Annotated in this window: 62 protein-coding genes and 1 riboswitch; of the genes, 57 read left to right on the top strand and 5 right to left on the bottom strand. The window is 39.1% G+C overall.

Going from position 1 to position 53,794, the window contains the following annotated elements; translation table 11 throughout:
- Positions 1-49: 49 nt before the first annotated feature.
- From BFU02S_RS03470 to BFU02S_RS03410, 14 genes are all read left to right on the top strand, one after another.
- Positions 50-946 (top strand): superoxide dismutase, encoded by an 897-nt coding sequence (locus BFU02S_RS03470; protein WP_066366590.1) that lies wholly within the window; start codon positions 50-52, stop codon positions 944-946.
- A gap of 111 nt (positions 947-1,057) precedes the next feature.
- Positions 1,058-2,206: a D-alanyl-D-alanine carboxypeptidase family protein gene (locus tag BFU02S_RS03465; protein WP_066366586.1), complete on the top strand. Its 1,149-nt coding sequence runs from the start codon at positions 1,058-1,060 to the stop codon at positions 2,204-2,206.
- Positions 2,199-2,783 carry a nucleoside recognition domain-containing protein gene (locus BFU02S_RS03460; protein WP_066366583.1) on the top strand — a complete coding sequence of 195 codons (585 nt, stop codon included), beginning with the start codon at positions 2,199-2,201 and terminating at the stop codon, positions 2,781-2,783. Before BFU02S_RS03465 ends, BFU02S_RS03460 begins: the two co-directional genes overlap by 8 nt.
- A gap of 6 nt (positions 2,784-2,789) precedes the next feature.
- Complete coding sequence (locus BFU02S_RS03455; RefSeq protein WP_066366578.1) at positions 2,790-3,326, top strand: spore maturation protein; 537 nt, start codon at positions 2,790-2,792, stop codon at positions 3,324-3,326.
- 167 nt (positions 3,327-3,493) lie between these two features.
- The gene (gene rluB, locus BFU02S_RS03450; protein ID WP_066366576.1) at positions 3,494-4,219 is read left to right on the top strand and encodes a 23S rRNA pseudouridine(2605) synthase RluB; all 726 of its coding nucleotides are present in this window, start codon (positions 3,494-3,496) and stop codon (positions 4,217-4,219) included.
- A gap of 113 nt (positions 4,220-4,332) precedes the next feature.
- Entirely contained in the window at positions 4,333-4,857 is a 525-nt protein-coding gene (resA, locus tag BFU02S_RS03445) for a thiol-disulfide oxidoreductase ResA (RefSeq protein WP_066366574.1), read from the top strand.
- A gap of 21 nt (positions 4,858-4,878) precedes the next feature.
- Positions 4,879-6,498 (top strand): cytochrome c biogenesis protein ResB, encoded by a 1,620-nt coding sequence (resB, locus tag BFU02S_RS03440; protein WP_066366572.1) that lies wholly within the window; start codon positions 4,879-4,881, stop codon positions 6,496-6,498.
- On the top strand, positions 6,498-7,685 hold the full coding sequence (gene ccsB / locus BFU02S_RS03435; protein ID WP_066366570.1) for a c-type cytochrome biogenesis protein CcsB: 1,188 nt from the start codon (positions 6,498-6,500) through the stop codon (positions 7,683-7,685). The genes resB and ccsB overlap by 1 nt, the downstream gene beginning before the upstream one ends.
- A gap of 157 nt (positions 7,686-7,842) precedes the next feature.
- Positions 7,843-8,559 (top strand): response regulator transcription factor, encoded by a 717-nt coding sequence (locus BFU02S_RS03430; RefSeq protein ID WP_066366568.1) that lies wholly within the window; start codon positions 7,843-7,845, stop codon positions 8,557-8,559.
- Positions 8,556-10,343 (top strand): ATP-binding protein, encoded by a 1,788-nt coding sequence (locus BFU02S_RS03425; protein WP_066366565.1) that lies wholly within the window; start codon positions 8,556-8,558, stop codon positions 10,341-10,343. Before BFU02S_RS03430 ends, BFU02S_RS03425 begins: the two co-directional genes overlap by 4 nt.
- Before the next feature lie 204 nt (positions 10,344-10,547).
- On the top strand, positions 10,548-11,108 hold the full coding sequence (sigX, locus tag BFU02S_RS03420) for an RNA polymerase sigma factor SigX (protein ID WP_066366562.1): 561 nt from the start codon (positions 10,548-10,550) through the stop codon (positions 11,106-11,108).
- Positions 11,074-11,265: a hypothetical protein gene (locus tag BFU02S_RS16620; protein ID WP_157075841.1), complete on the top strand. Its 192-nt coding sequence runs from the start codon at positions 11,074-11,076 to the stop codon at positions 11,263-11,265. The genes sigX and BFU02S_RS16620 overlap by 35 nt, the downstream gene beginning before the upstream one ends.
- Positions 11,266-11,426: 161 nt before the next feature.
- Positions 11,427-12,161 carry a peptidoglycan DD-metalloendopeptidase family protein gene (locus tag BFU02S_RS03415; RefSeq protein WP_066366560.1) on the top strand — a complete coding sequence of 245 codons (735 nt, stop codon included), beginning with the start codon at positions 11,427-11,429 and terminating at the stop codon, positions 12,159-12,161.
- Positions 12,162-12,229: 68 nt separating this feature from the next.
- A riboswitch (FMN riboswitch) is annotated at positions 12,230-12,363 on the top strand.
- 155 nt (positions 12,364-12,518) lie between these two features.
- Positions 12,519-13,085, top strand: coding sequence for an ECF transporter S component (locus BFU02S_RS03410; protein ID WP_066366554.1), 567 nt, complete (start codon positions 12,519-12,521; stop codon positions 13,083-13,085).
- Positions 13,086-13,198: 113 nt separating this feature from the next.
- On the opposite strand, the gene BFU02S_RS03405 is transcribed toward BFU02S_RS03410, so the two are convergent.
- Positions 13,199-13,447: a 4Fe-4S domain-containing protein gene (locus tag BFU02S_RS03405; protein ID WP_066366551.1), complete on the bottom strand. Its 249-nt coding sequence runs from the start codon at positions 13,445-13,447 to the stop codon at positions 13,199-13,201.
- Positions 13,448-13,676: 229 nt separating this feature from the next.
- Here BFU02S_RS03405 and BFU02S_RS03400 point away from each other — a divergent pair, with 229 nt between their 5' ends.
- From BFU02S_RS03400 to BFU02S_RS03385, 4 genes are all read left to right on the top strand, one after another.
- Entirely contained in the window at positions 13,677-14,723 is a 1,047-nt protein-coding gene (locus tag BFU02S_RS03400) for a YpbB family protein (protein WP_066366549.1), read from the top strand.
- The gene (locus tag BFU02S_RS03395; protein ID WP_066366545.1) at positions 14,714-16,180 is read left to right on the top strand and encodes a RecQ family ATP-dependent DNA helicase; all 1,467 of its coding nucleotides are present in this window, start codon (positions 14,714-14,716) and stop codon (positions 16,178-16,180) included. Before BFU02S_RS03400 ends, BFU02S_RS03395 begins: the two co-directional genes overlap by 10 nt.
- 48 nt (positions 16,181-16,228) lie before the next feature.
- Positions 16,229-16,966, top strand: coding sequence for a LysM peptidoglycan-binding domain-containing protein (locus BFU02S_RS17210; protein ID WP_066366544.1), 738 nt, complete (start codon positions 16,229-16,231; stop codon positions 16,964-16,966).
- 84 nt (positions 16,967-17,050) lie between these two features.
- Positions 17,051-17,506 (top strand): YpbF family protein, encoded by a 456-nt coding sequence (locus tag BFU02S_RS03385; RefSeq protein ID WP_066366543.1) that lies wholly within the window; start codon positions 17,051-17,053, stop codon positions 17,504-17,506.
- Between the two features lie 30 nt (positions 17,507-17,536).
- Here the strand turns inward: BFU02S_RS03385 and cotJC are convergent, their stop codons facing one another.
- From cotJC to BFU02S_RS03370, 3 genes are read right to left on the bottom strand one after another with little or no spacing between them, the layout of a single operon-like run.
- Positions 17,537-18,106 (bottom strand): spore coat protein CotJC, encoded by a 570-nt coding sequence (gene cotJC, locus BFU02S_RS03380; protein WP_066366541.1) that lies wholly within the window; start codon positions 18,104-18,106, stop codon positions 17,537-17,539.
- Between the two features lie 21 nt (positions 18,107-18,127).
- Positions 18,128-18,388: a spore coat protein CotJB gene (locus tag BFU02S_RS03375; protein ID WP_066366538.1), complete on the bottom strand. Its 261-nt coding sequence runs from the start codon at positions 18,386-18,388 to the stop codon at positions 18,128-18,130.
- Positions 18,385-18,615: a spore coat associated protein CotJA gene (locus BFU02S_RS03370; RefSeq protein WP_066366536.1), complete on the bottom strand. Its 231-nt coding sequence runs from the start codon at positions 18,613-18,615 to the stop codon at positions 18,385-18,387. Before BFU02S_RS03370 ends, BFU02S_RS03375 begins: the two co-directional genes overlap by 4 nt.
- A gap of 169 nt (positions 18,616-18,784) precedes the next feature.
- On the opposite strand from BFU02S_RS03370, the gene BFU02S_RS03365 reads away from it, so the two are divergent.
- The 11 genes from BFU02S_RS03365 to fni all read left to right on the top strand — a co-directional run bounded on the left by BFU02S_RS03365 (position 18,785) and on the right by fni (position 28,814).
- The gene (locus tag BFU02S_RS03365; RefSeq protein WP_066366534.1) at positions 18,785-19,366 is read left to right on the top strand and encodes a genetic competence negative regulator; all 582 of its coding nucleotides are present in this window, start codon (positions 18,785-18,787) and stop codon (positions 19,364-19,366) included.
- Between the two features lie 216 nt (positions 19,367-19,582).
- Positions 19,583-20,860 (top strand): Glu/Leu/Phe/Val family dehydrogenase, encoded by a 1,278-nt coding sequence (locus BFU02S_RS03360; RefSeq protein WP_066366530.1) that lies wholly within the window; start codon positions 19,583-19,585, stop codon positions 20,858-20,860.
- A gap of 88 nt (positions 20,861-20,948) precedes the next feature.
- Complete coding sequence (locus BFU02S_RS03355; protein WP_066366528.1) at positions 20,949-21,929, top strand: YpdA family putative bacillithiol disulfide reductase; 981 nt, start codon at positions 20,949-20,951, stop codon at positions 21,927-21,929.
- Between the two features lie 68 nt (positions 21,930-21,997).
- Positions 21,998-22,687 (top strand): glutamic-type intramembrane protease PrsW, encoded by a 690-nt coding sequence (gene prsW / locus BFU02S_RS03350; protein WP_066366526.1) that lies wholly within the window; start codon positions 21,998-22,000, stop codon positions 22,685-22,687.
- Between the two features lie 93 nt (positions 22,688-22,780).
- Positions 22,781-23,527 (top strand): spore cortex-lytic enzyme, encoded by a 747-nt coding sequence (sleB, locus tag BFU02S_RS03345; RefSeq protein WP_066366523.1) that lies wholly within the window; start codon positions 22,781-22,783, stop codon positions 23,525-23,527.
- Positions 23,528-23,539: 12 nt separating this feature from the next.
- Entirely contained in the window at positions 23,540-24,889 is a 1,350-nt protein-coding gene (ypeB, locus tag BFU02S_RS03340; protein WP_066366520.1) for a germination protein YpeB, read from the top strand.
- A gap of 21 nt (positions 24,890-24,910) precedes the next feature.
- Positions 24,911-25,093, top strand: coding sequence for a YpfB family protein (locus BFU02S_RS03335; RefSeq protein WP_066366518.1), 183 nt, complete (start codon positions 24,911-24,913; stop codon positions 25,091-25,093).
- A gap of 98 nt (positions 25,094-25,191) precedes the next feature.
- Complete coding sequence (gene cmk / locus BFU02S_RS03330) at positions 25,192-25,866, top strand: (d)CMP kinase (protein WP_066366515.1); 675 nt, start codon at positions 25,192-25,194, stop codon at positions 25,864-25,866.
- Positions 25,867-25,868: 2 nt separating this feature from the next.
- The gene (locus BFU02S_RS03325) at positions 25,869-26,450 is read left to right on the top strand and encodes a lysophospholipid acyltransferase family protein (RefSeq protein WP_439950984.1); all 582 of its coding nucleotides are present in this window, start codon (positions 25,869-25,871) and stop codon (positions 26,448-26,450) included.
- Between the two features lie 152 nt (positions 26,451-26,602).
- Positions 26,603-27,742 (top strand): 30S ribosomal protein S1, encoded by a 1,140-nt coding sequence (gene rpsA, locus BFU02S_RS03320; RefSeq protein ID WP_066366510.1) that lies wholly within the window; start codon positions 26,603-26,605, stop codon positions 27,740-27,742.
- A gap of 13 nt (positions 27,743-27,755) precedes the next feature.
- The gene (gene fni, locus BFU02S_RS03315) at positions 27,756-28,814 is read left to right on the top strand and encodes a type 2 isopentenyl-diphosphate Delta-isomerase (RefSeq protein WP_066366508.1); all 1,059 of its coding nucleotides are present in this window, start codon (positions 27,756-27,758) and stop codon (positions 28,812-28,814) included.
- A 42-nt stretch (positions 28,815-28,856) separates the two neighbouring features.
- On the opposite strand, the gene BFU02S_RS16230 is transcribed toward fni, so the two are convergent.
- Complete coding sequence (locus BFU02S_RS16230) at positions 28,857-29,000, bottom strand: YpzI family protein (RefSeq protein ID WP_084360970.1); 144 nt, start codon at positions 28,998-29,000, stop codon at positions 28,857-28,859.
- 107 nt (positions 29,001-29,107) lie between these two features.
- Between BFU02S_RS16230 and BFU02S_RS03310 the strand changes: the two genes are divergently transcribed.
- The 28 genes from BFU02S_RS03310 (at position 29,108) to BFU02S_RS03175 (ending at position 53,707) form a co-directional block, all read left to right on the top strand.
- The gene (locus tag BFU02S_RS03310; protein ID WP_066366505.1) at positions 29,108-29,716 is read left to right on the top strand and encodes a YphA family membrane protein; all 609 of its coding nucleotides are present in this window, start codon (positions 29,108-29,110) and stop codon (positions 29,714-29,716) included.
- Between the two features lie 132 nt (positions 29,717-29,848).
- Positions 29,849-31,159, top strand: a complete 1,311-nt coding sequence (der, locus tag BFU02S_RS03305; RefSeq protein WP_066366502.1) for a ribosome biogenesis GTPase Der — start codon at positions 29,849-29,851, stop codon at positions 31,157-31,159.
- A 20-nt stretch (positions 31,160-31,179) separates the two neighbouring features.
- A complete protein-coding gene (locus BFU02S_RS03300; protein ID WP_066366500.1) occupies positions 31,180-32,229 on the top strand; it encodes an NAD(P)H-dependent glycerol-3-phosphate dehydrogenase in 1,050 nt (349 codons plus the stop codon).
- 217 nt (positions 32,230-32,446) lie between these two features.
- Complete coding sequence (locus tag BFU02S_RS03295) at positions 32,447-32,632, top strand: DUF2768 domain-containing protein (protein WP_066366498.1); 186 nt, start codon at positions 32,447-32,449, stop codon at positions 32,630-32,632.
- 28 nt (positions 32,633-32,660) lie between these two features.
- Positions 32,661-33,371 carry a YphF family lipoprotein gene (locus BFU02S_RS03290; RefSeq protein ID WP_066366494.1) on the top strand — a complete coding sequence of 237 codons (711 nt, stop codon included), beginning with the start codon at positions 32,661-32,663 and terminating at the stop codon, positions 33,369-33,371.
- 366 nt (positions 33,372-33,737) lie between these two features.
- Positions 33,738-35,216, top strand: a complete 1,479-nt coding sequence (spoIVA, locus tag BFU02S_RS03285) for a stage IV sporulation protein A (protein WP_066366492.1) — start codon at positions 33,738-33,740, stop codon at positions 35,214-35,216.
- A 338-nt stretch (positions 35,217-35,554) separates the two neighbouring features.
- Positions 35,555-35,827 (top strand): non-specific DNA-binding protein Hbs, encoded by a 273-nt coding sequence (gene hbs, locus BFU02S_RS03280; RefSeq protein ID WP_042355261.1) that lies wholly within the window; start codon positions 35,555-35,557, stop codon positions 35,825-35,827.
- Between the two features lie 166 nt (positions 35,828-35,993).
- Positions 35,994-36,557 (top strand): GTP cyclohydrolase I FolE, encoded by a 564-nt coding sequence (gene folE, locus BFU02S_RS03275; RefSeq protein WP_066366490.1) that lies wholly within the window; start codon positions 35,994-35,996, stop codon positions 36,555-36,557.
- A 29-nt stretch (positions 36,558-36,586) separates the two neighbouring features.
- Positions 36,587-36,823: a trp RNA-binding attenuation protein MtrB gene (mtrB, locus tag BFU02S_RS03270; RefSeq protein ID WP_066366487.1), complete on the top strand. Its 237-nt coding sequence runs from the start codon at positions 36,587-36,589 to the stop codon at positions 36,821-36,823.
- Between the two features lie 173 nt (positions 36,824-36,996).
- Positions 36,997-37,806, top strand: a complete 810-nt coding sequence (locus tag BFU02S_RS03265) for a heptaprenyl diphosphate synthase component 1 (protein WP_066366485.1) — start codon at positions 36,997-36,999, stop codon at positions 37,804-37,806.
- Positions 37,807-37,810: 4 nt separating this feature from the next.
- Positions 37,811-38,515: a demethylmenaquinone methyltransferase gene (locus BFU02S_RS03260; protein WP_066366483.1), complete on the top strand. Its 705-nt coding sequence runs from the start codon at positions 37,811-37,813 to the stop codon at positions 38,513-38,515.
- 61 nt (positions 38,516-38,576) lie between these two features.
- Positions 38,577-39,539 carry a heptaprenyl diphosphate synthase component II gene (hepT, locus tag BFU02S_RS03255; protein WP_066366481.1) on the top strand — a complete coding sequence of 321 codons (963 nt, stop codon included), beginning with the start codon at positions 38,577-38,579 and terminating at the stop codon, positions 39,537-39,539.
- A 141-nt stretch (positions 39,540-39,680) separates the two neighbouring features.
- Positions 39,681-40,127 (top strand): nucleoside-diphosphate kinase, encoded by a 447-nt coding sequence (ndk, locus tag BFU02S_RS03250; protein ID WP_066366479.1) that lies wholly within the window; start codon positions 39,681-39,683, stop codon positions 40,125-40,127.
- 148 nt (positions 40,128-40,275) lie between these two features.
- Positions 40,276-41,445, top strand: a complete 1,170-nt coding sequence (aroC, locus tag BFU02S_RS03245; protein ID WP_066366477.1) for a chorismate synthase — start codon at positions 40,276-40,278, stop codon at positions 41,443-41,445.
- A complete protein-coding gene (gene aroB, locus BFU02S_RS03240) occupies positions 41,445-42,536 on the top strand; it encodes a 3-dehydroquinate synthase (protein WP_066366474.1) in 1,092 nt (363 codons plus the stop codon). The genes aroC and aroB overlap by 1 nt, the downstream gene beginning before the upstream one ends.
- Complete coding sequence (aroH, locus tag BFU02S_RS03235; protein WP_066366471.1) at positions 42,533-42,907, top strand: chorismate mutase; 375 nt, start codon at positions 42,533-42,535, stop codon at positions 42,905-42,907. The genes aroB and aroH overlap by 4 nt, the downstream gene beginning before the upstream one ends.
- 33 nt (positions 42,908-42,940) lie before the next feature.
- Positions 42,941-44,065: a histidinol-phosphate transaminase gene (hisC, locus tag BFU02S_RS03230; protein ID WP_066366468.1), complete on the top strand. Its 1,125-nt coding sequence runs from the start codon at positions 42,941-42,943 to the stop codon at positions 44,063-44,065.
- Positions 44,062-45,171, top strand: a complete 1,110-nt coding sequence (locus BFU02S_RS03225; protein ID WP_066366467.1) for a prephenate dehydrogenase — start codon at positions 44,062-44,064, stop codon at positions 45,169-45,171. Before hisC ends, BFU02S_RS03225 begins: the two co-directional genes overlap by 4 nt.
- A gap of 14 nt (positions 45,172-45,185) precedes the next feature.
- Positions 45,186-46,475 carry a 3-phosphoshikimate 1-carboxyvinyltransferase gene (aroA, locus tag BFU02S_RS03220; protein WP_066366465.1) on the top strand — a complete coding sequence of 430 codons (1,290 nt, stop codon included), beginning with the start codon at positions 45,186-45,188 and terminating at the stop codon, positions 46,473-46,475.
- 320 nt (positions 46,476-46,795) lie between these two features.
- Positions 46,796-48,055 carry a tetratricopeptide repeat protein gene (locus BFU02S_RS03215; RefSeq protein WP_066366458.1) on the top strand — a complete coding sequence of 420 codons (1,260 nt, stop codon included), beginning with the start codon at positions 46,796-46,798 and terminating at the stop codon, positions 48,053-48,055.
- 35 nt (positions 48,056-48,090) lie between these two features.
- Positions 48,091-48,642: a ReoY family proteolytic degradation factor gene (locus BFU02S_RS03210; protein WP_066366455.1), complete on the top strand. Its 552-nt coding sequence runs from the start codon at positions 48,091-48,093 to the stop codon at positions 48,640-48,642.
- 136 nt (positions 48,643-48,778) lie between these two features.
- Positions 48,779-49,240, top strand: a complete 462-nt coding sequence (locus BFU02S_RS03205) for a YpiF family protein (protein ID WP_066366593.1) — start codon at positions 48,779-48,781, stop codon at positions 49,238-49,240.
- Between the two features lie 139 nt (positions 49,241-49,379).
- Positions 49,380-49,886: a Rieske (2Fe-2S) protein gene (locus tag BFU02S_RS03200; protein ID WP_066366453.1), complete on the top strand. Its 507-nt coding sequence runs from the start codon at positions 49,380-49,382 to the stop codon at positions 49,884-49,886.
- Between the two features lie 43 nt (positions 49,887-49,929).
- Positions 49,930-50,604 (top strand): menaquinol-cytochrome c reductase cytochrome b subunit, encoded by a 675-nt coding sequence (gene qcrB / locus BFU02S_RS03195; RefSeq protein WP_066366450.1) that lies wholly within the window; start codon positions 49,930-49,932, stop codon positions 50,602-50,604.
- Between the two features lie 60 nt (positions 50,605-50,664).
- Entirely contained in the window at positions 50,665-51,441 is a 777-nt protein-coding gene (locus tag BFU02S_RS03190; RefSeq protein WP_066366447.1) for a menaquinol-cytochrome c reductase cytochrome b/c subunit, read from the top strand.
- Positions 51,442-51,512: 71 nt separating this feature from the next.
- Positions 51,513-52,106 carry a lipoprotein heptaprenylglyceryl N-acetyltransferase LhaT gene (lhaT, locus tag BFU02S_RS03185; RefSeq protein WP_066366444.1) on the top strand — a complete coding sequence of 198 codons (594 nt, stop codon included), beginning with the start codon at positions 51,513-51,515 and terminating at the stop codon, positions 52,104-52,106.
- 66 nt (positions 52,107-52,172) lie between these two features.
- A complete protein-coding gene (gene ypjB / locus BFU02S_RS03180) occupies positions 52,173-52,967 on the top strand; it encodes a sporulation protein YpjB (RefSeq protein WP_066366440.1) in 795 nt (264 codons plus the stop codon).
- 59 nt (positions 52,968-53,026) lie between these two features.
- On the top strand, positions 53,027-53,707 hold the full coding sequence (locus BFU02S_RS03175; RefSeq protein ID WP_066366438.1) for a zinc metallopeptidase: 681 nt from the start codon (positions 53,027-53,029) through the stop codon (positions 53,705-53,707).
- The last annotated feature ends 87 nt before the right edge of the window (positions 53,708-53,794 follow it).

The raw sequence follows: 53,794 nt of genomic DNA, 5'->3' as shown, positions 1-53,794 counted from the left end.
TTAATAATCTTCATCATTCATACTCTTTAAACATAATAGGGGGGGTATGATGACTCGGTTTCGTCAGTATGTCAATGAATTATTTCATTGGAACGAACAAATGAAACAATTTCTAAATTCGCAAGAGGTAGAAGAAAATTCTGAGCTTTGGAATCAATTGGATGTCTTTACAGAATTGATCGAAAATACAAATCGTGAATTATCCCATGAGGAATTGCTTCAGTTACAAGCTAAAGCAGAGAATATTCATGAGCAAATGGAAAGTTACTTTAAGCGAAAGCAAGAAGGCGTAGTCGGAACTATTTTTGTGCTGGAAAAGGAGGTTCCGGCAGGAGGCCATACATTACCAGAACTTTCGTATTCGTATCATGCATTAGAACCGTATATATCTGAACAAATCATGAGACTTCATCATGATAAGCATCATCGTTCCTATGTAAACGGCTTAAATAAAGCGGAACTAAATCTAAAGAAAGCAAGGGAAAATAATGATTTCTCACTTATTAAGCACTGGTCGCGCGAACTTGCTTTTCACGGATCGGGCCACTATCTTCATACAATCTTTTGGAGAAATATGAGCCCGAATGGAGGAGGGGATCCGCAAGGTATATTAAAACAAGCAATTGAAGATTATTTTGGCAGTATCAGTACATTTAAAAAGCAATTTTCAGAAGCGGCCAAACAAGTAGAGGGAGTCGGCTGGGCGATCCTCGTATGGTCCCCAATAGCCAAACACTTAGAAATCCTGCAAACAGAACGGCATATGCTGCTAACTCAGTGGAACACAGTTCCTCTGCTTGTAATCGATGTCTGGGAACATGCTTACTATCTCCAATATAAAAACGATCGAAGTTCATACGTAGACAATTGGTGGAACATTGTTAATTGGCACGATGTCGAAATGAGATTTGAAAAAGCAGCTGATAAAAACTGGCCAGCGATATAAAAAGGGAGTCGGCTAGCTCATTTGCCCTTTCCACTAAAACAATAAATAGTCATAACAAGCCTTGTCCCGCATAGACTTTTATTAAATAAAGAGCGGGACGAGGTATATCAAATGAGAATTATTTGGAAGCTGGTTATTTTTTTTCTCATCATTTCATTATTGGCTGCACATACGCCCCAAAAGACAAGTGCCTCTATTGGAGTTAGTGCACAAAGTGCCATCTTAATGGAACAAAGCTCCGGGCGCGTCCTTTATGAAAAAGATGCACATACAAAAAGAAGAATCGCAAGCATTACGAAAATCATGACCGCAATCCTAGCCATTGAATCAGGAAAAATGAATCAATATGTAAAAGTCAGTGAAAAAGCTACTCATGCCGAAGGGTCATCCATATATTTAAAACCAGGAGAAAAAATCAAACTGAAAGACTTAGTATATGGTCTGATGCTACGATCCGGAAACGATGCCGCAGTTGCAATTGCTGAGTTTGTAGGAGGCAGTACGGACGGTTTTGTCTACTTAATGAACCAGAAGGCAAGGGAAATCGGCATGTTTGATACTCATTTTGCAAATCCGCACGGCCTTGACGACCATGAAGACCATTACTCCACCGCATATGATATGGCTCTATTAATGCGCTATGCCATGAAGAACAAAACATTTGCCAAAATCTCGGGAACAAAAGAATACCGTGCACCAAACCCGACAGAGGCCTGGGATCGAATTTGGAAGAATAAAAACCGACTGCTGACTATGTATTCATATTGCACAGGCGGCAAAACTGGTTTCACCAAGCGGGCAAAACGTACACTTGTTACTACTGCGACAAAAGGAGATATGAACCTGATTGCAGTCACCTTGAATGACCCTGATGATTGGAAAGATCATACTGCAATGTTTGAAGCAGGATTTAAGCAATATGAAATGGCAGAAATATTGCAAAAGGGGAAAATTGATGTAAATAACAAATACTACAAGAATCTATATATAAAACAATCACTTGACTATCCAGCCACAAAAGAGGAAATGAGTCTGTTTTCGGTTAAATTCAAGTTGGATAAGCCGTCTTCTAATTGGCGCAAGGTATTGAAAAAGGAAAGTATTGTAGGGAAAGCGATTGCGTATCTAGATGGAAAAGCGATAATGGAAACCCCGATCTACTATGCAAACACTGAAAGAAGCAAGGAAAGAAAGAAAGGTCTGTTTGATTTTGTCAAAGAAATTTTTCTCGCCGTATTGGGGTTGACGACAGATGGTTAATTATATTTGGGTCTTCATGACGATTATCGGAATTGTCTTTGCCCTGTTTAATGGAACAATCGAGGCAGTAAATAAAGCAGTGTTTGACGGGGCAAAAGAAGCAGTAACTCTTTGTATCGGTTTAATCAGTGTATTAGTGTTCTGGCTCGGAATGATGCGCATTGCGGAGGAATCAGGCTTGCTTGAAAAATTAACGAAACTTTTCCGTCCACTCGTAAAACGGTTATTTCCAGAAGTTCCCCCAAACCATCCAGCAATGGGCTATATTTTATCCAACATGATTTCCAATATGTTTGGGCTGGGAAATGCTGCAACGCCTTTGGGAATTAAAGCAATGGAAGAACTGAAAAAGTTAAATGGCGGAAAAAATTCAGCAAGCAGGTCGATGATCACCTTTTTAGCAATCAATACAGCCAGTATTACGATTATTCCGACGACCGTCATTGCCATTAGAATGACGTATCATTCTGTTTCTCCTACAGAAATTGTTGTTCCAACCATCATAACCACCATTTTATCTGCAATTGGTGCTGTTTTGATTGACCGCTATTTCTATTATCGACGCCGAAAAGGATGATGGACCATGGCGCTAATCTCTTATGTATCGCTGACCTTTATTCCACTCTTAATAGGATTGATTCTTTTATATGGTACTTATAAACAAGTACCTACATATGAAAGCTTTGTAGAAGGAGGAAAAGAAGGGATCAAAATTGCTGTATCGATTATTCCCTTTCTGGTGGGAATGATGGTAGCCATTTCGGTATTTCGAGCATCCGGTGCACTCGATGCTGTAACAAACCTTCTTCGCCCCTTGATGAACGCGATCGGCGTTCCACCAGAAATTGTTCCATTACTATTCATTCGGCCGATATCAGGTACGGCTGCACTTGGCATGACAAGCGACTTAATTGCCAACTATGGTCCGGATTCGTTTATCGGAAGGTTAGCATCCGTCTTGCAAGGAAGTACCGACACGACATTTTATGTGTTAACCGTTTATTTTGGTGCGGTAGGCATTAAAAAAATGGGTGATGCCTTAAAAGTAGGGCTTTTGGCTGATCTAGTCGGTATCATTATCTCTATCATTGTTGTGGCTGTTTTATTTGGAACAAATTAAGGTCTAAAGGTAAGTTCTGAAATAAGAACTTGCTTTTTTTATTGGTAAAACATCCATTACTTTGAAAAGTGATGAATTTATGTCATAATTTCATTACAATAGAATTTATCTATATATCATATAGTTTTACTTGATTTAATTATATGAACATTTTTTGAGGTGAAATAATGGAAAGATTACAAAAAGTTATTGCTCGTGCTGGTGTTGCCTCCAGACGGAAAGCGGAGGAATTGATTAAGCAGGGCCAAGTAAAGGTAAATGGGAAGATTGTGACCGAACTTGGATTAAAGGTATCACCATCTGACCAAGTGGAGGTGAACGAAATCCCGATTGAGAAGGAAGAACCTGTTTATTTCCTTTTATATAAACCAAGGGGAGTTATTTCCAGTGTTCATGACGAAAAGGGAAGAAAGGTGGTAACAGACTTCTTTCCTGGAGTGGAAGAAAGAATTTATCCGATCGGCCGCCTTGATTATGATACTTCAGGTTTATTGCTGTTGACGAATGATGGAGAGTTTGCGAATTTATTAATGCATCCAAGAAGTGAAATTGAAAAAGTGTATGTTGCAAAAATTAAAGGAATTCCTCTGAAAGAAAACCTACGAAAATTAGAAAAAGGCATCCGTCTTGAGGATGGCAAAACGGCGCCTGCAAAAGTTAAATTGTTATCAGTGGATAAGAAAAAACATACGGCGATTGTGGAAATAACAATCCATGAAGGCCGGAACCGCCAGGTAAGAAGGATGTTTGAAGCAATCGGCCATGAAGTTATGAAACTAAAGCGGGAACGATATGGATTTTTAACATTGGATGGTTTGAAAGCCGGAGAAGCTCGGGAGCTGTCACCTCACGAGGTCAAACAATTCAGGGCGCTTGCTTTAGAATCAAAGTGAAATCTAGCAGATTTCGCTAGTGAGTAAAGAATAAAAGGGAAACACTTGAATAATAGAAATTCAAAGAAACTTCACAATTTCGACTTGCTATCAGAAGTAATGGAGGTTTTTATATGAAGAAACGGCGATTAGTAATGAGGACAATCATCTTACTTGTTCTATGTGCCGCCGTTGTGTATACCCTGTATGCAAACTTTACAAAGGACAATCACCAGTCTGTTGCGGTTGGTTCGAAAGCTCCAGATTTTGTGCTGACAGATCTTGAAGGCCATAAACACCGTCTTTCTGATTATCGCGGGCAGGGAGTATTCTTAAATTTTTGGGGAACATGGTGTCCTCCTTGCAAGCAAGAAATGCCTTATATCAATAATCAATATCATCAATTTAGAGATAAAGGAGTTCAGGTTTTGGCAGTAGATATTCAGGAATCTCCACTTGCGGTCAATGAATTTGCTTCCCGTTACCATCTTGATTTTCCCATCATGATCGACACGAATAAAGAAGTCATGACCGCGTATGGTATTGATCCACTGCCTGCCACTTTTTTAATCGATAAAAACGGGAAGGTGATCAAGTACTATACGGGCCAACTATCTGAAAATTTAGTTAGGGAGTTTATGGAGAAAATAAAACCATAAGTTGTTAGGGAGTTTTTGCTAATGAATGATGTGAAATGCGAATGCGGTCATGTAAACCCGCATGGAACCGTCCTTTGTGAAGCTTGCGGGAAAATACTGGATGAACAGGCTGATAAGAATCAATTGCTTGATATGCGTTATGAAGGCAGCGCCCGCCGTTCACAAACCTACAATAAGACAATTATTGATAAAATATGGAACTTCTTCTCATCCGTGAAAGTTGGCGTATGGCTCATTATCATCACATTAATTGCTTCCGCCCTTGGAACGATTTTTCCGCAGAAAATGTATATTGACCAGCCTCCGGAAGTGTATTATCAGCAGGAATATGGCACGCTGGGAAAGATCTACTACCAGCTCGGTTTTGATGATTTGTACAGCTCATGGTGGTACTTGCTATTAATTGCCATGATTGGAATTTCGCTTGTCATTTGCAGTCTTGACAGGGTAATTCCATTGTATAAGGCGTTAAAAGCACAAAAGGTAACGAGACATGAAGGTTTCTTAAAGCGCCAGCGATTATTTGGAGTGAATTCAGATGCTGCTGACAAAGATTTAACCCTTGTTAAAGAACAACTGCAAAGAAAACGTTACCATATCCGAGAAGAAAACGGCAACTTATTAGCCGAAAAGGGCCGTTTTTCCCGCTGGGGTCCATATATTAATCATATTGGTCTTATAATATTTCTAATCGGGACGATGATGCGTTTTATTCCCGGCATGTATGTCAATGAGAACTTATGGGTTCGTGAAGGGGAAACGGCATTAGTTCCGGAAACCGGAGAAAAATTCTATATTCATAACAATAAATTCATTTTGCAAACTTATGACAAAAACAAAGATAAAACCTTTGCTCAGGCGCTTAGTAAGGCTGGGGAAGTGGCGAAAAATTATCAGTCAAATGTCGTGCTATATGAGCAGTCAGGCAAAAGCCTGCCCGGTGAAAAACCAAAGCTTAAGAAAGTAATGGATTATAAGATTCGCGTCAATCATCCATTATCATTTGACGGATATTCCATTTACCAAGCTTCGTTTCGAAGTGAGCTTAGCGCTATGACCTTTTCACTAATGAATAAACAAACGAATCAAACTTATGGCGATGTGAAGATTGACCTCTATAATCCAAAGGAAACATATGATCTAGGGAAAGGATATTCTGTCAAAATTCTTAACTATTTTCCGGATTTTGAATTCGCCAAGAATGGGGAACCTTCTACAAAATCCCGAGATCCAAATAACCCTGCGTTTATATTTCGTATGTATACTCCTGATAAGCCAAAAGGGGAAACAAGTTTTGTTGCGATTAGACAAACAATTGAGCCATTTGGCAATAATACGTATAAAATGGCATTCAGAGGGATTGACACCAAAAATGTTTCCGGATTTGTCGTCCGGAAGGATTCCTCGATGTGGGTGATTATTTTGGGCGGTATAATTTTCATGATCGGTGTGGTGCAAGGATCTTATTGGCAGCACCGCAGGATTTGGATCCAGCGAAAGAGCGGACAAGTTTGGATTGCCGGCCATACGAATAAAAATTGGTATGGATTTAAACGGGAGATCGAAACAGTACTGGCGGGAACCAAACTTACCATGCCGGAAGACCAACTTCAAGCTGGTAAGAATAAGGAGGAAGGCTAATGGCATCCATAAGCAGTAATTTATTATTTATCGCTTTTATTCTTTATTTGGCGGCAACCTTGTTTTATGGAGGATCTATCAAAGTCAAAAAAGATTCAAATGAAAAGAAAACAACCACTAAATGGGGACAAATTGCTGTATTGTTGACCATTATTGGTTTTATTTCACAGCTTGGCTACTTTATCACGAGATGGATTGCTTCCGGACATGCCCCGGTCAGCAATATGTTTGAATTTACCACCTTCTTCGGAATGGCACTTGTTGGGGCATTTATCGTTATTTATTTTATTTACCGAACAACGTTGCTCGGATTATTTACAATGCCAGTAGCACTCTTAATCATTGCCTATGCAAGCATGTTTCCGAGGGATATTTCACCTTTGATTCCGGCTTTGCAAAGTTATTGGCTCTATATCCATGTGACAACTGCGGCGATTGGCGAAGCGATCCTTGCCATTAGCTTTGCGGCAGGATTAATCTATCTTGTAAAAGCGATTGACCAGACAAAATCGGACTTGCAAACGTTCTGGCTTGAAATTGTGATGTTTACGCTCGTTACTGTTCTCGGATTCGTCGTTGTATCATCAGGCTTTTCAGCTGCCGGCTACCATGAGAAATTTAACTGGATTGATAAGAATGATAACCAGGTTACGGTTGATTATACCATGCCTGCCATTACGGGGCCGCATAAAGGAGAATTGCTGACAAAGGGCGGATTTCAACCATGGGTGGAAATGCCGGCGATTGTCAATGCTAAGAAATTAAATACGGTCATTTGGTCATTAATTGGCGGGCTTTTTCTGTATAGTATTATTAGATTACTGCTCAGAAAGCGGATCGGAGCAGCGCTAAAACCGCTTGTGAAAAATGTAAAGCTCGATTTTGTAGATGAAATTAGTTATCGGTCTGTTTTGATCGGTTTTCCGGTATTTACTTTGGGCGGGCTTATTTTTGCGATGATTTGGGCGCAAATGGCTTGGTCACGTTTCTGGGGCTGGGATCCAAAGGAAGTATGGGCCCTTATTACCTGGTTATTCTATGCTGCTTTTTTACACCTTCGCTTATCAAAAGGCTGGCACGGGAAAAAATCTGCGTGGCTCGGTGTTATAGGCTTTGTCATTATTATGTTTAACCTTGTGGCTGTGAATCTTGTCATTGCTGGTCTCCATTCCTATGCTGGATCTTAATTTAAACCAAAAAGATTCATCCTTTTTATGCCTTCACTTTTTTGAGTGAAGGTTTTTAATTGTTACTTTGTCAAATTATTGACACTTTTAAGTGGTGGGACTAGGTTTGAAAATAGATAGCCATTTTGTAAAATAGACTTCAAGGGGGGATTTTGAAATGGGAAAAGAAGTGAAAATTTTAGTTGTAGATGATGAAGAAAGAATCCGCCGCCTCTTAAAAATGTATTTAAGTCGCGAAGAATATAAGATCGAAGAAGCTGAAGACGGAAATGAGGCATTAGCAAAAGCGCTGGAAAATGAGTATGATGTGATTCTTCTTGATCTGATGATGCCTGGCAAGGACGGGCTTGAGGTTTGCCGCGAACTGCGGGAGAAAAAAGCAACTCCTGTTATTATGTTAACCGCTAAGGGGGAAGAGGTAAATCGTGTTCAAGGGTTTGAAGCAGGAACAGACGATTATATCGTAAAGCCGTTTAGCCCGCGTGAAGTCGTTCTGCGTGTAAAAGCCATTTTAAGAAGGGCATCACAAACAAGTTACTTGCAAACGGAACCAACCACAAAGGATGTGCTTGTGTTTCCGCATTTAACAATCGATCATGACGCACATAAAGTGACGGCAGACGGCAAGGAAGTAAATTTGACACCAAAAGAATATGAACTCCTATATTATTTGGCTAAAGCGCCTGATAAAGTTTTTGAGCGTGAACAGCTGTTGAAAGAAGTTTGGCAATATGAATTTTTTGGCGATCTCAGGACAGTTGATACACATGTTAAGCGTCTAAGGGAAAAACTAAATAAGGCATCGGAATTTGCTGCCAGAATGATTGTAACCGTATGGGGAGTAGGATACAAATTTGAGGTTGTGAATGAATGACTTTTCTGCGCAGTGTTGTCGTTAAACTATGGGGCACCATTCTATTGTTAGTTTCGGTTGTATTGTTTATTCTGACCATTTTGCTTCTTGAATTTTTTCAAAACAATAATATTCAAGAAACAAAGAGGGCACTGACTGATACGGCTGAAAAAATTGCTCATGTGCTCGAGAAACATCAAAATGGACAATTCCAGCTCGGATTAGAAATCTCTTGGCAAATGATTGATGATGCAACAAAAGTAGTTATTATAAAAAATGCACATGAAGTCTATTACTCTCCCAATACTAAGAATGACGGCAAATTAACGATTGCAGATATTAATAAAGACCCGGATTTAGTCAAAGTTTTTCGTCATCATGTAACGGTTGAGAAAGTGTCGAATCTTGCTCCAGTAAAAACAGGGCAGGCAGAGGTGACGAATTATTCGATCATTGGAGTTCCGTTACATCTTTCTGACAGTAAAGATGGAGCAGTCTTTATTTATCAGTCATTAAAAGTGATGCAGGAAACAACTCGCTCAACGACGAAGTTTACTTTATTGGCTGCCGGTGTTGCCATTGTTTTGACCACTATTTTTGCTTTTTTCTTATCAACTAGAATAACAGCGCCATTAAGGAATATGCGGGAGGCAGCGTTTGAAGTTGCACGCGGCAAATTTGATACGAAAGTTCCCATTTTAACACGTGATGAAATTGGGGAGCTGGGAACTGCGTTTAATCAAATGGCCAAGCAATTGAAGTTCAATATGAATGCCTTGAGCCAGGAAAAGGAGCAGCTAGCAAGTATCCTTAGCAGTATGGCTGATGGAGTCATTACTTTCGATCGGGATGGAACCATTCTAATAACCAATCCTCCTGCCGACAGATTTCTCCAATATTTTTATTCTGAAAAGGGCAGCCATCATATAAGTTCCGAAGCGCTCCCCTCAAAAGTGATGGAATTGTTCCAACGTGCTGTTGAAACAGAAAAGGAGCAGGCGGGAGAGGTTTCATTAAAAGGCCGTCATTGGGTGATCCTTGTTTCCCCACTTTATAGCAACCGATTTATTCGTGGAGCAGTTGCGGTTTTACGGGATATGACTGAGGAACGGCAGCTGGAAAAAATGCGTCAAGATTTTATCGCCAATGTCTCGCATGAACTTAGAACTCCGATCTCAATGTTGCAGGGCTACAGTGAAGCCATTGTGGATGATATTGCTGAGACTCAGGAAGAGAAAAAGGAAATGGCTAGGGTTATTTATGATGAATCATTACGAATGGGCAGACTCGTCAATGAACTTCTTGATTTGGCGAGAATGGAAGCAGGGCATATCCAATTATCGATGGAAGAAGTAAATCTAGAATCTTTTATCAATAGAATTATTTATAAGTTTCAAGGCATGGCAAAGGATAATGAAATCAGCTTATCAGCTGAATTGGAAAATGCCATTCCAGCTATCTCCCTTGATCCTGACAGAATTGAGCAGGTTCTAACCAACTTAATTGATAATGCCATGAGGCATACTCCGAAAGGTGGAACGATACTGATAACCGTTACTTTGGATCAAAAAGGGATTACGATTAAAGTGAAAGATTCCGGTTCAGGAATTCCGGAAGAAGATTTGCCGTTTGTGTTTGAACGTTTTTACAAGGCAGATAAAGCACGGACCCGAGGGAAATCTGGGACAGGGCTCGGGCTTGCGATTGCCAAAAATATTATAGAAGCCCATAACGGAACCATATCAGTCCAAAGCAAATATGGACAAGGTACCACCTTCGCTTTTTGGTTACCGCGAAAATCGTAAAATCAGTAAAAAAATTGCCGATTGTTCTTGATTCATATGAAACAAACAGAATGAACTCATCTGTCAAAGCGGGTGGGTTTTTTTTTGTTGAAAATTTTTCCAACTTAAACCTTCCATTTTGCCGGAAAACAGACTATATTTAACATGATGAAACCTTTCGTACATATATATCGACTATTATGGATGAACGGGGAGGGAACAAAGATGGACTCCGTTTTCGATGAACTGTATCACAAATATCATCATGACGTTTTTCAGTTTCTATTTTATATGGTGAGAAATAAAGAACATGCAGAGGATCTCGTTCAAGAGGTTTATATAAGAGTTTATAAATCATATCACCGCTTTAAAGGGGAAAGCAGTGAAAAAACCTGGCTGTTTTCAATCGCCCGCAATGTTGCCATTGACTTTTTTCGAAAACAAAAAAGTTCGAAGGAGAAACTGCTCGATCAATTTGAAGGACAGGCAAACCAGTTAAAGAATGGGCATTTAATTCCCGAAGAGATAGCCGTTCAAAAGGATGAGATAAAGCTGATTTATAAATGTCTGGAATATTGTACTCTTGATCAGCGAACCGTTATTATTTTGCGCTATATTCATGATTTATCCATTTCTGAAACAGCCAAAGCATTAGGTTGGTCGGAAAGTAAAGTGAAAACAACCCAGCACCGGTCCTTAAAGATGTTAAAAAAACAAATGGAGTTGTTTTCCGAAAAGGAGGGAGTTATTTGTGAAAAAGTCAGGGTGGAGCGATCACGAGCTTGAAGCGTTGTTAAGACGAATGCCAAAAATCCTTGATTATCGCGATCCTCATGATATTTACCAAAATATTTACCTTAGAAAACGAAAAACATATGTATGGGCTTTATCCGGAATTACTGCTTTTGCAGTAGTGTTATTTGTTATTATTAAGATTTTCTAATAATATGCTTTGCCAAGTTTGGGTGATTTTTTTTTGAATAAATAAACAAATTAAGCCAAATTATAACAAGTATGGTTTGGCTTCACCTCGGTTCTATGTTCTAAGTAAAGTTTTCTGGACATAATGTAGTGGGGACAAGTTATAAGGAGGAAAGGAATTCAATGCTTGATTACATAAAAAGGTTTTTAATTGCCATCATTATGGCGCTTTGTGTCAGTTTATTATTTATAGGTGCCAAACATTCGGAGGCAGCCGCGCTTTCTGAAAAACCAACTCTCGGCAAAACTTGGATTTGGCCAGCAGAAGGCGTGATTTCCGATACATATGGAACAAGGCAAGGAAGGCATAAGGGAATTGATATTGCGGGAAAATGGGATTCCCCGATTTTAGCGGTTGAAGACGGTGTCGTGGTCAAATCTTATTATTCTGATACATATGGCAATGTCATATTTATTAAGCATCCGAGTCAATTTGTAACAGTATATGCCCATTTAAACAAACGCTTTGTTAAGCAAGGCCAATTCGTTAAGCAAGGTGAAATGATTGGAAAGATGGGAAAGACCGGGCAAGCTACCGGGACACATCTACATTTTGAAACCCATTTGCAAGAATGGAGATATGATAAAAAATTTGCCATGGATCCCGAAAGTCTTTTAGGAAAAGCCTCTGTAGGAGAGGCTGTTCAAATGGGGATTGCAGGTGGAGCAAGGGACGCTTTAGCCGTAAACTCTCCTTATGATCATATGAAAGGGTCAGAAGATCAATATGTTGTTAAACAAGGAGATACATTATATTCAATTGCCAGGAAACGAAATATTTCAGTAGAAACCATTAAGCGGTTAAATCATTTAACTTCTGATATGATCAAACCAAATCAAATCTTGAATGTCCGATGAAAAACCAATCTCTTGCACTTAACAAATTCATCTTTTTTCAGTATAATGAATTTGTTAAGTTAAAATCGATCTATCTTCGGGGCAGGGTGAAATTCCCGATCGGCGGTATTAGAGCAGTGCTCTTAAGCCCGCGAGCCTGAAAAGGGCAGGATTTGGTGAGATTCCAAAGCCGACAGTATAGTCTGGATGGGAGAAGATGGAGGTTCTGCAGGCGTTCAAAATTTGGTATTCATGAACGTTTATTTGAGTATACCTTCAAAACTCCTTCTTTTAAGAGGGAGTTTTATTTTGGTATCGTCATGCTGAACCTCTCTTCCTAAATGATGATGGGTCAACAGGAGAGAGGAGAAGAAAGTAATGAAGAACACAAAAGTAAAAGTCATGGTTTCAATTGGCATGTTGAGCAGTATCGCGTATTTGTTAATGCTCTTAAACTTTCCGCTGCCATTTTTTCCGAATTTTTTGTTCGTTGATTTCAGCGATATTCCGCCGCTTATTGCTGCGCTTATCTTTGGTCCGATCGCCGGCATTTTGGTTGAATTGATTAAAAATATCCTTAATTATATTGTAACAGGAAGTCCAACAGGGATTCCTGTAGGGCATATTGCCAATTTCCTCGCGGGAATTTTCTTCATACTCCCAACTTATTATTTATATAGCAGGTTAAAAACGAGAAAAGGAATGACGCTTGCTTTAATTGCTGGGACATTTACTATGGCTGTGATGATGAGTATATTAAACTACTTTTTCATTCTACCGTTCTATACAGCATTGCTGAAATTCCCTGATATGCGAAATCTGGTAGTTCCTGCCATTCTGCCGTTTAATATCCTTAAAGGTGTCATGATGTCTGCCATCTTTATGCTGCTGTTTATTCGGATGCAGGCTTGGATTCATAAAATTTCACGACTAAAAAGTGTTTAATTCTAACATCAGCCAAGATTTTCTTGGCTGATGTTTTTTTCAATACAAAAAATGTACCCCCTTCCTGAATCAGAAGGGGGTAAGCAGCTTAAGAATATCCTTAAGGCCAAAGATTAATCAAATTTAGTTGGATCTCCATTAAATGGTTCGTCAGCGACCTTGATGGAGTCAGTTGGACAGCCTTCGAATGCGTCCATCATATCATCAATTAATACATCTGGAATTTCAACAATGCCCTCATTATCATCAAGGGTTACAAATGCAATTCCATCATCATCATAATCATAAATATCGGGTGCTGCAGCGCCGCATGCACCGCAAGCGATACAAGTTTCTTTGTCAACAATTGTATACTTTGGCATGAAAAAAACCTCCCAGTAAAATAACAAAAGTATTCAAACATTTTCCCCTATAGAAAACGCCTTTTACATGTTCTATTGTAAAACTGTAAGAGCAACTTTTCAATAGAAAATTCCCTTTCGGTATCTCCAAATGAATAACTTTCACTATTTTTGAATACAAGTATCGTCATCTCATGGTAAAATAAAAGAGATTATATAGAATTTTGTCGAGTGTTTATGGGGGCCAGGAATGGAGCAATTAGAATCGATCATTCTATATGGTTTAAAAAAGTTAAATGGTGAAAGAACGATCTTTTCTATTTATCATTTATTAAATGGAAAAAAGTCTTCCCAAACCATTCAAGATGCACATTTGTTTTCTTTGAAAACGCTTTTTGGCATCTGTGAAGGAATGTCAAGAGAATCATTTGAAAAGATCGTGCGCCGTCTCCATGAAAGAAAGTGGATTACCCATTGCGGAAAGCAGCAATTCTTACTGACGCCAGCCGGGAATTCTTTATTAGCTGAACACCGCGTTCTTTCCTATTTCAACGGCTGGGATTTTCATCAACTATCATCCTTATTTTGGGTAAGATTTTCGCTCTTCATTCAAGTTATATCAAATCTTGTCTTTCAAGAAACAACCTATATACCTATTCAGAAGAACAAAGATGCCCTTAACTGGATTAAAATAATCTTAAGAAAAATTCACCTTCCAAAGAAGCAAATTGGACCGGCAGTTTACCAGGAGCTTATGGATTGTTTTTCGAGAGCGGAAGAGATCAATCCGTCAATGCTCGTTTTTCGTTTAACAGGATATCAGCAAATTGGCTTAACTGCAGAGCAGGCTGCAAAGAAATTCAATCTTGATTTATATGAGTACCAAATCCGCTTTATACAAACGATCCATTATTTGCTCGGGGAAATAAAGCAAGATCCAAATCGCTATCCATTATTGCATTTGTTAATTGCCGACTTTAGGTGGAATAACAAATTAACACTATCTGCCAGTAAAACGTGGGAGCTATTATCTAAAGGTTATTCGCTCGAAAAAATCGCTCAAATCCGCAGGTTAAAGAGAAGTACGATTGAAGATCATCTTGTCGAAATTGCCTTGAATACACCCGAATTTTCTATTGATTCTTATGTCGGCAAAGAACTGCAACAGCAAATTTTAGAGATCTCCAGGCAGTCAGGCTTGAAACAATTAAAACATATTAAAGAAAACGTAAAAGCAGCAAGTTATTTTCAAATACGATTAGTGCTGGCGAAATTTGGTGGCGGATCATGGACTTAGAAAAGCTATTACAAAAACATTTTGGGTATCCATCCTTTAAAACGGGGCAAAAGGAAGTCATCACTTCAATCCTATCCGGCCGCCATACATTGGCCATACTTCCGACTGGAACAGGAAAATCATTGTGTTACCAGTTTCCAGGACTGATCTTCCCTGGGCAGGTTTTGATTATTTCACCACTTCTATCGCTCATGCAGGATCAAGTTGAACAATTTAAACGATATGGAGAAAAAAGGGTGGTGGCTGTTAATTCTTTTCTATCCTTCGAGGAAAAGCAATTTGTGCTAAAGAATTTAATGAAGTATAAATTCATCTTTCTATCACCGGAAATGTTACAAGTTCCGGTTGTAATACAAAAGCTTAAGGAAATAACGATTTCATTATTTGTAGTCGATGAAGCACATTGCATCTCACAATGGGGTTATGATTTTCGACCCGATTACTCCAAGCTGGGTGAGATACGAAAACAGCTGGGAAATCCTTTAACACTTGCTTTAACAGCAACAGGTACACGCAAAGTCCGTGAAGATATAATCGAGACACTCGGTCTTACAGAAGTGACAAAAGTCGAAGCTTCAGTCGACCGTCCGAATATCGCATTATACGTAGAAAAAGTATCAGATTATCGGGAAAAAGAAAGCAGGGTGCTTGAACTTGTTTCCAAACTGCGAAAGCCTGGAATTATTTATTTTTCCAGCAAAAAATCAGCGGAACAAATAGCTCAGCTTCTAGCGAATAAAAAACTATGCAAAGTAGGTGTCTATCATAGCGGTCTAGACCAAGATACAAGGATTTTGATCCAACAGCAATTTCTTCATGATCAGCTTGATGTCATCTGTGCAACAAGTGCCTTTGGAATGGGAGTCAATAAAGAAAATATCCGGTTTATTCTACATTACCATATGCCTATGCAAATGGAATCATATCTTCAGGAAATCGGCCGGGCAGGACGCGACGGCAATCCCAGTATTGCTTGTTTATTCTATGCGCCAGGGGACGAAATGCTGCCGGTTCAGCTGGCGGAAGGCGAACTGCCGTCAGAACAGCAAATCGCCTGGCTCTTTCAGCGATTAGTCCATGCGGAAATTAATTTTCAAGAGCTAAAAGAACTTGGCGGTTTTTCTGATGTCCAATGGCGAATTGTAGAGACTTTTTTGCATCAAGCAAATGAAAATAGTGATTTTAAGGGAATACAAGAATCATTTTTGAAATTTGTCAAAGAAAGATTGCAAGTGAAAAGAAGTTATATCACGCAAATGAAAAAATGGATCGATTCCTGTTATTGCCGCAGGGAATGTCTTCTGCAATATTTTGAAGAAACACTCACTGTGAAGGTCCCCCAATGCTGTGATTATTGCGGGATCGAATTTCAAGTATACCAGGAAATGAATCAGGAACTTGTTACGCAGCAAACTGAAGAAACATGGCAGGAATATTTGGAGAAAATCTTAACTTAATTTTTGCTATGGTATATCCAAAGTTTAACGGGAAGGAGACGTGACCCTATGAATAATAAAGAAGCACCATATCGGGAACAGGCAGAAAGATTAAAACAACCTATTGAAAAAATAAATAAACAATTGGATGGGCCGTTTGAATCAGAAAGCTCGTTACCACCAAGGGAGCAGCTTCATGGAAAAAAGAAAAAGAAGCTGAAATGGAAAGTAAAATATCCTGTGATTCGATTGTTAGTACTCTTATTTATTCTCCTTCCTATCATTATTTTCAGCGTCATATCCTACCTTGATGGAAAAAAAACCGGAGGAGCAGTAAAGCAAACCGTAAACTCTGTTGGTGAAACGATCAATTTAGAAACACCAAAACAAAATGACAAGAAGAAAGCACAGTCACAAGAGCAAAATCAGGTGGAGATAAATAATGAAAATAATGGTTCGCAAGTTCCGGCGGTAAATATAGATGAGACAAACTCTGAAACTTCATTTAAAAGTATGCCAAATACAGAAAAAGATTCACCAGCTACGAATACATCCCAAGGAGATTCTGTTGAAGGTTCGGCCGATCATACTGGCGATTCTGCCAAACAAACCGTAAAGAGTGAAAAGGCTTCTATGGTTAAGCCAAGAATTATTTATCATACGGTTCATCGAAAAGAAACGCTTTATTTAATTGCCAAAAGATATTACCACTCGTCAAGCGGCATGGAGATGATCAGAAAAGCCAATCATCTAAATAGTGATCAGCTTTATGTCGGACAAGTATTGAAAATTCCATTAAATGACTAGCCAATCAGTAATTTGATTGGCTTTTTTATTCATACTTTGGAGGACAAGGTCATAGGTATAAACTAAAGAATGGAGGGATGTGTTTTGGATACTCCAATCCGGTTACTGGAAAATACCGATGAAGCGACAAAACAGGCACTGGATAATGTAAGAAAACGAAAGGAAAAGTTCGATAAATTTGAACGGTATCATAAACAATCCATTTGGGGAACGGTTTTATTGGCCTCACTTTTCTTGATTTATTTGTATATGACGGTGATCAGTGTTTATCCCTATTCGTTCGCAGAGATGTTTTCTGCATTTGTAAATGATTCCAATAATTTAACCTTTTTAGTCTTAAGTGTCGGTATGTATGGTGGTATGAATGTATTGAGGACAAAAAAGGACAAAGCTGAGAAAGAATATCATGAATTAAGATGTGAAATTGTTGACCGCAGCAAGGATTTTTGGGGAAGTGAAGAACAGTGGAAAAACCGCCACTTAGTATTTGAAGTGATGAAAAAACATTACGACATTAACTTATATCACGAAAAAAAGTAAGAAAGCAGAAATGTCTGCTTCTTACTCCTGTTAGAAAACTTTCTTTGTATCCCATTCCTCTTTCAAAATCTCCACCGCTTCACGGAAACGTTGAGCATGAATAATTTCTCTTTCCCTTAAAAACCTTAGGGAATCATTTAAATCCGGGTCATCACTAAGATCAATCAGCCATTGGTAGGTTGCTCTGGCTTTCTCTTCAGCAGCAATATCTTCATAAAGATCAGCGATTGGATCCCCTTTTGCCTGGATATAAGTGGCTGTCCAAGGCGAACCGGCCGCATTTTGGTAAAATAATGCGCCGTCATGATTTGCATAATGCTCCCCGAGACCCGCTGCTTTTAACTGTTCCGGCGTGGCGTCTTTTGTTAGTTTATATACCATTGTTGCAATCATTTCCAAATGGGCAAATTCTTCTGTTCCAATATCAGTAAGAAGACCAATAACTTTATCCGGAATGGTATATCTTTGATTTAAATATCGTAAAGCCGCGGCAAGTTCTCCGTCCGCACCGCCATACTGTTCAATCAAATATTTGGCTAAAGTTGGATTGCATGTACTGACACGAACCGGGTATTGAAGTTTTTTTTCATAAATCCACATGAAACTCCCCCCTTATTATATTCAAACTTGCCAAGGCCAAGGCGTATCGTCCCAGCTCCAAGGGTATCCGGAGTAGCTGTTGCCAAACTGCTGTAGGGGACCGAACTGGCTTTCAAACAGCTTTTTGATCCGCTTTTTTTCTTTTACATAATGATTAAATTGATGAATGGCTTCCAGATCGTTGTGGTGGGTATCCAAATATAAAGTCAGTTCGACAAGAACAAAATCGACGGCCTGAAGCTGCTCCATTAATTGATAGTATTCTGCTGGCAATTGTTTCATGGAAGAACCCCTCCCATTTGCTTTTCATAAGTATTGAACCAAGGATCATAAAAATCTTTCCAAAGTGTTCCGGCCTTCAGAGCCTCAAACGGAGAAAACTGCGGAAGATTAGGTGGCTGAAATCCTATATATAAATGAGGCGGTGTAGAATACTTTTTTTCTAAAATAGGCTTACATGGGTCAAATGAACTGACAAAAGGATGATAAAACTTAAGATGAGTATACATAGGACCCTCCCAATATGTGATATCAATTAACTATATGAAAAACTTTTTCCAACATGACATAAATTTTAAGTAAGTATGCGCGTAAGCATGATCCGGATAGACAAATCACAAATAAATCCTCCTGACATACACTGAACTTAAGAGTTAGGTCACGGCAGGGGGCAAAATCATGCGCTTAGAACGCTTAACAGCAAACAAAATAAAAATTTTTTTAACCTCTGATGATTTAATGGAAAGAGGACTTTCCAAGGATGATATTTGGAAGGAATCAAGTAAATGGAATCAGCTCTTCCATGACATGTTAGAAGAGGCCAGCAGCGAATTCGATGTGGATATACAGGGGTCTGTAGCGGTAGAAATTTTCTCCCTCCAGACTCAAGGTATGATTATGATTATCACTGTTAACGGTTATAAAGAAGATGAAGAACTTTTATATGACGGGTTTATTGAGATGCAAGTACGGTTTGGGGGATGTGAGTGTCTGTTATTTGAATTTGCAGAATTCGAGGATGTTATTAATGCGGCAAAATGTCTCTTCAGAGCAGGTATATCAGGAGGCAGTCTATTTGCTTATAACAATTGCTATTACTTAACCATGAATCATTTAACCCCTGGGAAAAATGAGAAGGCCGCAAGTATTTTGTCTGAGTTCGGAAATGTCTCTATCCAAAGTCCTTTTATACTTATCGAATATGGGAAACAAATCATGACCAATCAAGCTGTAGAAACCATTATTCATTACTTTAAGTAATCCATAAGATAAATTTCAATGGGGAGCGTACCCCCATTTTTTTATGATTGATCCAATTTTAGGAAAGTATTACTAAACAAGAATGATAGCGATTGCAGGTAAAATAATAAAAATAAAGGAAAGTGCAGTTTAATTCTTGCATTAATCATGTAAAGGTGTATACTTGTGACTGAAAGCGGACAACATTCGTTTAAGGATTACTTAGGAGGTTTACAAATGGTAGCCGAAAATGGTGCTGGAAAGACTAATCAAGAAGACAAACATGATGTGTTAAAATCAACGCAAACAGTCATTCATAAGGCTTTGGAAAAATTAGGTTATCCTGAAGAAGTATATGAACTATTAAAAGAGCCGTTGCGTTTATTAACAGTAAAAATCCCTGTTCGTATGGATGACGGTTCTATTAAAATATTTACTGGATATCGTGCACAGCATAACGATGCTGTTGGCCCGACAAAAGGCGGAATTCGCTTCCATCCAAATGTAACGGAAACAGAAGTGAAAGCCCTTTCGATTTGGATGAGTTTGAAATGTGGAATTGTTGATCTTCCGTATGGCGGTGGTAAGGGCGGCATCATTTGTGATCCACGTGATATGTCTTTCAGAGAACTAGAAAGACTTAGCCGCGGATATGTTCGAGCAGTCAGCCAAATTGTCGGACCAACAAAAGATATTCCTGCTCCTGATGTTTATACCAATTCGCAAATTATGGCATGGATGATGGATGAATACAGCCGTATCGATGAATTTAATTCACCTGGATTCATAACAGGCAAACCATTGGTTCTTGGCGGTTCACACGGACGTGATTCTGCAACAGCAAAAGGGGTAACAATTTGTATTCGGGAAGCGGCTAAAAAGCGGGGAATTTCATTGGAAGGTGCCCGTGTTGTTGTTCAAGGATTCGGAAATGCCGGAAGTTACTTATCTAAATTTATGCATGATGCAGGCGCGAAAGTAGTTGGTATCTCGGATGCATATGGTGCGCTCTACGATCCAAACGGCTTGGATATTGACTATCTTTTGGATCGGCGCGATAGCTTTGGAACGGTTACAAAGTTATTCCAAAACACTATTACGAATAAAGAACTGCTTGAATTGGATTGCGATATTCTAGTACCGGCAGCCATTGAAAACCAAATTACCGAAGAAAATGCACATAATATTCGAGCAAGCATTGTGGTTGAGGCAGCAAACGGACCGACTACATTAGAAGCTACGCAAATTTTAACAGAACGCGGCATCCTTCTTGTACCAGATGTGTTAGCTTCAGCTGGTGGTGTAACTGTATCTTATTTTGAATGGGTTCAAAATAATCAAGGTTATTACTGGAGTGAAGAAGAAGTTGAAGAAAAGCTTGAAAAGATCATGGTAAAAGCATTTAATAGTATTTATGATACCGCTCAAACTCGCCGAGTTGATATGCGCCTTGCCGCCTATATGGTCGGTGTAAGGAAAATGGCAGAAGCATGTCGCTTCAGAGGCTGGGTTTAAATCCATTGAAATATTAAAGAAAAACTCCTATCATAACAAAGGTAGGAGTTTTTTTATTGTAATTCATATCCTAAGGAGTGTAAATATTGTGCAAATAGAAGATATCATTATTGTCGGCGGAGGGCCGTGCGGGATGGCAGCTGCCATAGCGTTAAAGGAGATCGGGAAAAATCCGCTGATTATTGAAAAGGGCAATATTGTCAATTCTATCTATCATTTTCCGACACACCAAACATTCTTTAGTACTAGTGAAAAACTGGAAATCGGTGATGTTCCTTTTATAACAGATACGTATAAGCCAAAACGCAATCAGGCATTGGTCTATTATCGGGAAGTGGCGAAAAGAAAAAATTTGCGGATCAATGCATATGAAAAGGTAACCTCGGTAGCAAAGCAAGAAGATTATTTTGACATCATGACAGACAAGAATCATTACCGTGCACGTTACTGCGTCATTGCTACCGGCTACTATGATCATCCAAATTATATGAATGTTCCTGGGGAAGACCTTCCAAAAGTCTTTCATTACTTTAAGGAAGCCCATCCTTTTTTCGATAAAGACGTTTGTGTAATCGGCGGGAAAAACTCCAGTGTGGATGCTGCGCTTGAGTTAGTAAAGGCTGGTGCAAGGGTCACTGTATTATACAGGGGAAAAGAATATTCCCCAAGCATTAAACCTTGGATTCTTCCTGAATTTGATTCATTAGTAAGGAACGGAATCATCCAGATGGAGTTTAATGCTAATGTAATCGAGATAACGGAAAATCAAGTTGTTTATGTTAAAGACGGTGAAGAAAAAAGCATAAAAAACGATTTTGTTTTTGCGATGACGGGCTATCGTCCGGATCATCATTTTTTAACTACAATGGGGATCAAAATTGATATGGATTCAGGAAGACCAATATTCAATCCAGATACGATGGAAACAAATATTTCCGGAATCTATATTGTCGGAGTTATTGCAGCTGGAAATAATGCGAATGAAATATTTATCGAAAATGGCAAGTTTCATGGCAGACTCATCGCACGTTCGATCTTGGAAAAAGAAGTAAATATCGTTTCGGATTAATATCTATCATTTTCTTTAAACCAGTTCCGTGGTACGATGAAGAAAACAGATTTGAAAAGAGGTTCAACATGCTGGGAATATTATCCGCCGGTATTGCCCCCGGTTTGGCATTGCTTAGTTATTTTTATTTGAAGGATGAATATGACTCGGAGCCAATTTCTCTTGTGATTAGAACTTTTTTATATGGTGCATTTCTTTTCGTTCCAATCATGTTTTTTCAGCATGTTCTTCAAACTGAGCATTTAATGAAATCTGTATTTATTGATGCCTTTTTGAATACGGGCTTGCTGGAGGAATTTTTTAAGTGGGTTATTCTTTTTTATGTTGTTTATCGATATGTAGAATTTGATGAACCATTTGATGGGATTGTTTATGCAGTTTCTGTATCACTTGGTTTTGCAACGGTTGAAAATATCTTCTATTTATTTGCCAATGGAATTGAGCATGCCATGACACGAGCAATACTCCCGGTATCAAGCCATGCCCTTTTTGGGGTAATCATGGGCTTCTACCTCGGAAAAGCAAAGTTTTCTGAAGGCAATAAAGCTAAATGGCTAATTCTTTCCATTCTTGTTCCTTCCATTTTCCATGGTGTTTATGATTATATTTTAATATCACAGGAGAATTGGCTATATATTATTTTTCCTTTTATGATTTTCCTATGGTGGTATGGTTTGCGAAAAGTGAAAAAAGCGAAGATATTAAGCGCAAAACATATGAAAAAACGCTATACCGTTCAACAAACCCTTCATTCTTAATGAAGGGTTTGTTTGGTTTTATAGAATAAAATCACCATTTAAACAAAAAATAGGGGTACTGTAAATAGATTTCTAAGTGGGGGTTATTGTTCCATGTTGAAAAAAAGTTTACTCTACTCAGCAATCCTGTCGCTTTTGGCAAGCTCCTTCATTTGGTTAAAAACAATTGATACATATGCCTTTACAGGACAGGTGATCCATCGGGGGGCCGTTGGCGAGGATGTGATTGAACTCCAATCAAGGCTTAAAAATATAGGCTTTTACCATGGGAAAATTGACGGTGTCTTTGGCTGGAGCACGTATTGGGCTTTACGAAATTTTCAATCACAATTTGGTCTGCCTGTTGATGGACTGGCTGGAAAAACGACAAAAGCAAAACTTGTCAAAGCAACAAAATATAATGGCGCCAGCGCTGCCAAAAGTAATAATAGTTCAGTTGCAAGTAAATCTGTCAAAAATACAGCAGTTAACACTCCTCAAGGTATCACACAAAATGATATTCGTCTAATGGCGAATGCTGTTTATGGGGAGGCAAGGGGTGAACCGTTTGAAGGGCAGGTAGCAGTTGCTGCTGTCATTTTAAATCGATTAAGCAGTCCTGCATTTCCAAAAACAATCCCCGGAATCATCTTTCAACCAGGGGCATTTACAGCAGTGGCTGACGGACAAATATGGCTGACCCCGAATGAAACGGCACGAAAAGCGGTTATTGATGCATTAAACGGCTGGGATCCGACAGATAATGCCCTTTATTACTTTAATCCGGCAACTGCAACGAGCAGCTGGATTTGGGGAAGACCGCAAATTAAAAGAATTGGTAAACATATTTTTTGCAGGTAGGGGTGATGAAATTTGATCAGAGGAATAGTAATCGGGATTCTTGTATTAGCTGTTGCAGGAACAGGTTATTGGGGTTATCAAGAACATCAGGAAAAAAATGCAGTGTTATTAAATGCGGAAAACAATTATCAAAGGGCATTTCACGATCTAACTTATCAGGTGAATTTATTGCATGATAAAATTGGGTCCACTCTTGCGATGAATTCAGGGCATTCATTATCTCCATCTTTAGCAGACGTTTGGAGAATTACTTCAGAGGCACATAGTTCAGTTGGACAGCTGCCATTAACATTACTGCCTTTTAATAAAACGCAGGAATTTTTAACAAATGTTGGAAATTTTAGCTATCGGACAGCGATCAGGGATTTGGATAAGGAACCATTAACGAAACAAGAAACAGATACATTACAATCTTTGTATAAACAATCCGGAGAGATTAAAAGCGAGCTTAGAAAAGTGCAATCAATGGCATTAAAACATAATCTTCGCTGGATGGACGTACAATTAGCTTTAGCATCGGGAAAGGAAAACACGGATAATACGATCATTGATGGATTCAAAAAAGTGGAAAAAACGGTCTCCGGTTATGAGGAAGCGAACATGGGGCCGACAATGCTGAATCAGCAGGCTAAGGATGAAAACTTTAAAAACCTTAGCGGAAAAACGATTTCCCAACAGGAGGCTATGAAGGAAGCCAGAGTATTTTCGAATATAAATGGGGGTGCTCATATAAAAGTCACGGAAAGCGGAAAAGGAGCCCGATATGGGTTTTATAGTGTATCTATTAAAAATCCTAAGTCCGATCAGGTAGTAAATATGGATATCACGAAAAAGGGCGGACATCTTATTTGGCTTATGGATAATCGTACTGTAGCCAAACAAAAGATCAGTCTTCATGATGCTGCAGGAAAAGCCCTTTCTTATTTAAATAACAATGGCTATAAAAATATGGAAGAATATGAAAGTTCTCAGTATGACAATATCGGCACCTTTAATTTTGTAACGACTATTGGCGGGGTAAGAATCTACCCTGAATCGATAAAAGTTAAAGTTGCTCTGGATAATGGTGAAATTGTCGGGGTTTCGGCTGAAGAATATTTACAATCTTTCCAAACAAGAAAAATCGATAAACCGATCATCTCAATGGAACAGGCACGTAAAAAGGTGAATCCGAACCTGAAAGTAATGGAGGACCGCCAGGCTGTCATTATGAACAATTTAAATCATGAAGTATTATGTTATGAGTTTCTCGGAACGCTGGGTAACGACACGTACCGGATCTTTATTAATGCCAAAAATGGAATGGAAGAAAAAGTGGAGAAGTTGCAAAATCCAGAATCCTTAAATGAAGGACCGATGTGAGAATAATTGAGGTGGCTTGTTTTGTTAAAAGCAGAACGATTTTTAATCAAGCTTACGATCATCCAATTTATTTTTCTCGTTCTATCCCAACTCATTTTTCATCAGCTGGATCTTCTTCCGCAATTGAATAAACTAACGAAGTACGAAGGAGTCTACAACACCACTTTTACAGACTTTCTTGCAACCTTTAAAGAGAAAAGATAAAGCAGGACAACCTGCTTTATTTTTTATGAAAAAAACAAGCTTGTATGTTTTTATGGTAGAATAAATAGTAACCAACTAGCATTAAATTAGGAGGCTTTATGAAGAAGAAAATTTCCATTGCCATAGACGGTCCTGCTGCAGCCGGGAAAAGCACCGTTGCTAAAATTGTGGCAGAAAAATTATCCTATATATATATTGATACCGGTGCTATGTACCGGGCATTGACGTACAAAGCTATCACCAATAACCTCAATCTCGAGGATGAAGAGGTTTTAATAGAAGCGTTATTGGGCACAAAGATTGAACTGCTGCCTTCAGAAAATGGACAATTAGTTTATCTTGATGGCAAAAATGTGACGAACGAAATTCGCACGAGTGAAGTAACCAACTCCGTTTCTATTGTTTCCAAACATAAAAAGGTACGCGAGGAAATGGTTTCTAGGCAGCAGGCATTTGCCAGAAACGGAGGTGTGGTCATGGATGGTCGCGACATTGGTACTTATGTGTTGCCAAATGCAGAAGTTAAGATCTTTTTGCTTGCCAGTGTTGAAGAAAGAGCTGACCGCCGCCACGCTGAAAACATCAAAAAAGGTTATCCATCTGATTTGGAACAATTAAAACAGGAAATAGCACTGCGAGATAAAATTGACTCCGAAAGAGAGATTGCGCCATTGAAGAAAGCTTGGGATGCAGTTGAAATCGATACAACTTCGATGACCATAGATGAAGTGGTCGAAAAGATCATGACATTGGTTTATGAAAGGGTTGAATGAATTTGACGTTTTATTCATTTGCCAAAAATGTCGCATCAGCCGTTTTTAAACCATTGTATAGGGTGGAGGCAATAGGAATTGAACATTTTCCTATGGAAGGCGCAGTACTTTTGTGCACGAACCATATTTCAAATTTTGATCCCGTTGTAGTTGGTATTACAGCACCCAGACCGATTCATTTTATGGCTAAAGAAGAATTGTTTTCTGTACCTGTTTTAAAGGGGATTATAAAAAACTTACATGCTTTTCCGGTAAAAAGAGGTTTTAGTGATCGGGAAGCCTTAAGAAAAGGGCTAAGTGTGTTAAAAGAAGGACATGTTTTAGGACTATTTCCAGAAGGACATAGAAGCAAAACCGGAGAATTGGGAAAGGGGCTTGCCGGTGCAGGTTTCTTTGCTTTAAGAACAGATTGCAGCGTTGTACCCAGCGCCATTATCGGCCCATATAAAAGCTTTCAAAAGGTGAAAGTAGTTTATGGGAAGCCGATTTCAATGGAGGAAATGAGAAGAGCCAAAGCTTCTCCCGAGGAAGTGACTGAATTAATTATGTCAGAAATCCATAAACTTATTATTGAACACCGGTAGGTTCTGCTTGACAAAATAGCCCATTTGTAAGAAGTTAATTAATGAGATTCTTTTTTGAATATTCTTAAGAACGTTATATGGGGTGGCTGCTCTCAAGTATCCATCGAATCATATATTGTTATTTTGTAGTAATGGATTAAGGAGGATTACATATGTCTGAAGATTTAAATCAAGTAGAAGTGAAAAGCTTCGAGGTAGGAGACAAAGTAACTGGACAAGTTACAAAAGTAGAAGAAAAGCAAGTATTTGTAGACGTTAAAGAAAGTAAACTTGATGGAATTATTCCGATTAGCGAACTTTCAAGCTTGCATATTGAAAAAGCATCTGATGCCGTTCAAGTTGGCGATCAGTTAGAATTAGAAGTATTAAAAGTAGAAGAAGAAGCAATTATCCTTTCAAAGCGGAAAGTGGATGCTGAGAAAGCATGGGACAGCTTAGAGCAAAAATTCCAATCAGGCGAAATCTTTGAAGCAGAGGTGAAAGATGTCGTAAAAGGCGGGCTTGTTGTTGACCTCGGCGTTCGCGGGTTTGTGCCAGCTTCATTAGTGGAAACTTATTTTGTTGAGGATTTCAGCGATTACAAAGGCCGCACGCTTACCTTTAAAATCGTTGAACTTGATAAAGAGAAAAACCGATTAATCCTTTCTCATCGTGCAGTAGTAGAAGAAGAAAAAGGAAAACAGCGCTTAGATCGGCTTCAATCGATTCAAGCAGGTGATGTCATTGAAGGTACTGTTCAAAGAATCACTGATTTTGGGGCTTTTGTAGATATTGGAGGAATCGACGGCCTTGTCCATATCTCCCAATTATCACACGAACATGTAAATAAACCAACTGATGTGGTTCATGAAGGACAAAAAGTACAGGTGAAAGTGTTAAGTGTAGACCGAGATCATGAGCGAATTTCTTTATCGATCAAAGAAACTCAGCCTGGCCCTTGGGCAAATATTGTTGAAAAAGTTCCAAAGGGCAGTGTTTTAACAGGTACGGTAAAAAGATTGGTTTCTTACGGTGCATTCGTTGAAGTATTTCCTGGTGTTGAAGGTCTTGTTCATATTTCGCAAATTGCTCATAAGCATATTGCAACACCGCATGAAGTATTAAAAGAAGGGCAAGAAGTCAAAGTTAAAGTATTGGATGTAAATGAACAAGAACAACGCCTATCTTTAAGTATTAAAGACCTTCTTGATAAAAATGTGGAAGAAAACATTGATTATGAACTTCCTGAAGAAACAAAAGGCTTCCAATTGGGAGAAGTAATCGGTGATAAATTAAAGAATTTAAGAAAATAAAACGGTGATTTATTTGTCCAGATCTGAACGAAAATGGGATCATATTCGCTATGCGCTTGAGCTTACAACTAGCGAGAAACCGTCTTCCGCTTTTAATGAAATCAAATTTATTCACCAAAGTTTACCGGAAATGAGCGTTAGTGATGTTCAGTTAGATTGTTCGATAGGCGAACTTAAATTAAGTTCGCCTATTTTTATCAATGCCATGACAGGCGGCGGCGGTGAAAAAACCTATCGAATCAATAAAGAAATGGCGATAGCTGCTAAAGAAACAGGGCTTGCCATGGCTGTAGGTTCACAAATGGCAGCTCTGAAAGATCGAAGTCAAATCTATACATTTGAAATCGTTCGAAAAGAAAACCCTTCCGGGGTAGTAATTGCTAATCTGGGAAGTGAAGCAACTGCTGACCAAGCAAAAGCGGCGATCGAAATGATTGAGGCAAATGCGCTGCAAATACATTTAAATGTTATCCAAGAATTGACAATGCCAGAGGGAGACCGAGATTTTACAGGTACTTTAAATCGGATTGAAACGATTGTTAAGGAAGTAGGAGTTCCTGTTATTGTAAAAGAAACCGGTTTTGGTATGTCGAAAGAAACCGTCCAATTACTGGCATCTGTCGGAGTATCTATTATTGATGTTGGCGGATTTGGTGGAACCAATTTTGCCGAAATTGAAAATAAACGTCGCGAGAAAACACTTTCCTTCTTCAATGATTGGGGGATTCCTACACCGATTTCCATAATTGAGGCTGCAACATGTTCCGAGAATGTTACGATTATCGGTTCGGGTGGTTTTCGTGATGCTAAAGACATTGTAAAAGGGTTGGCAATTGGTGCTAATTTGATCGGAATTGCCGGATATTTCCTCCGTATTTTATTGGAAGAAGGAGCCGAGTCCCTTAAAGCTGAAATAGATAACCTTCATCAAGAAATCATCATGATCATGACGGCATTAGGAGCTAAAAAAATCACAGATTTACACAAAGTTCCCCTAATTATGTTAGGTGAAACTTATCATTGGTTAGTCCAAAGAGGAATCGATACTAAATTCTTTAGCCGAAGAAAATAATAAGCAAAAAAGCTCCTGCATTCGCAGGAGCTTTTTTAACCATTAACTGTATTTCCCGTCATTTAATTTTCTGCCTTCCTCGGGACTTGAAAGTTTTGCTGCACCGGGATAATGTAGAGATTGATCACGGTCTGATTCTACCCGTCTCGACATCTTTAACTTTTTCTCGTGGCGGTCTTTACCCACATGAAACACCTCCTGTTTATAAGATGGTACATAGCAAATTTATTATTCAAGGAAGTATGAAACCATAAAACAATTTCCAATAATGAGAATAATAGGAGGTGTCAATATTGGATGGAGCATTGTTTTATTTAGTGTTTTGGTCGCTTTGGGTATATGTGACTTTTATTTTATCAAGGCAAAACCCGTATCGTTTTCAGCTTGCTGCTATAATTTTAACGATCATCATTTTCTCCAACTATTCATTTTCTATTGGTAATTTTGAAATTTATAGCAGCGGGGTGCTCATGCTGCTGTTTTGTTATTTTTTTATCAGCCAGCAAAAACGGATATCTATAATCTATCAGCTGATTTGTTCATTAATTATATCCGTTGCATATGTATCATTCCATCTATTTGAAATTTTTGATCCGGTTTGGATAATTTTTAACAAAGATTGGATGCTTGGGATTTGTCTTGGGTTTTTAGCCATCACATTACAAAAATCTTTAAAAGAAAGATTGCTCATTGTTGTGAGCGGTACGATGCAGGGAGAATTATTGTATGCTTATACTGTAAGTAAGTTTCAATTTCCAAGTCCAATCGGAGCACTGGCTTATTTAGATGTCTGTTCTTTAGTGATTGTATTGCTGATGGCCTGGAGTTTTCTTGAAAATGCCGGAACGATCTTTCAACAATATTTTCAATTCATGGAAAAAGGAAAACAGAAATCTTCATAAAAAGATTGGAGAAAAACACGAAGTTTTGCTAAACTAATAAAGTTAAACCCTTCTAGCTGCAGAAGGGTTTCTTTCTAATTATTAGTAAAAATTAAGAATGTTTATATAAAAATGGAAAGGGTGGCGATTAGATTGGTAAAACCTGTTATTGCCATTGTTGGACGTCCGAATGTTGGAAAGTCCACGATTTTTAATCGGATTGCCGGTGAACGGATATCGATTGTTGAGGATGTTCCAGGAGTAACGAGGGATCGCATATACAGCTCTGGAGAATGGTTAACGCATGAATTTAATATTATTGACACAGGCGGTATTGATATTGGTGATGAACCGTTTTTAGAGCAAATACGCCAGCAGGCTGAAGTAGCGATTGATGAAGCGGATGTAATCATTTTTTTAACAAATGGCAGAGAAGGTGTTACGCCCGCTGATGAAGAAGTGGCTAAAATTTTATATAAATCAAAAAAACCCGTTGTTTTAGGTGTTAATAAAATCGATAATCCCGAAATGCGAGATCAGATTTATGATTTTTACGCACTTGGATTTGGCGATCCAATTCCGGTTTCGGGGACACATGGCCTCGGGATCGGAGATCTTTTGGACGAAGCAGCAAAGCACTTTCCAAAGGACGAGCATCAGGAATATGATGAAGATGTCATTAAATTCTCCTTAATAGGCCGGCCGAATGTAGGAAAATCCTCGCTAGTGAATGCTATCTTGGGGGAAGAGCGGGTTATTGTCAGTGACATTGCCGGAACAACACGGGATGCGATCGATTCGCCTTATACATACAATGGCCAAAAATATGTCATTATTGATACGGCTGGAATTCGGAAAAAAGGCAAGGTATATGAAACGACCGAAAAATACAGTGTACTTAGGGCTTTAAGGGCCATTGAACGCTCCGATGTTGTTCTTGTCGTCCTAAATGCCGAGGAAGGGATTATTGAGCAGGACAAAAAAATTGCTGGCTATGCCCATGAGGCAGGAAGAGCGGTGGTTATTGTTGTTAATAAGTGGGATGCTATCGAAAAAGATGAAAAGACCATGAAAGAATTTGAACAAAAAATTCGGGACCATTTCTTGTTCCTGGATTATGCACCGATTGTATTTCTTTCCGCCAAAACGAAAAAACGAATTCATACTCTACTGCCAATGATTCAACTTGCAAGCGAAAATCATTCGATGCGTGTTGAGACGAGTGTATTAAATGATATCATTATGGATGCTGTCGCAATGAATCCTACACCAACAGATAAAGGAAGACGGCTAAAAATTTATTATACAACTCAAGTTTCAGTTAAGCCTCCAACGTTCGTTATTTTTGTCAATGATCCGGAATTGCTGCATTTCTCTTATGAGCGGTTCTTGGAAAATCGAATTAGAGATGCTTTTGGCTTTGAGGGGACACCGATCAGGATTTACGCTAGGGAAAGAAAATAAAAGATGGCAGGTGGAAAAGAGTGCAGAATGAACAAACCGTTGTCTCTGTGGTTGGTGCCGGGTCATGGGGAACCGCACTTGCGATGGTGCTTACAGATAATGGCCATGAAGTCAGACTATGGAGCCATAATGAAAACCAGGTAAAAGAAATCAATGAATATCATACAAATAAAAAGTATTTACCTGAAATTATTCTCCCTGAATCGATTGTTGCCTATGCTTCTTTACAAGATGCTTTGGCAGGAGTTGATACAATCGTCTTGGCCGTGCCGACAAAAGCGATTCGCGAGGTACTGGGAAAAATCTGTGATGTGATCACACAGCCAGTTACGATTGCCCATGTAAGTAAAGGAATTGAGCCTAATACATTATTACGTATTTCAGAAGTGATTGCGGAAGTAGTACCGAAAGAATTATTAAAGGATATCGTTGTTCTTTCCGGACCGAGTCATGCGGAAGAAGTGAGTTTAAGGCATCCTACAACCGTAACGGTTTCCTCGGAAAATATGGAAGTAGCGGAAAAAATTCAGGACCTATTTATTAACCAGAATTTTCGTGTCTATACGAATGCGGATGTCATTGGGGTTGAAATCGGCGGTGCATTGAAAAATATTATCGCACTTGCGGCCGGGATCTCCGATGGTCTCGGTTATGGGGATAATGCCAAAGCGGCATTGATTACGCGAGGTTTGGCTGAAATCGCGCGCCTAGGTACAAAAATGGGGGCCAACCCATTAACTTTTTCAGGATTAACGGGAATTGGTGATTTAATTGTGACCTGTACAAGCGTGCACTCTAGAAATTGGCGAGCCGGAAATATGCTCGGAAAAGGAAAAACACTGGAAGAAGTACTTGCCAGTATGGGAATGGTCGTGGAAGGAGTCAGAACGACAAAAGCCGCTTATCAGTTAGCTAAAAAGTATCATGTCAATATGCCAATCACCATGGTTTTATATGATGTGTTATTTAACGGTAAAGATCCGAAAAAAGCTGTTGATGAACTGATGGCACGGGGAAAAACCAATGAAATGAAAGAATTGGTCAATATTTTGGATGAAAGAATTTTGTAAACGTAAAAAATATACTTTTTAGCTGAGAAAAATAGGCGTTCGATGATACGCTTTATTATTTGATTGCATACAATGAAGACGAAGCTACTTGGTAGTAAGACGCCTGGAGTTTGGGTATTTTAGTCCTGCTTGCTGAAGTAAAGAACTCGCCCATCTTTACTTCAGTTTTTTTATTGTCATTTATGTTATAATTTGTTTATCAAAGGGGGGAGTTATTTTGTCGCCGGGTATGTTAAAGATGTGGATTTCGCTTGCCGGAATGGGGCTTATGTTTCTGGCAATCGTTACTATTTATTTAAGCCGATTTAAATTAACAGGAGTTTTAAAATTCATCACCGCCATCTTTGCCTATCTTTTTATGATTGCGGCAGGACTCACTTTAGTAATCGTTTTCTTCGCATAGCAGAAATACATAAACATAAGGTGATTATATGAAACTAAGATTAGTTGGCTGTTTGCTTGCGGCGGGTATATTTCTATTATCCGGATGCATGTATCCTGAACAAAATTTGGCAAAAAACCAAATTCCCTATAAGGATCAACTGCAAGCTGTACAGACTGCGGTGAATGACTATCGCAAAGATAACGGTGGTCTATTGCCCATTAAAACAAAAGAAGCGAATACACCGATATATGAAAAATATCCAATTGATTTTAAAAAACTAATGCCAAAATATATGTCCGAACCACCTGGGAATGCCTTTGAAAACGGCGGTATATTTCAGTATGTGTTAATAAATGAAGAAACCAATCCAACAGTTAAATTACTAGACTTAAGGATGGCGGATACGATTCGTGACATTAATTTGCGAATCAAATCAATGGGGTATCCTCCCTACAAATCCCAAATTTCAAAAAATGTTTTTACCCTAGATTTTAAGAAATTGGGGTATAATCAGCCCCCATACGTCGTCAGCCCATTTACACATCAAAACTTATCGTTTGTTATAACTGGACAGGCAGAAGTATATGTAGATTACCGGCCTGATTTATATCATGCGCTTAAAACAGCAGGCAACCAGGTAAAACCAGGTGAAGATATTCGTTCACTTTTAGTGCGAAATTCCATGTTTGTTCCAGCTTTTTCATTGCCATATACTATAGATGCAAAAACAAAAGAGCCGATTTTCCTAGATAAATAGCGGATCCCATATAAAGTTATCCTATCTAGCTGCAGCGCATAGCCCTTCGGGGCTGTTCAAGGCGCTTTCACTTTTATTTTAGGCATAACCCTTTTCCTGTGAAATATATTGTAGGAGAAGGGTTTTTTTGTGAATGTAAAACGCGTTTATACGGAGTATAAACGTCATGATAGATAAACCCTCCATATAAATCAAATGTTCAGACAAAACACATATCAGAGAATGTTTTTAAATATTAAGTGAGGGAGGATAGAATTTTCGAAAATAGTCATAAAGAGATAGGACAACATCATAAACATATACTGTCCAAAAATACCTATATGGATTGCTTTATCCCGATTGACTCTATGATTAGGAGGGGATCACTTGGAAAAGGTCGATATTTTTAAAGATATTGCCGAAAGAACAGGCGGTGATATTTATTTAGGAGTTGTAGGAGCAGTACGAACTGGAAAATCAACATTTATTAAAAAATTCATGGAGCTTGTCGTTTTACCGAATATCACAAGTGAAGCTGAAAGGAACCGGGCACAAGATGAGCTCCCGCAAAGTGCAGCAGGAAAAACCATTATGACAACAGAACCGAAATTCGTGCCTAATCAGGCTGCAACGGTTCATGTTGATGAAGGTTTAGACGTAAACATCAGACTGGTAGATTGTGTTGGCTACACAGTTCCCGGAGCTAAAGGCTATGAAGATGAAAATGGACCAAGAATGATAAATACCCCATGGTATGAGGAGCCGATTCCTTTTCATGAAGCCGCTGAAATTGGCACAAGGAAAGTAATCCAAGAACATTCTACCATTGGGGTGGTAGTTACAACAGACGGATCGATTGGGGAAATACCCAGAAGCAATTACATTGAGGCAGAAGAAAGGGTAATTGAAGAGCTGAAGGAAGTGGGCAAACCGTTTATTATGGTAATTAACAGTGCCCAGCCGTATCATCCAAGCACAGAAACATTACGATCAAGCCTTGCAGAAAAATATGATATCCCTGTGATCGCCATGAGTGTTGAAAGTATGCGGGAAAGCGATGTTCTTAACGTTCTTCGTGAAGCATTGTATGAATTCCCAGTACTAGAAGTGAATGTAAACCTACCAAGCTGGGTCATGGTATTAAGGGAAAATCATTGGCTGCGGCAAAGCTATCAGGACGCTGTAAAAGAAACAGTAAAAGATATTAAGAGATTAAGAGATGTAGACCAAGTTGTACAACAATTCAGCGAATATGAATTTATTGAAAGGGCTCAGCTTGCAGGGGTTGAAATGGGTTCAGGGGTAGCCGAAATTGATTTGTTTGCCCCAGACGAATTATATGATGACATTTTAAAAGAAATTGTTGGGGTAGAAATCAGAGGAAAAGATCATCTGCTTGAATTAATGCAGGATTTTGCCTATGCAAAGGCTGAATATGACCATATTGCCGATGCACTGAAAATGGTCAAACAAACAGGTTATGGAATCGCTTCCCCAACACTTGCAGATATGAGTTTAGAAGAACCGGAGATTATCCGGCAGGGTGCGCGCTTTGGTGTAAGGTTGAAGGCTGTAGCCCCTTCAATTCATATGATCAAAGTAGATGTTGAATCGGAATTTGCTCCGATCATTGGTACAGAAAAACAAAGTGAAGAGCTTGTCCGCTATTTAATGCAGGATTTTGAAGAAGATCCGCTATCCATATGGAATTCTGATATTTTTGGACGCAGTCTTAGCTCTATTGTCCGCGAAGGTATTCAAGCCAAATTATCGTTAATGCCAGAAAATGCCAGATATAAATTAAAAGAAACATTAGAACGAATTATTAATGAAGGCTCCGGCGGGTTAATTGCCATCATCTTGTAAAAATTAGACTCCTGAAAGGAGTCTTTTTTGTGCAGAAAAGTAAAATGAAGTAAAAAAAATAATGTACAAAAGAAAAGATTACCATAATTTCATGAATTCTTCTTGCTATGCTGAATTGATTGTGATAATCTTTTAACAGAATTACGTAATAGTGCTTCAAAACCTTGATTTAATGGGGTTTTTCTCAAAAATTATATTTGAGAAGCCAAAGTGAATAACTTGTAAAAACTTTGGCAACAAAAATCGCACTATAACGTATAGAATTTAAAAAAAATGTTCAGAAATGTAGATAAGTAATCTTATTTACTTAGATTTCTCTTTGGGAGGAGGTGAATGGCATGAACAAGACAGAACTTATTAATGCTGTAGCTGAAGCCAGCGAACTTTCTAAAAAAGATGCTACAAAAGCAGTTGATGCTGTTTTTGACACAATTTTAGATGCTTTAAAAAATGGTGATAAAGTACAATTAATTGGTTTTGGTAACTTTGAAGTACGTGAACGTGCAGCCCGGAAAGGCCGCAATCCTCAAACAGGTGAGGAAATCGAAATCGGTGCCAGCAAGGTTCCCGCATTTAAACCAGGTAAAGCGCTTAAAGATGCAGTAAAATAATTACATAAATTTATTGCTTTAAGCGAATGCTTAAGCTTTAGGCCATGGCAACCCATGGCCTTTTTCAATTTTAGACCGTTATTCACATTCAATTTTGCTTGTTTATGAAAATGTATGCTAATATGAATGTGTTATTTTATCCAGATATCCAACAGGGGGAATCAGTATGTCAGATATAAATCGTGCCCAAATTGAAGAAGCGGTACGTTTAATTTTAGAAGCGATCGGTGAGGATCCAAACAGGGAAGGATTGCTTGATACACCTAAACGTGTTGCCAAAATGTATGAAGAAGTTTTTAGCGGATTAAATGAAGACCCGAAACAGCATTTTGAAACCATCTTCAGTGAAGATCATGAAGAACTTGTACTCGTAAAGGATATTCCGTTTTATTCCATGTGTGAACATCATCTTGTTCCTTTTTTTGGTAAAGCACATGTTGCCTACATCCCGCAACAGGGGCGTGTAACAGGATTAAGCAAGCTTGCAAGAGCAGTGGAAGCCGTTGCGAAACGTCCGCAGCTGCAAGAACGGATTACTTCAACAATTGCTGACAGTATTATGGAAAAACTTAAACCACATGGAGTAATGGTGGTGGTTGAAGCAGAACATATGTGTATGACAATGCGTGGAGTGAAAAAACCGGGTTCGAAAACAGTGACTACTTCTGTCCGGGGGACATTTGAAGAAGACGCAGTCGCACGTTCTGAAATCCTTTCATTAATCAAATAAGCTTTTCTAAAAATAAAAGGGGTGATCAGATGGAAAAGCGCAATTTCCAGAGTAGCGATTATGTGGTAATCAAAGCTGTTGATGATGGAGTAAATGTGATCGGGTTAACAAGAGGCTCTGACACAAAATTTCACCACTCAGAGAAACTTGATAAAGGAGAAGTTTTGATTGCTCAGTTTACAGAGCATACTTCAGCTATTAAGATTAGGGGAAACGCTAAAATTTTAACTCAGTATGGTGAAATTGACAGTGGGGTAAATAAATAAGTGGCTGGAACGATCAAGTATTTATTTTGTGAAGTCCTGCCCATACACCCTCTTTTATGATATAATGAAATCTGGCTTGTTTAAAATAGTTCGTATTTTTTTATGATAACGAGAACGAATAGAAACGGAATCGTACATAGTAATTTAACTTCGGTGAAGCAAGGGTGATAGAAATGCAAAATATTCGGCAAAAATTTATCGACATGAAAGAGAAGCTTGAAAAACGTGTTTTTGACACCTACTTGCTTGAATATATCGAAAGGCCGATGATTGATGAGGATAAGCTCTTGATCCTTATTTCTATGATGGATACACTTGATCTTCCATCTAAGGAATTTGAAAATTATTGTTTAGCAACAATGCTTATTCAAATTGCCCTTGATACCCATGAACATATCAATAAATTAACAGAGGACAGTAAAGCGAGGCAACTTACAGTCTTGGCAGGGGATTATTACAGCGGTCTATATTATAAGCTGCTCGCTGAAACAGAAAATGTTTTGATTATAAGAGCGCTCTCTGCTGGTGTTAAAGAGATCAATGAACATAAAATTATTGTATATCATCATGATTCTGAAACCATTGAAAATTTAATGACCAGTTTAAAATACATTGAAAGCTCAATTCTCATGAAGCTTTCAGAACATTTTCATGCAGAACATTGGAGTGAGCTTTTGGCTAATTTGTTGTTTTTTAAACGATTGCAAAAGGAAAAAGATCAATTTCTTGAAGGGGAAAGTTCGGTTTTATTTGACTCCCTAAAGCGCTTGATTTTTCCAACTAGTGCTCGTTTAACCGGATCATTGGTTAAGCACAAACAGCAATTGTTAGCGGTTTGTGATCAATATCTGCAGCATTCTAAACAAACGCTTGAAACTTTAATGTTGGAATCACATTTTTTAAATGATTTTCTTAAGGCAAGAATATCTTTGTTGTTAAAGCACCATCAGCCATTTGCAAAAACTTTTGCGGAAGAAGGGTAATAGTATGCAGCAGTCAAAAGAACAGCGAGTTCATCATGTATTCGAAAAAATATCCGAAAACTATGATAAAATGAACTCTGTGATCAGTTTTCAGCAACACATCAGATGGCGGAAGGATACGATGAGAAGAATGAACGTTAAGCTTGGCTCTAAAGCCCTTGATGTTTGTTGCGGTACGGCTGATTGGACGATTGCTTTGGCAGAAGCTGTTGGCCCAAATGGTGAAGTAACTGGTCTTGATTTCAGCAAAAATATGCTGAAGGTAGGAGAGGAGAAAGTAAAACGCCTGGGGCTTAAACAGGTGAATTTAATCCACGGCAATGCGATGGAACTCCCTTTCCCTGATAATAGTTTTGACTATGTTACGATCGGCTTTGGTCTTAGGAATGTACCTGATTATCTTCAAGTTTTGAAAGAAATGCACCGGGTTGTTAGACCGGGGGGAATTGCTGTTTGTCTTGAAACATCCCAGCCGACATTATTCGGGTATCGGCAGCTATTTTTCTTTTATTTTCGATTTATTATGCCATTGTTCGGAAAGTTATTTGCGAAAAGCTATGAAGAATATTCTTGGCTTCAAGAGTCTGCCCGGGATTTTCCCGGAATGAAGGAACTAGCCCGTTTATTTGAACAGGCCGGATTCAGGGATGTTAAATATAAACCATACAGCGGCGGTGCAGCAGCTGTTCATATTGGGAAAAAAAACTAAAGCTTCCGAAATTGGAATGAACAGAAGAACAAAGACAGGATGAAAAGCTGGGTGAATACAAATGAAATTGAAGATGATGTATTCATTTTTGAATTCAGATATTAACTTAATTGAGAAAAAGCTGGAGGAGACAATACAAACAAAGTCTTCACTTTTGAAAGAAGCTTCGATGCATACATTACAAGCCGGAGGAAAAAGAATTCGTCCTGTTTTTGTATTGCTTGGCGGAAAATTTGGTAATTATGATATTCACGTGATGAAGAATGTTGCCGTTGCTTTAGAACTTATTCATATGGCTTCACTTGTCCATGATGATGTCATTGATGATGCTGATTTGCGCCGCGGCCAGCCGACGGTCAAATCAAAGTGGGATAACAAAATTGCGATGTACACGGGCGACTTTGTTTTTGCTGAGGCACTGGATTTAATGGCCAATATAAGAAATCCAAAAGCCCACAAAATTTTAGCAGACACAATGGTTGAATTGACAGTGGGAGAAATTCAGCAAATAAAAGATAAATATCGTTTCAATCAAAATCTTCGTGACTACCTCAGAAGAATAAGACGAAAAACGGCCTTACTGATTGCGGCAAGCTGCCAATTAGGAGCAATTGCTGCGGACGTTGATGAATCCACTCATAAAAAATTATATCGATTTGGCTATTTTGTGGGGATGTCGTTCCAAATAACGGATGATATTTTGGATTTTACCGGTACGGAAAAAGAGTTGGGAAAACCAGCCGGAAGTGATCTACTGCAAGGTAATATTACGGCGCCAGCCCTTTTTGCCATGGAAAACCCAAAAACGAAAAGTGAAATTGAAAAAGTCCATGAGCATATGAATCCACTGGAGATTTCTGGGGTTATTACACTGATCAAGGAATCGGGGGCTATTGAAAAATCAATGGCCTTAAGCGATTATTATTTAGATAAAGCTTTGGCTGTACTGGAAGAACTGCCGGCAAATAAAGTGAAAAAATCTCTTAGAGACATTTCCAAATTTATCGGTAGACGTAAATTTTAGGCTTAACGGGTCAACACACTCTGTAAATGACCGTTTAACAAGATTTTATTTTCACCTTGCACAATATTTGAAAAAATGATAACATTTTCATGAATTGTCAAAGATGACAATTAGTATACATAAGGTTTAGGAGTGGAATTCATGGAAAGAACATTTTTAATGGTTAAACCAGATGGAGTTCAGCGCAATTTAATTGGGGAAATCGTAGCTCGCTTTGAAAGAAAGGGATTTCAATTAGTGGGAGCAAAGCTAATGAACATTCCAACAGAGCTTGCCGAACAGCATTACGGTGAGCATAAAGAGCGTCCCTTCTTTGGTGAGTTGGTTGAATTTATTACATCCGGACCGGTTTTTGCAATGGTTTGGCAAGGTGAAAATGTCATTGCCACAGCACGGCAAATGATGGGCTCGACGAATCCTAAAGATGCTGCTCCAGGCACCATTCGCGGTGATTTTGGACTAACAGTCGGCAAAAACGTCATTCACGGTTCAGATTCACCGGCTAGCGCTGAGCGGGAAATTAACTTGTTTTTTAAGGAATCTGAACTGGCGGATTACTCCAAATTAATAAATGACTGGATTTACTAATATAAAGAAAAGGCACTTGTTCAGCAAGTGCCTTTTTGTATGCCTTTTCAAAAATTATTATTCTTTTCTGAATTGTACTACTAGGCTAAATGAAGATGTTATGTTATATTGATACATAATTCTTTAATGAGTTGAAAGGGGAGAGAGAATGAGGTACTTGACAGCAGGAGAATCACATGGGCCGCAATTAACCGCCATTTTAGAGGGTTTGCCCGCAGGGATGCCGCTTACAGCAGAGGATATTAATACCGAGCTCTCAAGACGGCAGCAAGGGTATGGCCGAGGAAGAAGAATGCAGATTGAAAAAGATATGGTAGAAATTACTTCAGGGGTCCGTCATGGATATACACTTGGTTCCCCAATTGCTCTAGTGGTGAAAAATAACGATTGGAAACATTGGACAAAAATTATGGGTTCAGAACCACTAGATGCAGGAGAAGAGGAAGAAATTAAGCGTAAAGTTACCCGGGCGCGTCCGGGCCATGCGGATTTAAACGGTGCCCTAAAATATGGCCATCGGGATATGAGAAATGTGCTTGAGCGCTCTTCTGCGAGAGAAACAACGGTCAGAGTAGCTGCAGGAGCAGCGGCCAAGAAACTATTATCACTGGCCGGAATTCATGTCGTTGGATATGTCGTTGAAATTGCCGGGATTAAGGCCGCCGCCAATAATCTCTCACTGGAAGAGATCAAGGAAAGAAGTGAAAAATCACTCGTTCGGACGATCGATCCGGATGCTGAACGTGTAATGATGCAGGCGATCGATGATGCCAAGAAGAATGGTGATTCGATTGGCGGTGTCGTCGAAGTCATTGCTACAGGCATGCCGCCAGGTGTTGGAAGCTACGTCCATTATGACCGTAAGCTCGATGCTAAATTAGCTGCGGCTATTGTCAGTATAAATGCTTTTAAAGGAGTCGAATTTGGGATTGGTTTTGAAGCGGCCCGAAAGCCGGGAAGTGAGGTTCATGATGAAATTCTATGGAACCATGAAAAAGGTTTTTATCGCAAAACAAACCGCCTTGGTGGTTTTGAAGGCGGTATGACAACCGGTATGCCAATTATAGTCCGCGGTGTTATGAAGCCGATTCCGACTCTTTACAAGCCGTTAATGAGCATAGATATTGAGACGAAAGAACCGTTTGCTGCCAGCATCGAGCGGTCGGACAGCTGTGCTGTACCGGCAGCAGCTGTAGTTGCGGAAAATGTGGTCGCCTGGGAATTAGCAAGTGCACTTGTGGATCAATTCTATAGCGACCGCTTTGAAACCTTCGTGGAAGAAATCAGAAAACAGCGTGAATTTGCGAGGGAATTCTGATGGAAACGATTCATATTCAGACTGAATCGAAACACTATGATGTGTACCTGGGGAAAGGCGTCGTAAATGAACTTGACGCATTTTTAACCAGTCATTTTCCTAACATGACTAAATTGTTTATTATGACAGACGAAACAGTTGCCAAACTGCATCTAGAAGCGCTTCGTTCTGCTTTAAAACGGTGGGATCCAGCCGTATTTACGGCCCCCGGTGGCGAAAAGGCGAAAACGTTTGAAGTGTATTATGATGCGCTTACGCAAGCATTAGAAAACCGTCTCGACAGAAAATCGATTATTTTATCATTTGGGGGCGGTGCTGTCGGAGACTTATCGGGTTTTGTTGCTGCTTCTTATATGCGCGGAATTTCTTTTATTCAAATTCCAACAACCATTTTGGCGCATGATAGTGCTGTTGGGGGGAAAGTGGCGATTAATCATCCGCTTGGAAAAAATATGATCGGCGCAATACATCAGCCTGAAGCAGTATTTTATGATGTTGAATGGCTGAAAACACTGCCGGCACAAGAAATCCGTTCAGGATTTGCGGAGATTATTAAGCATGCCCTGATTTATGATGTCAAATTTTATGAATGGCTGCATACAAATATATATGATTTAAATAAATTGTCCACTTCAGAGCTTCTCGAATCATTAAAAAAAGGAATCCAGATTAAAAATGAGTTTGTCAGCCGCGATGAGAAGGAAGCTGGTATTCGTGCCTATTTGAATTTTGGACATACCCTTGGGCATGCCATTGAGGCGGAAATGGGCTATGGCAGCTTTACCCATGGCGAATCTGTTATGATCGGAATGATCTTTGCTTTAAACTTAAGCCGAGAATTGTTGGGACTATCATTTGATTTAGAGAAATTTATAAAGTGGATAAAGGGTTTAGGCTATTTAACAGAGATTCCTGATAAGCTTAACCTGGAAAATTTATTATCCAGAATGAAACAGGATAAAAAGTCTGTAGGTGGATCCGTTCGATTTGTCTTGTTAGAAGAAATCGGAAAACCGGTTCTGCAGCCAATTTCTGATTCTGCTCTTTTGGAAAAGCTTAAACGTTTTTCACCAAGGAGGATTGATTCATGATTAGAGGGGTTAGGGGGGCGAACACGGTTTCATCAAACACAGAGGAGGCCATTATTGCTGCAGCGGAAGAGCTGTTGGCAAAAATGATCAAAGTGAACGATATTCAGCCAGATTCTGTCGCTTCTGTTTTCATTTCAACAACTGAAGATCTGAATGCCGCCTTCCCGGCAAAAGCACTGCGCAAATTTGATGGCTGGACATATGTTCCTGTCATGTGTATGAGAGAAATTCCAGTTCCTGGTTCATTAAAGAGTTGTATCAGAGTTATGCTTCATGTTAATACAAACTTATCACAGGAAGAGATCATACATGTGTACCTAAACGATGCGATTGTATTAAGACCAGACTTAGGTAACCGTCTAGAAGTTTAAGTAGTTAAATTTTTATGATTGGAGTGGAGAAAAATGAGATGGAAAGAGAAGATTTTAACACTGACTCCTTATCAGCCTGGTAAATCAATTGAATCAGTGAAGAAAGAATATAATCTTGAGCAAATTGTGAAGCTTGCCTCTAATGAGAATCCGTTTGGATGTTCAAAATCTGTTCTAGAAGCACTGCAAGTACATCTAAATGATCTTGCCATTTATCCAGATGGATATGCTGCTAATTTGCGGGAAACATTGGCACAATTTTTACAAGTGGAAGAGGATGAATTAATATTCGGAAATGGTTCTGATAATCTGATCCAAATTATTTCAAGGGCGCTTTTGCACCCTGGTGCGAGTACTGTTATGGCAGCCCCTACCTTCTCGCAATATCGGCATAATGCTGTGATTGAAGGGGCCATTATCAAGGAAGTGCCGCTGATCAATGGGGAGCATGACCTAGATGGAATGCTTGAGGCGATCGATGATAATACGAATATTGTATGGGTCTGCAGCCCGAATAATCCGACAGGTACATATATCCCGGAAAACAAATTAACGTCTTTCTTAGATAAAGTGCCGTCTAATATTCTCGTCGTACTGGATGAAGCTTACTATGAATATGTAACAGCAGATGATTACTATAACTCGATTGATCTTACCCGCAAATATGAAAATTTAATTGTTTTAAGAACTTTTTCAAAGATATACGGGTTAGCTTCATTAAGGGTAGGGTATGGTGTAGCCAATCGCAACATCATCAAAGCATTGGAACCAGCCAGGGAACCTTTTAACGTAAATACATTTGGACAGCTGGCTGCAGCTGCCGCAGTGAAGGATCAGAATTTTGTCGAAGAATGCAAGTTGAAAAATCGACAAGGTTTACAGCAATTTTATAATTTTTGCGAGCAAAACAACCTGAGCTACTATCCTTCACAAACCAATTTTATTTTAATTGATTTCAACGTGGATGGAGATCGGGTATTTCAATTTTTACTGGAAAAAGGTTTTATCGTTCGTTCTGGAAAAGCATTAGGCTTCCCGACAGCAGTAAGAATTACAGTCGGCTCTCATGAGCAAAATGAAGGAGTACTAAAAGCACTTGGCGAGTTTCTTGCTCAGCTTAAAACTGAAAGTGTTGGAGTGCAGGGGGAATCTGTTTGAATGGCCGCGTTTTTGTCATTGGCTTAGGGTTAATTGGCGGTTCTTTAGCCCTTTGTATTAAAAAAGAACACGCAGATACAACTATTGTTGGTTTTGATATTAATCTTGAACAAGTCCGGCTTGCTAAAATGCTGGGAGTTATTGATGAACCCGCGGAAAATATTCATGACGGGGCAAAAGATGCTGACCTTATTATCATTGCCGCACCAGTAACGGAATCAGAATCAATTATTCAAACTTTAGCAGAACTTCCATTAAAACCGGAAGTAATCATAACAGATACCGGCAGTACGAAAAAATTACTTGTGGAGAAGGCTAGCTGCTTAACGAATCAAGGAATTACCTTTATTGGAGGCCATCCGATGGCTGGCTCCCATAAAAGCGGTGTTTCTGCTGCAAAAGATATATTGTTCGAAAATGCTTTTTACCTTTTAACTCCGGTTCAGCAAGTAGACGAGCAGAAAGTAACTTTATTAAAACAATGGTTACGCGGGACGAATGCAAAGTTTTTAACACTTTCTCCCGAAAGCCATGATTATCTCACAGGAATTGTCAGTCATTTTCCACATATTATCGCGGCATCGATTGTCCGACAGACAGAGAAGTTGGCGGATACGGAAGGATTAATTCCCCGGCTTGCTGCCGGCGGGTTTCGCGATATAACGAGAATTGCTTCAAGTAGCCCGAAAATGTGGAAGGATATTCTCTTGCACAACCGGGATAACTTGATTCATTTGTTGAATCAATGGCAGGATGAAATGAATGGTATAAAGCAAATATTGGAAAATGGGGACGGGCAAGAAATATTTTCATATTTTCAAAAGGCAAAAGAATTTCGCGATGGTCTACCGGCAAAGGAGAAAGGAGCCATTCCGGCATTTTACGATTTATATGTTGATGTCCCTGACTATCCAGGTGTTATTTCCGAAATTACGGGGTATCTGGCAAAAGAAAAAATTAGCATTACCAATATTCGAATTCTCGAAACACGTGAAGACATTAATGGAGTCCTTGTCATTAGTTTCCAAACAGAAGAAGACAGGCAAAGGGCAGAACAATGTATACAATCATATACCGACTATGGGGTATCGATTGGCACGTACTAAAAGCAGGTGATGAAATGGCACAATTAAAACTTAAAACGAATATTCATAAATTATTTGGCGAATTGAACATTCCTGGAGATAAATCAATCTCTCACCGTTCCGTCATGTTCGGTTCTATTGCACATGGGAAAACAACCGTTACCAACTTCCTGCCGGGAGAGGATTGTTTAAGTACAATCTCCTGTTTCCGAAAATTAGGCATAAAAATTGAAGAAACAGAAGAAGAACTCATTATTCATGGTAATGGATTTGATGGTCTGAAGGAGCCAAATGAAATATTGGATGTCGGTAATTCCGGAACAACGATTCGTCTCTTGCTTGGAATTCTAGCTGGCAGACCGTTTTTCTCCACGCTTGTCGGTGACCGGTCGATTGGAAAAAGACCGATGACAAGAGTAACAGAACCATTAACAAAAATGGGTGCAGCAATTGACGGCAGGGAACATGGTTTGTATACACCCATTTCCATTCGAGGCGGAAAATTAAACCCGATTCATTATAAGCTGCCCGTTCCCAGTGCCCAAGTGAAATCAGCACTCATCTTAGCCGGACTTCAGGCAGAAGGTGAGTCGGTCATTATCGAACCGGCTGCGGCACGTGACCATACGGAAAGAATGATTCGTATGTTTGGCGGAGAAATTCATCAAGAGAATGGTTCAATTACGGTTACAGGGGGACAGAGGCTGACGGCTGCACATGTACCCGTTCCGGGGGATATTTCTTCGGCGGCATTCTTTCTTGTGGCTGGAGCTATTGTCCCGGATAGTGAAATAGTGCTGAAAAATGTCGGACTGAATCCTACAAGAACTGGAATAATCGAAGTGATGAAAAAGATGGGAGCCGCAATCGAATTGATTTCCAATCAGGATGACACATTTGAACCTTCCGGGGATATTGTGATTAAAACCTCTAAACTTACAGGAACCGTCATTGAAGGGGATCTAATTCCTAAACTAATCGACGAAATTCCAATCATTGCTCTTCTCGCTACACAAGCAGAAGGTCAGACGATTATCAAGGATGCGGAAGAATTAAAGGTAAAAGAGACAAACCGAATCGATACGGTAGTACAGGAATTGAAAAAACTGGGAGCGTCCATTGAAGCCACCGAGGATGGAATGATTATTAACGGCAATTCCCAATTAACTGGCGGAACAGTTTCCAGCCATGGAGATCATCGAATTGGCATGATGCTTTCCATTGCAGCACTTTTATGCAAACATGATGTCTTCTTAGAAGATGCAGAAGCTATCTCGGTTTCCTATCCAAATTTCTTTACTCATTTAAACAGTCTTATTCAGTAAAAGCTGCATGTTTCATGCAGCTTCTTTTTTTAAAGAAGTTATAGTATGAGAAATTTCCGCATAGCCTGTCTTAAGGAGGGACAAGGAAAACAATTTTCATAATTTCCTTTGGCGTACAAAGCAGGAGAGAAAGGCAGTTCCGTCGAAATGAAATAGTACGAAAATGAAAATATTGTAAGTACAATGTATATATTCATGAACACCTATTTAATTAAGCTTGCAGAATGCAAGAAATTTTAGTTAAATTGTATAGTAAAAAACATATAAAGGTGAAAACCCCATCTTTTTTCTTCGTAAATTAAGGGGAAGAGGTAAATATTATGGATCGAGTAACGAAAATTATTCAACTTTTGGAAAACGGTAAACATAAAGAGGCTTTTCATGAATATAATGTTGTACTAAAACAGGGTGGACACGAAGAAAAATTTGTCCTTGCCGAGGAATTGTTTCAATTTGGCTTTCTGGAAGAAGCAAGAGCTCTAGTTGAAAGCTTACTGGAGGTATTTCCTGAAGAAGGAGAGATTCTCGTTCTTCTTGGAGAAATATTAGTTGAAGCAGGCGAGGAAGAGAAAGCTATTCTTGTTTTAGAAAGAATATCAGAGCAGGATGTCAATTTTGTCCGTTCCCTCCTGTTATTAGCGGATCTATATCAAATTCAGGGATTGCATGAAGTATGTGAAGGAAAACTTCTAAAAGCAAAAGAACTTTTACCTGATGAGAAAATTATTGATTTTGCCCTTGCAGAAGTTTACAGTGAGCAAGGTGAAATCAATAAGGCCCTGGCAGCTTTTGAAATGGTTTTGAAAGAAACAACTGAAATTGCCGGGGTCAATATCCATCAACGGATGGCTGATTTGTTAAGTTCTTCGGGTGCGTTCGAAGAAGCATTAGTCTACTACGATCAGGCACTGGAGGAGAAACTGGAGATCAATACGTTATTTGGCTATGCTTTCACTGCCCTCCAGGCAGGATATAATCGGACCGCTATTGAGAAATTCAATGAGTTAAAAGCGCTGGACCCTGAATACCATTCACTTTATTTGCACCTTGCAAAAGCTTATGAAAGGGAAGAAGAACTGGAAAAAAGTTTGCAGGTTGTCGAAGAAGGTTTAAAACAGGATGAATTTAATAAAGAATTATTTTTCTTTGGCGGAAAAATAGCATTAAAACTGGGAAAAGAAAAAGATGCTGAACATTACCTGCGAAGTGCCCTTAATCTGGACCCGGGATTTACAGAAGCAGCATTAACACTAAATAAACTTTTCTTACAACAGGAAAAATACGAAGAGATTCTCGATTTGATTTCATGGCTTGAGAGCCCTGAAGATGAAGAGCCGCAGCTTTTATGGGATTCTGCTCTTGCTTTACAGCGTTTGGAAAAATATTCACAAGCATTAGACAAATATGAAACTGCATATACTTTCTTTAAAAATAATCGGGAATTTTTACAGGATTACGGATATTTTTTGGTGGAGGAAGGAAAAAACGACCGTGCTGCCGAAATTTTTAAGCAGCTGCTAAAAGAAGATCCGGCAAATACGGAATATTTGGACTTAGTTGAACGTCTAACCGATTTGTAAAAATTAAGCTGGATTTACAGAGGAGGGAAACGATTATGACTACCCCTGTTTCTGTCAACGAGAAAAAGGATTTTATTCGCTGGTTTTTAAATCATTATCAATTGAAAAGAAGAGAATGTGTATGGATTCTAAATTACCTGATGAGCCATGATCAGCTGATGGAGAAGGTCCATTTTGTTGAACAGGCACAGTATTGTCCAAGGGGCTTAATTATGTCGACACATTGTGTTGACAAAGTACCATTTCGCTTCTACAAAGAAAATGTGATGACAACTGATGCTGAAAAATCCTTTCACGATATTCGGCTTAACCGGGATGAAGATATTTTTATTCAACTAAATTTTCATGCCTCCAATCAAGCACATCAGTATGTTGCTGTTTTAGAAGAAAATCCTTATGTCCCAAAACATCTTCAAGTAAATGAAAGAGATGGGCAAATTGCCGACCAAGTGCTGAAGTACAGCATAGAGCGCTTCCAGCGTGAGAAACTTCTTCAATTAATTGATGAAGCATTAGATCGTGGTGATAAAGAAGCCTTTTTAAGGTTGACTGATCAATTGAATAATTTGTCTAAGCCTGGCGAGTAGGAAGTTTGCGTTAAGCAGGCTTCTTTTTTTAATTGAAAAACTTAATGGGAATTTTTTAATATTTTTCACTATTTTTTAAAATTTTCAGTTAAAATGATATAATAAGATTAGTCTAGGATGAAGGCTGGTGCATGAAATGAAATGGATCCCGGAAGACATCGAAACCTATCTAAATGTCAAAGAATACGTAGACACTGTAGTTGTCCCTTTATACGGTATTTCAATGGATAAAGAAATGAAACAGTCTGCTGAGGCCGCTGAATTTATAACATTGTTAACTACCCGCATCGAGAGACAGTTTACCGGAAGATTAATATTGTTCCCGCCATTTACATACTTGAAGAAAGATCCCATCGAGAAGGCTCTTGCAGATCTGTTTGAATGGCATAACGTCTTGAAGGCTGACTTTAAACACATTTTTTATCTGACATCGGACAGTGACTGGCGCCTGAAAGAGGACATGTTACAAGGTACTTTAATTTGGCTTCCGTCCATACCTCTCAAATCTATGAATGATTCTCAAAAGTTTGAACTGATTGATAATCAATCACAACAATTATTTTCTATATTAACCGATAAATGGATTGAAAGTGAATAAAATGGATCAATTGCATGTTTTTGGAATAAGTTAATGTTGACCTTACCAAAATATTGATATATCATGATTATGTCCTAGTTTTATAAATGTTATATCAGTGGTGCATTGGGCTCATTTCAATTATAGAGGGGGGACATAAATGGGTAAAAACAATGTTACAAGACGTCAATTCTTGAGCTATACGCTTACTGGTGTAGGTGGTTTCATGGCTGCAGGGATGTTGATGCCAATGCTCCGATTTGCTGTTGATCCTGTTTTAAAGGCGGACGCTGGCGGAGAATTTATCCAAACTCCGAAAAAAGCGTCGGAGTTAACAAGCGAGCCAACTCGTGTTGACTTTACCTATAAGCAAAAAGATGCATGGTATGAGTCAGATGTTACGAGTACAGCATGGATTTACAAGGACGATAATGGCAAAATTGTCGCACTGTCGCCGATTTGTAAACATCTAGGATGTACTGTTAACTGGAACACTGACAAAGCACACCCAAATCAATTCTTCTGTCCATGCCATTTTGGCCGATATGAAAAGAATGGAAAAAACATTCCGGGCACACCACCACCGCAACCGTTGGATCTTTATCCGGTGCAGGTGAAAAATGGCTATATCTATTTGGGAAAAGCCCAGCCACGAACACATGTGTAAAGATATGATCAAAATATAGATAAGGATAGACGGAGGTGGGAAGATGCTTTCCAAAATATACGATTGGGTGGATGAACGTTTAGACATTACGCCGTTATGGCGCGATATAGCAGACCACGAAGTACCAGAGCATGTAAACCCCGCGCACCATTTTTCAGCGTTCGTTTATTGCTTTGGAGGAATGACATTCTTTGTTACAGTCATACAAATTCTATCCGGCATGTTTTTGACAATGTACTATGTACCGGATATTAAAAATGCATGGGAATCTGTTTATTATCTACAAAATGAGGTGGCATTTGGACAAATAGTACGTGGTATGCATCACTGGGGAGCAAGTTTAGTGCTTGTGATGATGTTTTTACATACATTGCGCGTATTTTTCCAAGGTGCCTATAAAAAGCCCCGAGAGCTAAACTGGATTGTCGGAGTGCTTATTTTCTTCGTTATGCTTGGCTTAGGTTTTACCGGTTACTTACTTCCATGGGATATGAAAGCGCTCTTTGCAACAAAAGTTGGACTGCAGATTGCCGAATCCACTCCGCTGATCGGTTCATATATCAAAGTTTTACTTGCCGGTAATGAGCATATTGTCGGTGCACAGACTCTAACCCGTTTCTTTGCTATTCATGTATTCTTCCTGCCGGCTGTGTTATTTGCACTAATGGCAGCACACTTTATTATGATTCGCAGACAAGGTATTTCAGGACCGCTATGATGAATTGAAAGCGAAATTAACTGATTTTTCGAATGCTTTGGAAAAAGGAGGGGACTCTCTATGCATCGCGGTAAAGGAATGAAATTCGTCGGTGATTCTCGCGTATTAGCACCTGAAAGCCGGACACCGAAGCTTCCAAAAGACTACTCGGAATATCCAGGCAAAACTGAGGCATTTTGGCCAAACTTCCTCTTGAAAGAATGGATGGTTGGGGCGGTATTCCTTGTTGGTTTTTTATGTTTAACAGTCGCTCACCCGGCTCCGCTTGAAAGGATAGCGGACCCAACTGATACAGGTTATATTCCATTACCGGACTGGTACTTTTTATTCTTGTACCAACTGCTTAAATATACGTATGCTTCTGGCCCATATACTGTGATCGGTTCAATGGTCATACCTGCGCTTGCATTTGGAGGGCTTTTGCTAGCTCCATTTATTGATCGCGGACCAGAACGGCGCCCGATTAAGCGTCCGCTGGCAACAGGATTTATGCTTCTGGCTTTATGTGCGATGATTTATTTAACATGGCAGTCAGTTGTAACCCATGACTGGGCAGCGGCTGAACGCCAAGGAAGAATCGTTCCGAAAGTTACGATTGATAAAACAAGTGAAGGTTATAAACTGGCCCAACAAAATACATGTATAACATGCCACGGTGAAAACCTTCAAGGGGGACCGGGAGCTCCGTCCCTAATTGGAACCGGTTTAAAACCCGAAGAAATTGCAACCATTGCCAGAAAAGGAAAAGGCGGAAAAATGCCTCCTGGCGTCTTCAAAGGAAATGATCAACAATTGAAGACTCTTTCCGAATTTATTGCAAATCTTGGAAAGAAATAAGATATTCAAAAGCTGACGGATTTGCGTCAGCTTTTCTTACATATCATATCTGAGAGAAAAGTGGGAATACAATGCATTGGATTTATCCGATTTTGGGAAATCGCTCGATCTTAAAATTATTACTATTAGTAAATATTGCTGGAACCATATACGGGTTCTATTGGTATGGCTGGCAGCTGCATGAAACGCCTGCTATTTTTATTCCTTTTGTGCCGGACAGTCCGACGGCCAGCATGTTTTTTGTCTTTGTCCTTATTGCCTTTTTATTAAAGAAAAATTGGCCCTTATTGGAAGCAATGGCGGTTGTAACATTATTTAAATACGGAGTTTGGGCTGTTGTGATGAATATTCTTGTTTATTTTGTACAGAGAGGACTGGATTGGCAAGGTTACATGCTTATTTTTTCGCATTTCGCAATGGCGGTAGAAGGGCTGCTCTATGCACCATTTTATCGAATAAAATGGCGGCATTTAGTGGTTGCAGCAATTTGGGTATTGCATGATGTTGTCATTGATTATGTCTTCAATATGATGCCCCGCTATGAAATGCTTGATCATTACATGAAGCAAATTGGATATTTTACTTTTTGGCTGTCCATTCTGTCGATCGGGATCGGATATTATTTTTGTGTCCGGCAAAATCGATTTAAACTGGAAATAAAATAGATGCAAATGGTCTAACCTTGTCCACTCTTTCATACATTTTAAATAACGAAAGGGGGGGGACAAGAGTTGGATAAAAAGTGGTTTCTATTATTTGCCATTATTATCATACTTACACCGTTCTCTGTCAGCGCCGAACAACAGTCTCCTATGGAGAAGCTGGATGATATTTCAGACGAAGCTCTTCAGATGGTGAAGTTTCATAGATATGATGATGCAAAGAAATTATTGGATTATTTTTCAGCTCAGTTTCAAAATGTATCTGGAAAAGAAAAACCGTTAACATTGGATGAAGTTAGGATCGTTAACACTACACATGATGAAGCAGTGGAAGCCACTGTAAGCCCGGATATGAAATATGAAGAGAGAATCAATAAGCTGACTCAATTTCGGCTTGTCATTGATGCACTCTCAACTAGTCATCAGCATTTATGGCTGGAGATGGAAGATCCTATTTTAAATGCTATTCATAAAGCCAAAGAAGCAGTGGCAAAAGGAGACATCTCCAAGTTCCACTCAAGTTTTAACCAATTTTTATCTTTATATAATGTCATTTACCCAAGTATGAAAATTGATGTACCGGCAGAAAATATTCAAAGATTAGATGCCCGTATTAATTTTATCGATGAATATCGCACCCAAATGGTAAATAGTCCTGAAAACAAGCAGGAACTCGATAAATTGGACACAGATTTAAAAAATCTTTTTGCTGATATGGAAGACGATCAAGCGGATCCTTCTATATGGTGGGTGATTATTTCAACTGGAAGTATTATTATTGCGACTTTATCATATGTTGGCTGGAGGAAATACCAGGGTGAAAAGGATATGAAAAAAGACCGTTCTCGAGATCTAAAAGATTGACGGGTCTAATCGGCTTAACTAAAATGGAAGGCAACAGGAGCTGATTAGGAGGGTTCTGTATGTTTTACCTTATCTATTTTCTTATTATAGTTTTGATCCCTATATGGGCCCAAATGAAAGTAAAAAGTACTTTTGCCCGATATTCACAAGTAGCTTCCTCTACCTATCTAAGAGGTGCCGAAGTTGCAAGGGAAATATTGAATGCAAACGGATTATATCATGTTGTTGTTGAAGAAGGGCAGGGATTTTTAAGTGATCACTATGATCCAAGTACTAAAACTGTCCGTCTGTCGCCGGAAAATTATCACAGCCATTCCATTGCTGCTGCAGCAGTTGCGGCCCACGAATGCGGACATGCCATTCAGGATGCACAAGGCTATGCCTTTTTACGTTTCCGCCATGCACTGGTTCCTGTAGCAAACTTTGGATCGAATGTTTCATGGATTCTGATCATGATCGGCATTTTTGCTCATTTAACTGGAATGCTGTTACTCGGAATTATTTGTATGGCTCTAGCGGTGATTTTTCAGGTTGTCACTTTGCCGGTTGAATTTAATGCATCTAACCGTGCCATGAAGCAAGTCGTTTCTCTAGGGCTAGTCTCCGCCCATGAGCAGCGTGAGGCCAGAAAAGTACTAAGTGCAGCAGCACTTACGTATGTAGCAGCTGCGGCAGTTGCGGTTTTAGAATTAATAAGATTATTGTTGATATATACTGGCATGAATCGGGATGAAAGGTAGGAAAAGCGAAAAGCTGCGGCTTTTCGCTTTTCTAGAAAGTAAAGAAATTTTGACTTCGAAATTTGTCCAGCTCCAGTGCCTAGCCCC

This window comes from Neobacillus fumarioli NBRC 102428, assembly GCF_001591485.1.
Taxonomy (GTDB): domain Bacteria; phylum Bacillota; class Bacilli; order Bacillales; family Cytobacillaceae; genus Neobacillus; species Neobacillus fumarioli.
Note: the sequence above shows the minus strand (reverse complement) of the source record. Positions and strands in the feature narration are given on the sequence as shown.

Coding starts and splice junctions, on each gene's coding strand:
- BFU02S_RS03200 (WP_066366453.1), top strand. CDS start 49,380: ATGGGTAAAAACAATGTTACAAGACGTCAATTCTTGAGCTATACGCTT.
- qcrB (WP_066366450.1), top strand. CDS start 49,930: ATGCTTTCCAAAATATACGATTGGGTGGATGAACGTTTAGACATTACG.
- ndk (WP_066366479.1), top strand. CDS start 39,681: ATGGAAAGAACATTTTTAATGGTTAAACCAGATGGAGTTCAGCGCAAT.
- hepT (WP_066366481.1), top strand. CDS start 38,577: ATGAAATTGAAGATGATGTATTCATTTTTGAATTCAGATATTAACTTA.
- BFU02S_RS03395 (WP_066366545.1), top strand. CDS start 14,714: ATGGACTTAGAAAAGCTATTACAAAAACATTTTGGGTATCCATCCTTT.
- BFU02S_RS03425 (WP_066366565.1), top strand. CDS start 8,556: ATGACTTTTCTGCGCAGTGTTGTCGTTAAACTATGGGGCACCATTCTA.
- BFU02S_RS03365 (WP_066366534.1), top strand. CDS start 18,785: ATGCGCTTAGAACGCTTAACAGCAAACAAAATAAAAATTTTTTTAACC.
- BFU02S_RS03400 (WP_066366549.1), top strand. CDS start 13,677: ATGGAGCAATTAGAATCGATCATTCTATATGGTTTAAAAAAGTTAAAT.
- cotJC (WP_066366541.1), bottom strand. CDS start 18,106: ATGTGGATTTATGAAAAAAAACTTCAATACCCGGTTCGTGTCAGTACA.
- BFU02S_RS03175 (WP_066366438.1), top strand. CDS start 53,027: ATGTTTTACCTTATCTATTTTCTTATTATAGTTTTGATCCCTATATGG.
- resB (WP_066366572.1), top strand. CDS start 4,879: ATGAATGATGTGAAATGCGAATGCGGTCATGTAAACCCGCATGGAACC.
- BFU02S_RS03405 (WP_066366551.1), bottom strand. CDS start 13,447: ATGCCAAAGTATACAATTGTTGACAAAGAAACTTGTATCGCTTGCGGT.
- aroA (WP_066366465.1), top strand. CDS start 45,186: ATGGCACAATTAAAACTTAAAACGAATATTCATAAATTATTTGGCGAA.
- aroC (WP_066366477.1), top strand. CDS start 40,276: ATGAGGTACTTGACAGCAGGAGAATCACATGGGCCGCAATTAACCGCC.
- cmk (WP_066366515.1), top strand. CDS start 25,192: ATGAAGAAGAAAATTTCCATTGCCATAGACGGTCCTGCTGCAGCCGGG.
- BFU02S_RS03290 (WP_066366494.1), top strand. CDS start 32,661: ATGAAACTAAGATTAGTTGGCTGTTTGCTTGCGGCGGGTATATTTCTA.
- sleB (WP_066366523.1), top strand. CDS start 22,781: ATGTTGAAAAAAAGTTTACTCTACTCAGCAATCCTGTCGCTTTTGGCA.
- resA (WP_066366574.1), top strand. CDS start 4,333: ATGAAGAAACGGCGATTAGTAATGAGGACAATCATCTTACTTGTTCTA.
- BFU02S_RS03430 (WP_066366568.1), top strand. CDS start 7,843: ATGGGAAAAGAAGTGAAAATTTTAGTTGTAGATGATGAAGAAAGAATC.
- hisC (WP_066366468.1), top strand. CDS start 42,941: ATGAGATGGAAAGAGAAGATTTTAACACTGACTCCTTATCAGCCTGGT.
- rpsA (WP_066366510.1), top strand. CDS start 26,603: ATGTCTGAAGATTTAAATCAAGTAGAAGTGAAAAGCTTCGAGGTAGGA.
- BFU02S_RS03370 (WP_066366536.1), bottom strand. CDS start 18,615: ATGTATACTCATCTTAAGTTTTATCATCCTTTTGTCAGTTCATTTGAC.
- BFU02S_RS03410 (WP_066366554.1), top strand. CDS start 12,519: ATGAAGAACACAAAAGTAAAAGTCATGGTTTCAATTGGCATGTTGAGC.
- mtrB (WP_066366487.1), top strand. CDS start 36,587: ATGGAAAAGCGCAATTTCCAGAGTAGCGATTATGTGGTAATCAAAGCT.
- BFU02S_RS03470 (WP_066366590.1), top strand. CDS start 50: ATGACTCGGTTTCGTCAGTATGTCAATGAATTATTTCATTGGAACGAA.
- BFU02S_RS03190 (WP_066366447.1), top strand. CDS start 50,665: ATGCATCGCGGTAAAGGAATGAAATTCGTCGGTGATTCTCGCGTATTA.
- BFU02S_RS03265 (WP_066366485.1), top strand. CDS start 36,997: ATGCAAAATATTCGGCAAAAATTTATCGACATGAAAGAGAAGCTTGAA.
- folE (WP_066366490.1), top strand. CDS start 35,994: ATGTCAGATATAAATCGTGCCCAAATTGAAGAAGCGGTACGTTTAATT.
- BFU02S_RS03360 (WP_066366530.1), top strand. CDS start 19,583: ATGGTAGCCGAAAATGGTGCTGGAAAGACTAATCAAGAAGACAAACAT.
- BFU02S_RS17210 (WP_066366544.1), top strand. CDS start 16,229: ATGAATAATAAAGAAGCACCATATCGGGAACAGGCAGAAAGATTAAAA.
- rluB (WP_066366576.1), top strand. CDS start 3,494: ATGGAAAGATTACAAAAAGTTATTGCTCGTGCTGGTGTTGCCTCCAGA.
- aroB (WP_066366474.1), top strand. CDS start 41,445: ATGGAAACGATTCATATTCAGACTGAATCGAAACACTATGATGTGTAC.
- lhaT (WP_066366444.1), top strand. CDS start 51,513: ATGCATTGGATTTATCCGATTTTGGGAAATCGCTCGATCTTAAAATTA.
- BFU02S_RS03215 (WP_066366458.1), top strand. CDS start 46,796: ATGGATCGAGTAACGAAAATTATTCAACTTTTGGAAAACGGTAAACAT.
- prsW (WP_066366526.1), top strand. CDS start 21,998: ATGCTGGGAATATTATCCGCCGGTATTGCCCCCGGTTTGGCATTGCTT.
- BFU02S_RS03455 (WP_066366578.1), top strand. CDS start 2,790: ATGGCGCTAATCTCTTATGTATCGCTGACCTTTATTCCACTCTTAATA.
- BFU02S_RS03210 (WP_066366455.1), top strand. CDS start 48,091: ATGACTACCCCTGTTTCTGTCAACGAGAAAAAGGATTTTATTCGCTGG.
- aroH (WP_066366471.1), top strand. CDS start 42,533: ATGATTAGAGGGGTTAGGGGGGCGAACACGGTTTCATCAAACACAGAG.
- BFU02S_RS03375 (WP_066366538.1), bottom strand. CDS start 18,388: ATGAAACAATTGCCAGCAGAATACTATCAATTAATGGAGCAGCTTCAG.
- BFU02S_RS03465 (WP_066366586.1), top strand. CDS start 1,058: ATGAGAATTATTTGGAAGCTGGTTATTTTTTTTCTCATCATTTCATTA.
- hbs (WP_042355261.1), top strand. CDS start 35,555: ATGAACAAGACAGAACTTATTAATGCTGTAGCTGAAGCCAGCGAACTT.
- BFU02S_RS03415 (WP_066366560.1), top strand. CDS start 11,427: ATGCTTGATTACATAAAAAGGTTTTTAATTGCCATCATTATGGCGCTT.
- sigX (WP_066366562.1), top strand. CDS start 10,548: ATGGACTCCGTTTTCGATGAACTGTATCACAAATATCATCATGACGTT.
- BFU02S_RS03460 (WP_066366583.1), top strand. CDS start 2,199: ATGGTTAATTATATTTGGGTCTTCATGACGATTATCGGAATTGTCTTT.
- ccsB (WP_066366570.1), top strand. CDS start 6,498: ATGGCATCCATAAGCAGTAATTTATTATTTATCGCTTTTATTCTTTAT.
- BFU02S_RS03205 (WP_066366593.1), top strand. CDS start 48,779: ATGAAATGGATCCCGGAAGACATCGAAACCTATCTAAATGTCAAAGAA.
- BFU02S_RS03260 (WP_066366483.1), top strand. CDS start 37,811: ATGCAGCAGTCAAAAGAACAGCGAGTTCATCATGTATTCGAAAAAATA.